This window comes from Fusibacter sp. 3D3 (assembly GCF_001748365.1).
Classification (GTDB): Bacteria; Bacillota; Clostridia; order Peptostreptococcales; family Acidaminobacteraceae; genus Fusibacter_A.
This window is the reverse complement of sequence record NZ_BDHH01000003.1, coordinates 1-57671: the sequence shown is the minus strand read 5'-3', so window position 1 is coordinate 57671 and position 57671 is coordinate 1. Positions and strand designations below refer to the sequence as shown.

Below are 57671 nucleotides of genomic sequence, written 5' to 3'. Positions count from 1 at the left end.
GTAGCATCATGGTTGGGTCTGCTTCGGATTTCTTTCCTATGGTTGCCCTTTTAGGATTCGTCTTTTTACTAATATTGTCATAAGTTCAGTCGTATTTATTACAAAAATGTTGATAAAATATTGACATATTGTAAACTTTGACCTATTATAGGATTAAGTTAATGAGAGGATGATGTCTGTGTTAGTTGAGAAAAGATTAGAAACACTTGGAATTATATTACCCCAAAAGGCGGTTATTGGTGCACTTTACGTGCCTGTTAAACAGACGGGCAATTTACTGTTCATCTCAGGACAGGTGCCTATGAAAGACGGTACGCCAGTATTTACAGGTAAAATTGGAAGCGAACGGAGCCTTGCATACGGCGAAGATGCAGCAAGACTGTGCATTATTAATATGCTTGGCGCGGTAAAAGAATACTTAGGCGATTTAGATCGAGTTAAAGAGGTCATTAAGTTACAAGGTTTTGTAAACAGCGAAATTGGATTTGATAAACAACATATTGTCATTAATGCGGCAAGCCAATTGTTATACGATATTTTCGGAGAAATTGGGCGACATGCGAGAACGGCAGTGGGAACAAATCAACTTCCCATGGATGTATCTGTAGAAATTGAGGCAATTTTTGAAATAGGGAAGGACGTGTAAATTTGAATTATAACTTTGACACGCGCGTTGATCGGAGTAGTATTGGCAATTTAAAAGAGACACTTTGTCCACGTCATATTCGAGATATGGATATCATAGGGTATTCAGGTGCCGAAATGGAGTTTAAAACAGCGCCTTCGGTAATAGAGGCAATGACAGCATGTGTTCAAAATGGGCTGATGGGGTTTACTTTGTGTGACGCGCGTTACAGGGAGGCTGTTTGTTGGTGGATGGAGACACAACGTAACTTTCAGATTGAAAAAGACTGGATTGTCCCAACACATGGTACTATTTTCTCCGTTGCAACAGTTATAAGGATGTTAACACGTGAAAATGAAGGGATTATCGTATCGCCACCAATCTATTATAGATATGAACAAGCGGCAACAAGATTAAATCGAAAGACACATTACAATTGGCTCATCGAAAAAGAGGGTAAATACTTTTTAGATTTTGATGATTTAGAAGAGAAAATGTCGGACCCCAAAAACAAACTTTACATTTTGTGCAATCCGCACAATCCAACTGGGAAAGTATGGTGTAAAGCTGATTTGGAGCATTTGGCAGTATTGGCGAATAAGTATGATGTGATTGTCTATAGTGATGAAATTTTTGGAGAAATCGTATTTGATGCACATAAATGTATCCCGTATTCTGAAGTTGAAGGTGCGCGTAAACACGCGATTGTGGCAACTTCACTGGGGAAAACCTTTAATTTTACAGGCGTTAATCATGCCAATATGATTATTGAGAATGAAAAATTGAGAGAAGCCTTTATAAATCAGCGCGATGCAGATCACTTTGGGAGCATCGATCCAGTACTCTATGCAGCATTACTTGGTGCTTACAGTGAAGCAGGTGCAAACTGGAAAAATGCTATGGTCTCTCATGTAAAAGCCTGTGGTGAAATGATTTCAACCTTTTTTTCAGAGTTTTTACCAAAGGTGAAGATCAGCCCGCTTGAAGGGAGCTTTGTGATCTGGATAGACTGGCGAGCGCTAAATCTTGAAGGTGAAGCTTTGAGACACTTTCTAGTAGACGAAGCCTATTTAGAATTGGATCAAGGTAAAGATTATGGCGAAAAGTATTGTGGCTTTTCGCGAATGAGTATAGCAGTGCCTAAAAAAGATTTGAGAAAATCGCTTGATTTGCTACTTAAAGCTTCTGAAAAGAGAGGCTTTACCTCAAAAGTGGTTTAGGAGGTGTACAATGATTGATAAACGTGAAATACAACTTGTAATCGAGGCCGCCCTCTCAAAAGGTGGCGATTTTGCAGAAATATATTTTGAAGAAAAGGATGAGCTCAGTGTCAAATATGCTCAGAAAAAGGTAAGTGGTATTACAAATGTCAGCGTTCTTGGTGCAGGCATTTACTTGTTATCCGGGATTAGGAGTGTGTATGTGTACACCAGTGATACGCGGTTTGATAGCCTTATGCAAACAGCTAAAAGGGCTGCTTTTATGTTAGATGAAAAAAAAGCAAATCCTATAAAAAATCTTGTATTTCATATGAAAAATTATAAAAGTCCAAACCAAGTGCTTTGCTTCCCTAGTGAAGTGCATGTAAAAGATAAAATTGAGATTGTCAAAAAAGCAGATATGAGCGCACGCAATTCTGACAGGGCACTTAAAAGTTTAAATGTCGACTATTTTGATTATGATCAAAGGAAGACGATTGTCAACAGTGAAGGCCTTTACGTATCGGATAGGCGTATTACAAGCCGATTGAGATTCACTGCGGTTGTTGAACGAAACGGCCAAATGCTTTCTGAATGGGGAGATTATACAAAACCCTTTGGATTTGAGACCTTTACACAAAGTGATGCCTATATGGATTTCGCAAAAGAATTTGTCATAGATTTGTCTCAAGCACTTGATGGTGTACCGATGCCTTCAAGTCAAGTGCCTGTGGTTTTAGAAGCTGGATCTTGTGGCACGCTATGGCATGAAGCTTGTGGTCATATGCTTGAAGCCACAGCAATCACAGAAAACAGAAGTGACTTTTGTGATAAACTGGGTCAACAAGTGGCTTCAGAAAAAGTAACACTTGTTGATGACGGTTCAATAGAGGGCTTATATGGTTCATCCGCAATAGATGATGAAGGCTTTAAAACTCAGAAAAACGTATTGATTGAATCAGGTGTCTTAAAAGGTTACCTATGTGATCGAATGGGTGCAAGAAGATTGAACATGGCATCAACTGCAAGTGGCAGAAGACAGGGCTATGCGTATGCGCCTACTTCTAGGATGACCAACACATATTTAGCGGCTGGCACTGATGACGATGATGAGATTTTTGACTCTGTGGCAGATGGATTATACGTGAAGCGTCTCGGAGGCGGTAATAGTGGCAGATCTTTTTCAATCGCTGTAACAGAAGGTTATTTGATCAAAAATGGCAAGATTGGAGATCGTGTAAAAGGGCTCAGTATCAATGGCAGAGGGATAGATGTTATCAAGAAGATCGACCGAGTTGGCAAGAAGCTTGTCACAGAAAATGGCGGATTTTGTGGCGCCACATCAGGCCTTTGCCAAGTGACGTCTTTCCAGCCTAGAATGAGAATATCCAGTATGAGTGTTGGCTGAAATTGATTTATGGAAAGGATGGATTCAGACATGATCCCATTAAAATCTTATGAAAAAGCACTTTTAAACCTACCCTCTTGGATTAAAGAAGCTGAAATCGATGCTGAAAATCATGAACAGGTTTCTTATACCGCCAAAGGGGGTGCTGTTACCAGTACGAACTCATCTGGACTCACCGCATTGTATGTCAGAGCCACTGGTGAAAAGACAGGCTATGTCTATACAGAAAATTTAAGTGAAGATGGCGAGAGCGTCATTAAAAGGGCTTATGAAAATGGCCTCTATATAGAAAAATCAGATGCAGACAGATTAAATGATAAGCAAACTGCTTATGTGGCAAACAAAGCCGAATCAAAAGTATCAGATCTTCCCGAAATTGATCTTAATGTGATTAAAGAAAGTGTATTGAGATTTGATGGTACTGTTTCTAAATTGCCAAATCTTGTGGATTACTCAGTGGCAATATGTATTGACAATTTTAGATCGAGATTGCTTAACTCAAAGGGTGTAGATATAAGCAGTGCCTATCAAGTTTGGCATTATGCTGTGAATCTGACTTGTTCATATATGGGAAAAGAATACGATGGTAAGTACGAAGGGAATGTAGCGTCATTTGAGTGGATGGATTTTAACACAGCCGTAGAAAAAGCGCATCAAATGATACTGGATCAACGTATCGAGGGGCAACTAGCCTCTGGTGAACATCAAGTCCTTTTAGACAGTCAAGTCGTTATAAACATCATGACCACAGCATGGCAAATGTTCAGTGGCTTAAAGTATTTTGAAAGTTCTTCTGCACTTAGTGGCAAGCTTGGAACCGACATTAGTACGTCCGAACTTTCAATTATTGATACAAATGAACATACAGATGCGGGCTATAAGTATACTTTCGACTGTGAAGGAACCCTCTCGCAAACGCATAAACTCATTGACAAGGGTAGATTTATAGGACTTTTACACAATTTAAAATCTGCTGAAAGTATGGACATGGCGCCTACAGGGAATGCGGGCAGGGTAGCTCTTTTAACGGGATCTATTCCCACAGATATTATTGTGACGCCTAAAATCATCTATATAGAACCCAGTGAGAAATCGAAAGAACTGTTGCTTAACACAATGAATAAAGGCGTTTATCTTACGAATTCATCCGATGTATTTCACTCCATAGACATCAGCTCAGGAGATTTTTCAATTCCATGTTCTGGGAGGCTTGTTGAAGAGGGTATGGCAACTCAAGCGATTCGCGATCTCACTCTAAATGGTAATTTAATCGATCTATTCGATCAGATTACGGCAGTTGGAAATGACTTGAAAATAGAAGCATTTCTATTAAAATCTTATTGTATTGGTGCACCATCTGTTTTAGTAAACAGGTTAAATATAAGTTGCAAATAATTTTAAATGTGAGAAGGGGGAATTTTTATGAAGAAGATATTGTCACTATCAATGATGATCGTATTAATGATCAGTTTGTTCACAGGGTGTACATCGAGTTCGGATGAAAAACCAGCTGTAACAAGTAACACAAGCACAAACACGGATACTGAAGCAACAAGTGAAGGTTCAAATGCAGCAGGTTCGCTTGCAGCGATGCAAGAATTTACATTTGCTTCAGCGAATGACATGATGACACTGGATGTCAGTAAAATGAATGACGAAATGTCAGCACTTATTATGTATGCGGTCAATGAACCTTTAGTAAGATACTATAAAGGTGAAGTGACCATGGCATCAGCAGAGTCTTATGAAGTATCAGAAGATGGTACAAAGGTTATTTTTCATCTAAGAGATTTAAAATGGTCAGATGGTGAACCCGTCACAGCAGGTGATTTTGAATACGCGTTTAAACGCCTTTTAAATCCAGAAACAGGTTCTTCACAATGTGATATTTTTGATAGAGTATCCGGTGCGATTGCGTACTATTCAGGTGAAAATGCAGATGCTGAGTCTGTAGGGATAAAAGCAACAGATGACAAAACGTTAGAAATGACATTGACTCAAGCAGATCCGTTTTTTATCGAACATATTGCTGAAGGGATAAACTTCTATCCACTTCGTAAGGATTATGTGGGAAAATACGCTGAAGGGTATGGTTCTGGTGCTGAATCCTTTATCGGATGCGGACCATTCATTTTATCAGAGTGGGTTCAAGGGGCTTCTATCACACTTGAAAAAAATGAAAATTACTGGGATGCAGATAAAATTAAATTGACTAAAGTAACAGAGCTTATTGTGGGTGATGAAAATACACGTGTTGGCATGTACGACTTAGGAGATGTAGATGAACTCTACAGTATCTCTAAGACGCAAACCTTGAATTATCCTGATTATGGCTCAAAATCTGGTGGCACGCTTCAACATCTTGTTTATATGTCAAGTGAGGGTTCGCTCCTTTCAAATAAAAATTTGAGATTAGCACTCAGCCACAGTATTGACAGACAGGCGATTGTCACTGCACTTTCTGCACCAGGTACTGAAGTCACAGATCGTATGATTGACCCTACCAGTACGCTTAATGGTGAGTCTATCGCTGAAAAGTACCCTGCATCAACAGGTATTCCAGCAAATGGAGATGTGGAAAAAGCAAAGGCATATTTAAACGATGCATTAGCAGAAATGAACTTAAGCAGTGTGGCGGATTTGCAAACGATCAATTATGTTTGTTTAGATTCATCTTCACATAAAGCTTATGCTGAAGCTTTACAGGCGAGATGGGCCGACACCTTGGGGGTTGATGTTGAAATCAATATCATGCCAGTGCCTCAAGCGATAGGTGCTTTGTTATCAGGTGAGTTCGATATCTTCTTAAATGGTATGGGAACAGGCGTGAGTCCGGATACACTTCTTTCAAATTATACTTTTGATGGCGCGAATAATTATGCAAAATGGAATAACCAAGCGTATTCAGATTTAATTGAAGCACAATTTATTGAGACAGATATTAATAAGCGATTAGAGACATTACAAAAGGCAGAGCAGCTCTTCTTGAATGAATCTCCAGTGACGCCACTCTGGTTACCGGGAACTGCTTATATTTGTAAAGATTATGTTCAAGATTTAACTTATGGTCGTCAAACCGGTTCAATTGAATTTATCTACGCTTCTATTTTAGAGCATTAATAAATTTTATCGTAAAGTTGGAAAAGCGAAAGGAAGCAATTATATGAAGAATTACATTTTACAGAGACTGATCATTTCCGTGATAACCATATTTGTACTGGCCACGGTATCCTTCTTTTTACTGAGATCGTTGCCCGGAAATCCATTTCAAACAGAAACGGTACTTTCAGTAGAAACTGAAGCTAGGATGATGGCTTATTATGGTCTTGATAAACCCTTATTTGAACAGTATTTGACCTATCTGGGCAATCTGTTGCATGGCGATTTGGGTTATTCGTTAAAATACACCAATCGAACAGTTAATAACATGATTGCTTCTGCTTTTCCTATTTCAGCTACCTTAGGGCTTATTTCCCTAGGTGTAGCTGTGCCCATTGGGCTTTTTCTAGGTATTATATCAGCTCGAAAACGGGGAAAGGCCGTGGATTACTTATGTGTTTTCATTTCAGTAATTGGTGTTTCGATTCCAAGTTTTATTATGGGGTCATTTTTACAGTATATTTTTGCAGTTAAACTTCAACTGCTTCCAATTGCACAGTGGAAGGGGTTAAAATTTATGGTATTGCCCACAGTTGCGCTTTCTCTTTCACTTTTGGCAACACTTACCAGAGTGATGCGTGCTTCTATGCTTGAAGTCATTAATCAGGACTATATTAAGACAGCAAGAGCAAAAGGTGTACCAGAAGACAAAGTTGTCTTGAGACATGAAATAAGAAATGCAATGGTACCGATTGTAACGATGTTAGGGCCTATGGTTGCAAGTGTACTCATGGGGACTTTTGTCATTGAAAAAATATTTGCAATTCCTGGTTTAGGACAACATTTTGTCAACTCCATTACCGGTCTTGACTATACAATGACACTTGGCTTAACGGTGTTTTATGGTACTTTTTTAGTACTGGCAAATTTTATTGTAGATATTGCATATGGCATAATTGATCCGAGAATTCGGATTGAAAAATAGGAGGAAGATATGAACAAGACGACAAATATTCTTCTACCGAATGCATTCGAATTCATTGAAGATCAAAATTTAGACAGTGATTTAATCACGCGCACCAGCGTCACATTTTGGACGGACGTTTGGCGTAGACTACTTAAAAACAAGGTGGCAATGCTAGGCTTATTTATCATTGTGATCATTATGATTCTTTCTATATTTGTACCTGTTTTTTCAGAATATACTTATAAGAGTCAAGATCTTGCAAATGCAAATGCAGCACCTTCAGCATTGCATGTCTTTGGAACAGATAATTTAGGGCGTGATATGTGGGTACGTGTTTGGGTGGGCGCAAGGGTTTCATTAGCAGTGGGGATTTTTGGTTCGGTTATCCCCAGTTTAATCGGGATTGTTATAGGCGGTATTTCGGGCTATTTCGGTGGTAAATTGGATATGCTCATTATGCGCTCTATAGATGTGGCCATGTGTGTGCCAAGTATGATCTATATTATTTTGATTATGTTGTTTATCGGTTCAGGGCCCGTTTCCATTATCATTGCTTTTGCACTTACAGGATGGATGGGGTCAGCGAGGTCCGTTAGAGGCATGATTTTACAGCTTAAAGAGATGGAGTATGTATTGGCTTCAAAAGCACTTGGAGCGTCTTCTGCTTCACTTATTTTTAATCATTTGATTCCAAATACACTTGGGATTGTTGTAGTGAGTATGACTATGGGGATTCCCAGTGCAATCTTTTATGAAGCTTATTTAAGTTTTATCGGACTTGGTGTGGCACCTCCTATTCCAAGTTGGGGTCAATTATCAAATGCAGGTATTGCAGTATTTAGAGTTTATCCATCTCAATTGATGATTCCGTCAGTTTTGATTTCATTGACGATGCTCTCATTTAATCTGTTTGGCGATGGTCTTAGAGATGCACTTGACCCAAAACTAAGAAGTTAGGAGGCGAAAGACATGGCTAAGAGAATTTTAGAAGTTAAAAATATGCATTTCTCCTTCTATACTTATGCAGGAGAGGTCCATGCGGTTAATGGGGTTTCTTTTTATGTGGATCAAGGGGAAACTCTGGCGATTGTTGGTGAGTCTGGTTGTGGTAAATCGGTGACGGTACAATCCATTATGAAATTAACCCCTACACCACCAGGGAAACTTAAACAAGGTAAAATTGAGTATATGGGTGAAGATATTACGCATTATACGCAAAAAGAGATTTCCAGCATGCGCGGCAAAGAAATGTCCATGATCTTTCAAGATCCAATGACAAGCTTAAATCCAACCATGCGGATTGGACACCAAATCGCTGAGGGCATTTTAAGTCACGAAAACATCTCCAAGGAAGCAGCGAAACAAAAAGCCATAGAGATGCTCATTAAAGTAGGCTTGCCTAATCCAGAAAAGAATTTTATGAGTTATCCGCATCAATTTTCAGGCGGTATGAGACAAAGGGTCATGATTGCCATTGCACTGGTTTGTAATCCTAAGATACTCTTTGCAGATGAGCCAACCACGGCACTTGATGTGACGGTTCAGGCGCAAATTCTAGAACTGATGAATACGCTTAAACGTGAATTTAAGGCTTCTGTGGTTTTGATCACGCATGACCTCGGTGTTGTGGCTAAGACTGCACAACGAATTGCAGTCATGTATGCAGGCAAAATCGTAGAAACAGGGACTGCAAGAGACGTATTTTATGATCCAAAGCATCCTTATACTTGGGGGCTTTTAGACAGTGTGCCAAGTACAGGGGCTCAGTCGAGTAGGACTCTTAATTCAATAGAGGGCTCACCACCGGATTTATTTTGCTTGCCTAAAGGGTGTAGTTTTGCTGCAAGGTGCAAATACTGTATGAACATTTGTAGGGAGATAGCACCTGAAGAAACCGTTATGGATAATGGTCATAGGGCTTCGTGCTGGCTTTTGGATTGCAGAGCACCTTCTGTGCCGCCACAAAAGCGCGTCAGCAGAGTTTCAAAATTAGACATAAAGGAGACTGCACATGTTGGATGAAAATTTAGTTGAAGTGATTGGCCTAAAAAAATACTTCCAAGTTGGTAAAAATCAAATCCTTAAAGCAGTTGACGATGTGAGCTTTTCCATCAAGCGTGGGGAAACACTAGGCATGGTTGGTGAGTCTGGTTGTGGAAAAACCACTGTTGGGCGTACTATTCTTGGGTTATATAATGCAGATGGGGGCACGGTTTTATTTAATGGGATTGAAGTTCATGCTCAAAAAGGCAAAGCTTACAAGGCACTTACGAAACAAATGCAAATGATCTTTCAAGATCCATATGCAAGCTTAAATCCACGAAAGACTGTGGGGGCGATTGTCGGTGAGGGTCTAGATATTCATAAAATGTACAAGACAAAAGAAGAACGAATAGAAAAAATATACAACTTATTTGAGCTTGTGGGCCTTAATAGAGAGCATGCAAACCGTTTCCCGCATGAATTTTCTGGTGGGCAACGTCAACGGATTGGCATTGCAAGAGCACTTGCTGTTGATCCCAAGTTTATTGTATGTGATGAAGCGATTTCTGCTCTGGATGTTTCTATTCAGGCGCAAATTATCAATCTTTTAATGAGACTTCAATCGGAGTATGGGTTTACGTATCTATTTATAGCACATGATTTGACCATGGTACGCCATATATCTGACTCTACAGCGGTTATGTACTTGGGAACACTTGTGGAAATGGGGCATACAGAAGCAATTTTTGAAAAGCCTCTACATCCTTATACAAAAGGCCTTCTTGCAGCTGTTCCTGAAGCAGATCCAGATTATGAACAGAGTAAACCTAGTCCTATACTAAAAGGTGAAGTGCCAAGTCCGATCAATCCTAAACCTGGATGTCGATTTTTCGGGCGTTGTAATGAAGCCATAGAGATTTGTTCAAGGGTAAGACCGGATTTGATTGCTGTAAATGAACATCATTCAGTTGCTTGTCACGTCGTTAATCAGACTAACCCTATATCAAAAAGTGAGGCGTAAATGCTTATGAAAGCCTATAAAGTTGAAGGTAGAGTTATAGATGGATGTCATGACGATGCCATGGAAAATGCTTGTGTACTTGTGGAAGCTGACAAAATTATATACGTAGGTTCAGTTGAGCATTGTCCAGAAAGGGATGATGTTGAAGTGATCAGAATACCAGATGCAACCCTCATGCCCGGATTTATAGATTGCCATGCCCATGTGATTGGTGCTGATTCTCAAGGATATGATGAGAACTTAGATTCACACCTTGATTTGATTCTAAGTGCAGCACATGACTTGGGTGAATTGTTGGATTCAGGTTTTACTTCTATTAGAGATATGGGACTATTTGGCCCTTCACTTGGCAGATCTGTTGATTTGGGACTTGTAAGAGGACCAAAGATCATGCCAAGTGGGCGCATCATAAGTGTGACCGCTGGACATGGTGATTCAGGACATCAATTTTCTAAGGCGTATTTAAACGCGCATTCACCTTTATCTGTATTAGCAGATGGTATTCCTGAATGTCTTGAAGCGGTTAGAACGCAATTTAGAAATGGTGCTCAGTTTATCAAAGTCATGGCAACAGGTGGCGTTTCTTCACCTATAGATAAGATCACGGATGTTCAGTTCTCTTTTGAAGAGCTTACGGCGATCGTGGCAGAAGCGGAGAGACGTGGTACCTATGTTGCAGCGCACTGCACTGGAACAGCGGGAACATTAAACGCGCTCAAAGCAGGTGTTAGAAGTATTGAACATGGTGTTATGCTCGATGAGGCATGTATTGAGCTCATGGTTAAAAATGATTGTACTTTAGTCTCCACTTTGGCAATTTCGCTTGGAATCCCTAAGATGAAGGCTGTATTGCCTGCGTCTATTTATGAAAAGGGAAAAGCCTGTGCAGTGCATAATATAAAGTCCATAGAGATGGCAAAAGCGGCTGGTATTCGAATTGCATTTGGAACGGATTTTACAAATTCTAAGAATACGCGGTACTCAGAGATCGGTAGAGAGTTTGTGGCAATGACGGAAGCGGGATTAACCCCTATGGAAGCGATTAAATCTGCCACAAAAAATGCCGCTTATTTACTTCAACAGAGTGATTTGATTGGGACGATTGAAGTGGGCAAATTAGCGGATTTAGTGGTTGTTTCGGGCAATCCACTTGAGGATATTACCAGACTACAGGGTTCTGATAAAATCAAAGTAGTCTTCCAAAACGGATTTCCTGTAAAACGCTGTGATTAACGGATCTCGTGATCTTTTGCAATTTCAGAATTGATATGCTAAAATCAGTAATTGAAGACTCTTGATTTGGAGGTGTATGTCATGGCAAGTGAACGAGAACGTGTATTGGATTTTTTGAATAGAACAGGTGAAGGGCTTGCAAAGATGTTTGGATCATCTTGTGAGACACTTATTCATGATATGTCTAAACCTGGACACCCTATCCTTGCGATCTATAATGGACGTGTAAGTGGACGGCAAGTTGGGTCCACTGCAGATATATACGGTTTAAATGATGGCAATGATGAAGTCCTTTTTACGAATCGAGATTATGTGGACCATATGGTGATCACGTCAACAGGGCGACATGTGAAGAGCTCAACCTTTAATTATATAGGGGAAGGTTATCATTACGCATTGGGGATAAATTTTGATTATACAGCTATTATCTCGGCATCTAATATGCTCGTTGAACTCAGTCATGTGGGAAGTGATCTCCAAAGTGCCATTAAAAATGATGAAGTGACTTATATTAGTGATTTGTTTGATTCCTGTATTGCTTCAATCGGTAAACCGATAGACCTTATGAAGAAAGCAGATCGATATGGATTGGTTTCAATGCTCTATCAGAAGAAGGCGTTTAGTTACCAGAAATCTGTTTCATTTGTTGCGGATAAGTTAAAGGTCTCGCGCTATACGATTTATAAATACATCAATGAAATTAAAGAGAATGAGTAAAAAACAAAGGGGCAGTCGGGAAATAAGATAATTTGACCAAAGCTCTAATCAAAAGTAAAGATTCCTCAATAAAAGTCGTTTCAACAAACGAAATTATTTGGGGAATCTTTTTTATGAGATACATCTCTTTTTTTTGCACACCCAAAACACCGAACGAATAGGTCCTTATTTTAAAGTTGCTCGTTTGTTAGGCAGAATTTCCTTCATACCGCTTAAGTATTTTTTGCTCAAATCGGTAGTATTTATTGATATTTATTGCCATAACATAGAGAAAGATTTCTTTTGTTACTTTTTCATCTCCACGTCGATGAAATCTTCTAAACTGGTCATTTATGAACCTCTGGTTTCAAATGTTTGAGCTCACACCCATCATGACAAATGAAAGCTTTACAGAGAATACTTTGGTTATCCATAATCTCAGTCATTTTCATGTTGTAATATTTCCCAATGTCATTATGGTATTTTCGGGTCTTCTTTTGTTCATGACTTTGAAATTTGATAGAACTTTCAATATCATTTTCTTTGAGATACCCTAAGTTCTTTTAACTTGAATAACCACTGTCTGCTACAAATTCTTTTAGCATATTTTTAAAATTTCTTTTATGTTTTTCTACTATAGGGATCAAAGTATTGTAATCCATTCTGTTATTACTTACATAAGTATTTACGAGCAAATAACTTCCATAATATCAGTTCAAAAATCGACATTAAAAACCATCGCAACAAAATTTCTTCCACAATTCCCCCATATGTGATTTCCAAAATTAGATACTCAAGGGAGAACGGATAAGTGTTATAATATGCCGCAACTTGTGACAACATTTTTGCAAATATAAAATAGTCAAGCACAAGAGAGCGCATTGAAGAATTATCATCTTGATTTTTAGGTTTTACTGACAACTATGTTGACAAACACCGCCCATCTAAAAAGACTAAAATTGCATTACTACAAACATTTAAGACTCTTAAAATCGGCGAACTCCTTTGCAAATCTGGAATTTGAATCTGTGTGCTCATTTTCAAAAGCCATTTTCTCAATTTGAATCGTGTCTACGCCACCTTACTTGTGATACAACACTTTGAGTTCTTTTACTTGTAGAGCATCAAAATTTGAAATAATTATTCTTACAATACTACTTTTATTCGGCTTTTTCCTTGCAACAGATGCTATTCTATATGCCTCCCTTTTTTTTATTTTTTTCCCTATTTATGTGATCTAAGTTTATTTAACAGAACTTCAGAGCAATTGTCCAACTTAGATGAGAATCACTCTACCTTAATTTACGTATAAAAAATAAAGGGCATATATGTTCTCGACATTACCCTTTTAATCTAAAAGTTTTTTTCATGCACACACTCTCACTCATCCCAATACAGGGTTCATAAGTGCTTCCTTTTGATTTACACCTGTTTCTAACACAGCAAAGTTATTCCCTAACGCCTTGAACATTTCTTCCAATTGTTGAATCAGTATTTTGGCTAACCCCCGACCTCTAAATTCTGATTAAACAAATATGTGTTTTTCTTCCACTGTTTTCAATTTCCTTCATGGTGTCGGACACCCAAAAACGTTCACTGTTTGAGTTCTGGTTACTTCTACATTTACCAGATATTAACCAATACCGTGATAATGACTTGTTCACTAATGCTGTAGTCAGCAATAAATTTAATTTTATTGATAAAAAATTAGCTGACAGACTTGGAGGATATGCTAAAGGTGATATCAAGTTTGAGAGATTTCAAAACGGTATTCGTCTTGCAATTACGCAAAGTAATAACTACGAAACAAATCTAGATAAAGTCTTTACAACTCTAGGAACAAATCTTGGTGAATTGCTAAATGAAATTCTAAAATAATTTATAGATTGTGTCATAAAAAATAAGACCGATTCTCCCTGCGAATGGTCCTATTTTTTTGATGCCCTTCTTAAGGCATTTACCTTTGGTTGTCCTTGCTCTAACCTAGATGCGTAGGACAAAACAGCTTTAAACCCATCTGACTTAATCTTCCTCTTATTTCTTTCGAGCTCTAATTTAAGTTCGTCGAAGAGATTTCTGTCAGTTCTATACCTGCCCTTTTTATAATCATACACCGAAGTCTTTTTAAAAAGCAAGTCATGTTTAACGAAGTGACTGAACCCTTAAAGAAGTTTTTGGGATGAAATGAAATCTTTTAATACTCGATTTCATATTTTTCTTTTACATCATTAAAGCGATCATATGGGATATAATTTTCCTTTTGTAAACGGCCTAAAACGATACCTGGTGAAATCCCTATTTTATCAGCAAAAGAAAAGATGGTTTCTTTTGAGAAATGACCTATCTTAACAAAGTCATCAAAATCAGTTGGTAAAATAAGCGTGTCTTTGGCAAAAGTATCTGAATCATTTTCTTCTTGAAAAGTGGTTTCTTCGACATTGCTAATATGACCTGACATAATATGATGTAACTCATGAAATAAACTAAACCAAAATTTATCCGCATATTTACCTCTTACCGTTAAGCCCATCACGATCTTTTTTCCATCATAAAAGGTCGCACCGTGTAAGAAAGAGCCCCCAATATGTGGCAGAAAAATTAATGCAATGCCACACTCAGCCAAAATATCGACTAATTCTTTACAAAACACCTCTGGTGTTTTGGTAGTCATCTCTCTAATCTTAGGGATTTCATCTTTCAATTTACTGATGTTTATTGGCGAAACATTATATTTTCGAGCCTCTAATCTCGCTTTTTGAGCCCATACTGCAAGACTATAATCACTGATGCCATTTTCGCCAGTCTTTCGATACGCGATCCCAAGAATTCTTAAATTATCAAGTAATTCAAGCTTTGCTACTTCGAAAAAACGTCTTAGTTCAAGCACTTTTTTTTCAGCATTTCTTGTCTTTTCCACCCATCCAAGAGTAGCAATCTTTGCATAGGGGAATGAACTTGCCAGCTCCATATCTTTTTCCATTTCTTCTTCTACAATAACACGTGCCAACTTTTCACGATATATGACTTCAAGGTTACTCCAAAAAGTTGCTGGCACACCCAATACAGACTCCAATCTCAATGCAACGTCATGTGTTAATTCAACTTGCCCGTTGATCAATCTACTCACATGCTTTTCCGACAAATCCATTCTAAGAGCAAATTCTTTCTGCTTCATGCCTCGATTTTCAATCTGCTCGCGTATTGTCGCACCTGGCGGAATAGCAATCGTATTTTTGCTATGCCTCATAAAACATTCCTCCTTGACACTACTTCTAGTGGTAATCCTCTATCTTAATAATTCTAACGACTTGAATCTCTTTATCGTTTTGTTCAAAGATCATCCGATAAGGCTGTACCAAGTCCATTGCATACTCACCTTTTCTATTGCCTTGTAATGGATGGCATCTTCCAATAGAAAACTGAACCAGCATTTCTACAGAAGATGCTGACCTTATTTGATCTAGGCGTTGATGGATGAGAATCGCCATTCTATCTCCGTATTCTTTTTTCGCAAAAGAGTAATTAGTACACACTCTTTCCAATTTATTTGACTTATATTTTACGTCAAGCAACTCATCACCTCTTTACCTATAAGGTTAATTAATTATACTACTTTTTAACTTCAGTTTCAACACAAATTAACCTTAAAGGTAAATTAATATTGAACGAATTAAATCTATTCCCTTCTAAAATTCAATCCCCTAAAAAATAGTCTTAACCCCTTGATAACTAAGCAGTAATGCCCCCATCCATTGGAGTCTAAACACACAATGATGGCAATCTACTTGGCTTTCGAGAGGGTTACGAAGGTCGCGCAGCGGACAGAGAAAAAAACCTTAATAAAAATCATATTTACCTAACGACTTTTATTAAGGACGCTCTATTTACTTGCTTAAAAACATAAAAATAAAAAAAAGCGCATCACAACACATATGCGTCATTGCATGGGCAATCATAGCATATTGTATGCCCAGCTTTCTATAGAGCCATCCAAAAACCAATCCGAACACCCCATTGAGCAACAGAAATAAAGGTGTCGGACACCTCAAACGGAAGTAACTCCTAATTTAACAGAACAAATTTAGAAAAATGAACGGATACAGTAAAGACTAAGAGCGTTACTTCCCAAAAAGTGTCTGACACCGTTACTGTAAGAAGCTGAATTGACGTACTAGACCCGTCTTTTCTGCGATAAAGTATCCCACAAAGCCGCATATCAAGGCGAACATAACCGTTTGAATTGTAACAAATAACACAAAGGAAGTCGAAGACATTTGCGTCAGAATTGAATCGGCAAGTCCTGTGCTCATTTCATAGAAACCAATTGAAATACCTGCAACTATAGAAAAGGGTAAGATACAAAGCGTAAACTTCAGTGCTTTTATAAGTGTGTTTTTCATTTTTGCACCTCACTTGAATACGTCTCTACACACCAACCTTTATGCCCACAGTCTGTGCAAGTGAGCTTTCTCATCTTTGGGGTATGGTTTGAAAAGAAAAACGCTTTAAATCTCGGTTTAAATTTCGAACTGCATTCTGGACAAATGTAAGCTGTGTTTTTATAATACATTTTTATGAGTAGGACAGCTATCCCAATAATAATCAACATACTAACAGCAAAAGGCCACCAAATACCCTTTGTAATCCAAATATAAATTGTAGCAATTTCAATAATATCCATGGGGATTCCGATTGCAAACATAGTCCTGTAAGTTTTTTTAAGTTTTCTTTCGCCATTCATAATGTGATCTATGTCATTTATTGAATTGACCTGAATGGTTTTCGAATTGCGTAGATTCGTCTTGACGGCTTCAATGACTTTTATCTGTTTTTGTCCTTTTTCAATTTCTGCATTAATTTGTCTGGCCTGTTCTTCAAGTAGCAAAAGCAATACTTTATTAGGTGTTTCACTATTTAGTACGTCTTTTATGGAATCCAGTGAAAGTCCAAAGGTCTTCAACAAGCAAATCAAGTGTAGCTTTTCCAGATCATCATCTGAATAAAGCCGTCTGCCACCTTCTGAAAGTTCGGTCGGTTTAAGCAACTCTTTGGTATCATAAAATTGAACCGTCCGAACCGAAACATCGCACAATTTAGCCAGTTCTCCGGTCGTATATTTTGACATAAATTTCACCTCCTTGACATCATCTTACTGCATTACCCTACGTCACAAGGAAGGGATAACGTAGGGGGATTTTTCAAAATACACTTTTTTTATGGCAAAACCTTTAAACTTTTTTTAAAGATGATGTTAATGCTCTATTTTTATAGTTCTCTTATAAATCATTAAAGCGATCATGCGTTGCATATTCATCTTTTCTCTTCCCTTGTAACGGATAGCATCTTCTAATAGAAAATATATTTCAGAGCTTCACGTCCCAATATCCAGATTTCTTTGAGCCAATACGTTTGATTAAACCATCTTCTTGCATAGATTTAAGCCTTCTTTGTACCGATGCCTCTGTAATGCCAATCTTATTTGCAATATCCTTTACAGTAACCTGTTTATCTCCAATCAACAATTCAAAAATTTTATCCTTTTCATCTCGAATAACCTCACTCTTTGTTTTTGCTACAACACTGTTTTCGCTGAATAATGAGCTCGCTGAAGTCACTTTTCGATAAATTCTCAATACTACAAATAAGCCTTTTTCTTCTATTTCAGGTTCTTTGAGTCCAATCATCTTACATATTTCTCTCATCCTAGGGATGCCACTTCCCCATTTATTATTCGTTTTATAAATCGAATAATAAATTGAGTTTTATATATTCCATGTGCTTATATTTTGGTATTACGTTAATGGCTATTCGCTTATATAGGTTTCGAGATACTATTATATGTTAACTTCCCAAATGCACATTATTAAATATCAAAACAGCCGCAATCCAATTTTCTTAAAATTCGACTACGGCTGTTTTGAATTATCTCAAGCTTCTAATTTCCCATATTTTTGATTGAATTTTTCCTCAGAAGAAGTCAATAAAATGATGCCGTCAATTACGCCTAAAATGCCTGGAATATAAGTCCAACAGAATAACAAATATATAATACCTTGTAAAGGTTTCCCTAAATAAAATTTGTGAACTCCAAGTGCACCTAAGAAAATTGCCAGAACCCCAGCGGCTGTTTTATTTTTAGTTGTTTTATAGGTTGGAGCCACAAATTGAGGAGAGTAGGGTTGATTAATTTGAACTGTCATGTATTTTCCTTGTTGCATATTCCCTTGAAAGTTCTGCGCTGGCTCTATGGAAATACCACAAAACTTACAAGTGGTTTCCATTATATCTAATGGTGCGCCACATTGAGAACACGTGCTTGATTCTACTTTAGCCATAGAAAACTCCTTTTATATTTTATTTACAATCATTTTTTCTTTATTGAGGATTAGTTTTGTTATTTGCTTTATTGTTTCTTCAATATGGATCGCACCGTAATTGTCTTCTACTTGAAGCGAATAATTTTGTAGTTCTTTACATAAACCCGAAAGTTGATCCACTATATGCTTCTCCTGCTCAATTATTGATTGAGATTGAATTCTCCCAACTGGTGTAGATGCATTAAATCTTTCAACCATAATATCAAATAAATTCAACCAACTTTGAACTTTTTCGTTTTTTTCCAACTGATTTAAATGATTTTCTACAGAAATAATTAATTCGTTAATCTGTTGAACATCTACTCTTTCAAAATATTGATCTTCCTTTTGTCTTCTACTATTCAACCCAGAAATATAGAGACCAGAAAAAATAACAATATAGATGAGATAAAAAAACAAGGTGTACATAATATACTCTCTAGGTTTTATAAATGCATATGTTATGCCCGTAAAAATCATCATAAGCAAGTATAATGCAAAAGAACTTGTCAGAAACGATAAAAAACTTGGAATACCATAGGAGTCAACTAGACTATCACTTTTATAAATCAATAAATTAAGAGCCAATAAAGGAATGAATATACCTAAAACTGCCCACCGAAACAATGGCATATTTATAAGAGCCCAAACTGAAAAAACAAGCATGATGGTTAATAAATCTAAAAGAGTAAGCCCCAATATTTTTAAAGGTTTAAACAATGTATTGTTTTCCATTACAAACCTCCTATTCTATTACCACATTCTCTGCAAAATTTAGTATTTGGCTCGTTTTCAACTTGACAATTCGTGCATATTAAAGACTTTATCATGCTGGCGCCACAATTTGTGCAAAATTTTGAGTCAGGTGAGTTTTCTTCTCCACAGTCATGACAATTAACCTTTGGAAGTGATATTCTTGTGCCACAGTCACCACAAAACTTAACATCGCCTAAATTCATTTTATTACAATTAGAACACAAAATGCCTTTTTCTGTATTTTGAGAGGCATTTAGATGCGAAGCTATTCCCATAGCAGAATTACTCATATTTAACCCAACACCTAATCCTAATCCCGCACCAGCAAAAGTTCCAGCCATTCCATTCTCATTTCCAGCAGCAGCTTCCATGGTATCAAAAGATCTTTTTGTAATATAGCGTTGATCTCCAATGATATCGAAGGATGCTTTATCTTTAAGAATTATATTTATTTCTTCAAAATCTTCATCTGGGAAATTAATTGATTGTATATAAAAATTGACAACTTTTAAGCCAAATCGATTAAATTCCGAACTAATTTCATCTTTGCAAAATTTAGAGATTTCATCTATAGATGCTGAAATTTCAAGTGCAGACACCTTGTTCTCTATTATACCTTTAGCGATCAAAGATTTTGCTTTCATCACTAATACACCTTTAAAGTAACTAAGCATTTTGTTATAATTAATCATTTCCAGCGGATTCATTGATCCTATGAGTTCAGTTAAAAATACTCTGTAATCATCAACTTTCATTCCAAATTGTCCGAAAGCTCGAATTCTCAACTTTATGTGATATTTGGGATCAATCAATTGAATCGGATCAATTGTGCCCCAATTCATATCAAGTTTGGATGTTTTGTTTATAAAATATACTTCTGCTGTAAAAGGTGTTTTCCCGCCAAATGGCAAATTAATAATTCCTTGTAATAGTGGAATATTGGCAGTTGATAAAGTGTATGTACCAGCAGTAAAATAGTCAAGTGCTTGTCCTCCTTTTACAAAAACAGCTACTTGCCCTTCGTTTACAATGAGTTGACTCCCAAAAACAAATGAATTTCCCGGATAACGATAAATAAGCCAATCTGCACCATTAAGCATTCCGTCAAATTTAATTACATCAATAATAGCCATTTAAGTGTCTCCTTATACTTGAGTTTATTACAAATATATTGTAACATTTATACCTGTTTTTTTCTATACAATATTACAGCCTATAAAGAAATGTCATTTCAGGGCTTTGACACTTATAAAATTTGAATAGCAAAAAAGATCGAGAGCTTTCTTCCTTAAAACAGTAAACTTAGTACATAAGGTGGTGATAGAGAAATGGAAGAACAAATTGAGGCAGTGCAACGTATGCAAAATTATATACAAATTCATCTTTATGAAAACATTTCGCTTGCCGATTTAGCAAAAGTATCGCTTTACTCTCCGTGGCATTCCTACCGTCTATTCGTAAGATGGCTCAACCGAACCCCTGCTGACTATATCCGTCGCCTTCGCTTATCAAAGTCCGCTCTGAAGCTTAGGGATGGCCAGAGCCGAGTAATCGACATTGCTTTTGAGATTGGGTTTGACAGTGTTGACGGCTATCAGAGAGCGTTTTTTCGTGAATTTGGTTGCAATCCACATGAATATGCCACAAATCCCATTCCCCTTTATCTTTTCACGCCTTACAGCATCAAACTCGCCAATGTAAGAAAGGAGAAAACAATGGAAAGCGTAAAAAATGTATTTATTCAACTCATTGAAAAGCCTGCACGTAAGGTGCTGATCAAACGAGGTGTCAAGGCTACTGATTATTTTGCCTACTGCGAGGAGGTCGGCTGTGATGTTTGGGGACTTCTCACAAGCATTCAATCCATCAGTGGTGAGCCTGTATGCCTTTGGCTTCCCAATGTGTATATTAAGCCAGGAACCTCAGAGTACGTACAAGGTGTAGAGGTCCCCACAGATTATAGTGGTGTTGTTCCAGAGAGATTCGATGTAATTGACCTTCCTGCAAGCAAGTATATGATGTTCCAAGGGAAACCTTTTGAGGAAGAAGATTACGCCGAAGCGATTGAACAAGTCTGGAGCGCAATCAAAAAATATGATCCATCCGTCATCGGATATGCATGGGATACGTCAAACCCTCGCATCCAGTTGGAACCTATTGGCACAAGAGGCTACATAGAACTCTTGGCAATCCAATAATGATGTCTGGTTATGTAATTAGAGCTATCACGGTTTTAACCGTAATAGCTCTAGTCTCTTATTAAACAGGTAAGACCAAAATCTAAATACCAACATCATAAATTTTCTAAATTAAACAAGCGCTCCGCCACCATCTACAATGATGAATTGACCTTGGACATAACTGGAAGCATCACTAGAGAGGTAGAGCACTGTACCATTAAGCTCTCCTTTGTTTCCAGAGCGTCCAGATGGATTCTGTGCATTATAACGCATCAAAAACTCATCTGACTTAAATAGAGTATCGCCAGTCATTTCACTTTCAAAAAGTGCTGGTCCTATGGCATTCACTGTAATGCCATATTTTGCATAAGAAGCTGCCATACCCTTTGTCAATCCAATCACTGCCGCTTTTGAGGAATTATATGAATGTCTTATAAACATATCATTTTTATCCGCTATTACTGCATTTACAGATGCGATATTGACTATTTTGCCATAACCACGTTCTTTCATTTGTGGCACTATATATTTACTGGCTAAAAAAACGCCCTTTACATTGGTGTCAAAAGATCGATCCCATTCTTCTACAGACATGCTATCTACGCCTACGCGTACTGCTACGCCTGCATTGTTCAATAAAATGTCTATATGACCAAATGTATCAAGCACAGTTTGAATCGCTGTTTTTACACTCTCTTCATCTGTAACATCGCAGCCCACCGCAATTGCCTTTCTGCCTATTTTCTCTATTTGAGTCTTTACACCATTTAACTTCTCAATTCTTCTTGCCAACAATGCTACATCTGCACCATATTTTGCATATGCAAGTGCCGCATCTGCACCTAACCCTGAACTTGCTCCAGTTACAACGACCACTTTTCCTATTAAATTGAATATGTTCTCCACTGTACACCCTTCCTTTCTATACGCTCTTTTATTGCACCTTTTTCATTGCCATATTTGAGGTTTAAAAGTGCCTCTTCATCTTTTTTTAGCTTTAATTTCAATTTTTCCACATGCTGATTGTGATTATGAATAAAATCATTCACTTTTAAATACAAATAAGCATTGATATTATCGATCACTTCATCTATATTGGGTTTGTGTTTCTTATAATCCCTTTCAATTTCCCACACTTCACTATATTTCTCTTTCATCCGATGAAAGGACATATTGATAGCCTTGAACAGTGTCTTTTGAAAGTAAAACTCTACTTGTAGATGTCTTCTTTTCTCTACGGCCTAAGCGATCGGCTTCTGTAGTTGTATTTCTAATATCCTCTAAAAATACGGTTATTTCCTTCTGACGACCATCTTCATCATTGGTTGTTGCATCACTTTATCTTCAAGGCTATTAGGTTTAACCGCTTTTACATTCTTAAAAATGAGCCTTCCAAAATCACCATCATGCTCATTTTCAAATGACATAGCCTCAATTGGGATCGTATCCACGCCACCTTGCTTTCCATTTATGTAATCAGATTCTATCTGATAAGATTATAAATCAATTGTCCAACTTAGATTCCAATTTTCAACTTAAAAAAGGCCTCATTCCATAAGATTGAAGTGAGACCTATAGCTGAAATAAAGATAAGTACTGAACTGGTGGCAACTTTGAAAGCATTTTTGAAACAGCATTTATCTTTGATCTAAAAGCTTTTCTTCATACACACACTCTCTATCATCCCAACATAAGGTTCATAATTAGCTGTGATCTCGTAGTCCATGCGCATGTAGAGACTGATTGCTTCATGTTGCTTTATGCCCGTTTCCAGCACCGCAAATTTATAGCCTTGTTCCTTGATCATTTCTTCCAATTGACTAATCAGCATTTTAGATATCCCTTGTCCTCTAAATTCAGATTTAACGAACACGCGTTTTATTTCTACAGTATTGAAATCAAACTGTTTAAACGCACCACAAGCCAGTGGCATATTACCCGTATAGATGACCACAGCATCTATTGTATGATCCATCTTGTTGTGCTGATCATATTCATTTTGAGATTCACCATTTCGCTCTTGAAGTGCTAAATCTAAAATTTTTGTGAGTTCGATAAAATCGGCATTCCGATTATCTGTTTTAAGTATTTTTAAGTCCAATTGGCAGCCCTCCACTTATACTTTTTTCCCGATTAAAGGTATCCTATAACCGCACCCGCTTTAAGAAGTGGGGGGGCATATTCCCAAGGGGTATAATAAAAAATTATACCATATCGTCATTATAATATGGTATAATTTTGAACACAGTTAAAAAAATTCAGAAAACAAAGGACGGCGCACCATGAAAAATATCAGATTTTTTCTATCCCAAAATAAACACTTTTATTTATGCTTCTTATTGTTACCACTGTTGATATGGTTCAAATATCTTGAAATTACCATAGTGCCTCATTACATCATCCATACGGCGTTGGATGATCAAATCCCTTTTATCAAAGCGTTTGTCATCCCCTATCTACTTTGGTTTCCCTATATGATTTATGGAGTTGCTTATGTAGGTTTTCATTCTAAAAGGGACTTTTATAAAGTTTTAATCTTTCTAGCAGGTGGTATGTCCGTTGCCTATATTGCTTACATGCTTTTTCCAAATGCACAAGACTTAAGACCTGTTATTACAGGCAATGATCCTTTTGCTCAATTAGTGCGATTCTTATACGCTACGGATACGCCTACGAATGTCTGTCCGAGCATTCATGTGATGAACTCTATCGCTATAAATGCAAGTCTTCACCATTCTGAAGCCTTCAAGACAAAAAAACTGGGCCTTTTGATCTCATCTATTACAGCTGTGATGATTTGTCTTTCAACGTTATTTATCAAGCAGCATTCTGTAATCGACGCCGCATGCGGACTCTTAGTCTCCATTGTCTTTTATATGGCGCTGTACCCATTACCTAAACTAAGAAAACAATTAAAAACCACCCCTGAATTAACGCCAGCAGATGGTTCATAATCTTAGTCTATAAGTGCACTTTCACTCTTTAATCGCATATCCTGATTCACTTAAAAATTCAAGGATTCGATCACTAGGCATCATCATGCCCGAAATAAATCTTCTCAATATATTTTCATTACCGCCAAGCTGAATGCCAACGATTTCTAAATTTTGATTCAGCAGAGCACTGCCACTACTTCCTACAGAACAAGAAGCCGTATGCAGAACCATGGGATACTCTGTATTCGCTAAATCATCGCCAAATTTAATTCGCTCTCCATGCTTAATTTTCCCTATGGTGATCACATTGCGTGCCTTATGCACATTACTCATGGAGACAACCGTCTCACCACCCCTTGGACTTTCACTTGCAATTGGCAAAACTAAATACTTTTTATCTGTTGTAATATGTATCACCTTGATTGCCTATAATAACACCACTAAACCCAGCTGTATAAGAAGTCCCCGATACATCATCCGATTTTCTTTCAACACTTCTAATAATTTTAAGGTTTGCCGGAAGCGCTTCATTTCGCACCTTTGCAATAAGTGTTTTATACACTTGATTATTAAACTGCTCTTTTATCAAAGGTGCCATAACCCATGTTAAAACTACTACTATACACATTACGATCATGATTGCTAAATTTTTTCTTCTTTTCAAAACAATCTCACTTTCGTTTTTATATTTGGCTATATGATATCATAAAGTGCAGACCTCATTATAAAAATTCATTTGTTTCAATCGAAAGTAAAAATCACTGTTCTGGATCTTCCTTTTCAAGTGAAAATGGCGTTAGCGCGATTACTTGGCTCCCGTTTTCATCTGGCTTTACACGGTAGACACCAGAGATAGATTTTTCCTCTGAGTCAGGTTGATTATTACGACGCGTCCATTTATCAAATTGATTTCTATCTGCTGTTTTTTATTATCTTTAACAGCTATTTTGAAGTCCGATTCCTGACACAGATTCTTTTTTCTGTTCTTTGTTACAACTATTCTCAATCTCGATCATGAAAAACTGGCCTTTTTGAACTGCAGAAATTGTGATATAAGGTTCTCTCTCTGCCACAAAATCACAAGCATTAATCGCATTGTCTATCGCATTTGAAAAGACAATGCACAAATCCATGTCATCTATAACGCGCTCTGAAGGTATTATCATATTGCCTGTTTGACAAGGAAAAGAAAAAACATTCGTTACAACTTCTAACTTGTTCAAATAGGTTACTGCTTTCTGATTTTCCGAGCTCTCTATTAGGCTACTCAACACTATAAAATGACTCTTCAGATCATGTCTAAATGCCCGTGTTTGATCATAGCGCGTTTGAACCTCTTGCATATAGTGTGTCTGTGTATCCACTTGTTGTTCTAACAAGGCATTTTGGGTCTGTAATTCAAACGCATCTTCCAATTTGCGATAGGCAAACAGTACAGCAAACAAGCAAAATAAGCCGAAACTTGTACCAGCAACATGCTCCAATCATTTACATTTAGAAAAACCCTACTGCCATCTGAATTTACAATTATAGTACTGCAATAAGTCATAAATATAGGTTGAACCACGAATAAAACAAATACGATTGGAAGCAATAAAAGCCCGATATAGTGCGTTGGTATACCTCGCATAAAATGATGTCAAAAGCATCATTTCCTCATCATCACAAACAGCCATTTTAATCAAAAGATTCAACACCACCATCGTCTATTATTCCCATTTAATCTATTGGAATATTTACGCCCTCTTTACTTAAAGTCATGTAATATAAAGCCCTCGTATAAATTTCTGTTGCCTTGATCAGATTTTCAAAATCGAGATGCTCATTAATTTCATGGCAACTGTCTGCTTCATCTGGAAAATAAGGTCCCCAAGCGACGAAATTCGGCATTGCCTTGGCGTAAGAAGAGCCGTGTGCCAATATGAACTCATTTTGATGACCTGTTACCTCTTCATAAGCCTTTGCCATTTCACCCAAAAACGGCATGCTCTGATCCACATATAAAAAATCCATAAATTCTAAAATCTCATACGTAAAGCCATACGCTTTCGCTTTTTCACTAAAAATAGCTTCTATTTTATCTTGGGTCACACCCACCGTATGCCTAATGTTGAAATTAATGCGTACCTTAAAATCATCTGTCATTCGGATTAAAGTAGGTGTAACCACCGTCTTGTCTGCGAACTGTCCGTGAACATACCGATCGCCAGTTTCGAAGCCCAAATGCACACCATAAAAATCCTCATAGCTTTCTGCCATGATAAATTCAACGATGTCTCTAAAATCATCTTGAAGCCACTTTTTTTGATGAAGTTCATTACATAATACCCATATGGCATTTACCCCCTCTTGGGGTTTTGATGAATGTACTGAAACTGTTTTTGCCATAAGTTTCACCCTATTACGGACCACCTCACAAGACAATTCTGGCGCCATTTTCTCAAGCTTTAAAGTATCAAACGCGTCGAACTCAAAGGCAAGTTCAATCACAGCTTCATCAGGCACTGAATTCAAACTAGAACCCGCATGAACACTACAGATTTGCGAATGGTCTTTAAGCTTAAAAACAACCGCCACATCTGCATAACCTTTTTCAATATTGGTAATTGGAAACTCACCATCAGGTGTAAAACCAAAATCAGGCAACTTAAACTGCGCCGTATAATCACTCATGTCTGTCCACTTGACTTCCTCTTGTGTGCCAATGATCAGTTGAATTTTCTTTTTCAGCGTCTTTTCATAGGGCAATAGTCGCTTCATAGCATGTAATATTGAGATCACAGGCCCCTTATCATCTGCAACACCTCTCCCATAAAGCTGACCTGCTCTTACGTCAAGCTTAAACGGATCACTGTCCCAACTGGCAAGATTCCCTGCTGACACCACGTCCACATGAACCAGCACCCCAACGGTCTCATCGCCTTGACCCATTTCCACGATACCCACTCTACCCTCAAGAACAGACTGCACCTTAAGACCCATGTCAGTTGCCAAATTCAGCACATACGCCAGCGCTTTTTTAACCTCGATCAGATCAGATGAAATGCTTGGAATACCCATTAAGCCCTCAAGATCTTTCAAAAACTGTACCTTGTCTAAAGCCATTAAATCCAATTCATCCTCCAATCTCGATGCCATTCCAACTACTCTATGTTATATCACATGCTTTCTGCAAGCGCATCCTATAATAAAGGGGGTATTTAACTTTCGACACTCTAACATTCTAATTTACTTTAAAAATTCTAAAATGCTCTGAACGTATACCTCGACACCTTTTAACAAGCTTTCAATTTCAATGCACTCCTCATCTGAGTGAGCTGTTGCCAGCTTCCCAGGTCCGCAAACCACTGTGGATATCCCTTTAAAATGATGAAATAAGCCCCCATCACTCCATGCGGGGAAAGCCGTTATCATTGGCGCTTCCCCTGTGCAATCCTGAATCGCTTTTGACACCGATTTCACAATAGGTGCATCGACACTTGTATCCATACTTTCATGGCTATAATCTCCCACCATAATACTCTCATCCATGGAACGATAAGTTATTTTATAACCGAGATGTGCCTGTTCAAAAGATTTGACGATATGCTCTACTTGTGCCATGATCATCTCCAAATTTTCTGAGGGCAACCATCTTCGGTCAAATTTCATCAGACACTCACCTGCAACTGTACTGGGTTGAGTGCCTCCTTTTATCGTACCAATGTTAAAAGAACCCCTGCCGATAATCGGATGCTCTGATTCATCAATATATTTTTTCATTTCGGCTTCGATATAGGGGATGAATTGACCCATAAGCGAAATTGCGTTAAGGCCCTCCGCTTGATTGCCACCGTGAACTGTTTTGCCCTTTATCAAAATTTCAATCCATTGCAACCCCCTATGCGCTACACACAAGTTTAAATTCGTGGGCTCCCCCACGATTACCCCATCGGGTATAACCTCCAAATTTTCAAGAAAATGAATGGTTCCAAGACTCTTTTCCTCTTCATCTATGACTCCGGCAAATTGCACACTGCCTTCAAAAGGGGTGTTCATACGTTTTAATGCAATCATAGCCGTAATCATTGCGGCAATTGGCCCCTTCATATCCACAGCGCCTCTGCCGAAGAGATGTCCATCCTTGATTACTGGGGTAAGCGCCTCTTTCATGCCATAAATCGGCACGGTATCTAAATGTCCATTTAATAATAACCGTTTGCCGCTTGCACGCCCTTCAAGCTTGGCGATCACATTACAACGACCTGCTTCAACTTCCACAATTTCTGATGGAATATGATGCGCTTCAAATACTGTTTTAATAAATTTTGCAACTTCTGTTTCCTGCCTGCTGACCTCTTTGTGACTCGGGATTGAAACCAGTGCCTTCGTCAATTCAATGACAAAATCTCGATCCACATATCGCCACAAATCCTTTTGTTCTAACATTTAGTACGCCCCCTCATTCTAAAAGATGACACACGTTGATATGCCCATTGCCAACATCCCTTGAAGGTGGCTTAGTCGCCTTGCAACATGCCATCGCCAAGGGGCATCTCGGATGAAAAACACAACCCTCGGGGAGTTCAATGGGATTGGGCGTTTCACCTTTTAAAAGCATTCTCTTCTCATTTTTCCGTACACGCATTTTGGGCATAATATCAATCAGTGCTCTCGTATAGGGATTTTGAGGATTTTGGATCACCGATTCAGTATCACCGTATTCGAGCATTGTCCCCAGATACATCACACCGATTTTATCTGAAATCGCCCACGCCAGAGAGATATCATGTGTGATAAACAGACACGATATGCCTTTTTCATCTCTGAGTTTTAAAAGTAATTTTAAAATTTCTGACCTTATGGAGACATCAAGCATAGAAACGGGTTCATCTGCCACGATCAGTTTAGGGGACATCACAAGCGCACTTGCCACCACCACCCGTTGCCTTTGTCCGCCTGAGAGTTCATGTGGATATCGGTCTAAAAAGTCAACAGCGGGAACAAGCCCTGCATCTTCAAGTGCTTGGATTACTCTAACTCTCAGTACTGCTTTTGACTTTGATATTTTATTAACCACAAGGGGTTCAGAAACAATTTTTTCGATTTTATGTTTAGGGTTCAAAGACTGATAAGGGTCCTGAAAGATCATGCAGACCTCTTGGTGATATCCCGATTTTAACTTGCCCTTTTCATCCCAAAGGGATTCCCCTAAAAATACAATTTCGCCCGCCACGGCATCCTTTGGATGTAACACGGTTATGACTTTGCCTAGCGTGGTCTTTCCCGAGCCACTTTCACCAACCAATGCCATGATTTCAGATTTCCCGATTTCAAGATTTATCCCGTTCACTGCATGAACAACCTTTTTCTCTTGCCCTGCAATCATGCTTGCGAATCCCCTTTTAACTGGAAATTTCACACGAATGTTCTTCAGTTGTATGAGCGGCTCCATATTAATCTCCCTCCAAATGACATAGATATTGATGATTTTCCCCACAAGTTCTGAGAGGGGGTAACGTTTTACAAATCTCTAAGGCCTTATGACATCTCGGCTCAAAGCGACATCCCTGAAAATCTTCTGCCATATCAGGCGATAATCCCGGAATCGAATCTGGAATACCACGTTTGCCACCAATCACAGGATAAGACGATAACAGTTTTTCTGTGTAAGGATGCTTCGGATCACAATAAATCGATTGAACATCGCCATATTCCACAATCTGTCCTGCATACATAACCGCCACTTTGTCACAAATATCCCCCAATATGGACAGATCATGCGTAATCAAAATCATGGACAGCGACATTTCTTTTTTGAGTGTTTCAAGAAGCTCAAAGATTTGAGCCTGTACCATGACATCCAGCGCCGTGGTCGGTTCATCCCCAATAATGATCTTAGGGTTGCAGGCAAGCGCCATGGCGATCATCACCCGTTGCCTCATCCCCCCACTGAATTCATGAGGATACTGGTCAAGTCTCTTGGGATCTATTTCGACGCGCTTAATCAGTTCGACGGCTCTCTCCCTTGCCTGTATTTCGCTGATGTCTTCATGAAGCATGATCACTTCCACAATCTGCTTTTCAATGGTCAATACTGGATTCAAAGCATTCATCGCCCCTTGAAAAATAATGGCGATTTCTTTCCATCTCAATCGCCTCAATCGCTCATCAGGTGCATTTACAACATCTTTTCCTGCGTATATAATTTCTCCTGATGTAATCGCTCCATTATTGGGAAGCAATCTCATGAGCGATAGAGCTGTGGTCGTCTTGCCTGACCCCGATTCCCCCACAAGTGCCAAAGTCTCGCCTTGATTTAAAGTAAAACTCACCCCACTAACGGCCCTGATATTCTTCCGCTTTGAGAGCCTGAATTCAATCACCAAATCTTTTACACTTAATAATGCCATGTCATCACCTCCACGCCTATCTTTCTCTCAGTTTAGGATTGACGATCTCGTCCAGTGCAAATCCCATAAGGGTAAATGAAAGCACGAGCATCAACACACAAAGTCCAGGAGGTAAAAAATACCAATATGCTTTATTGCTCAACGCTCCCGATTCAAAAGCAAAGTGAAGCGTCGTGCCCCAGCTCGGTCTTGTGACATCCCCCATGCCGAGAAAGCTCAAAGTGGTTTCTGAAAGTATAGAAACTGCTGTGACTAAAATCGTATTGGCAAAAATCAAAGGAAATACATTTGGAAAAATGTGATGCCAGATGATGTGTAAATCAGATGCGCCTATGGACCTCGCACGCTCTACATACTGTCGTTCTTTTTCCGACAAGGTCTGTGCTCTGACGATTCTCGCGGTACCCGCCCATCCAGTAATGCCGATGACAAATATGATATTCCAAATACTTGCACCCAGTAACGCCGCCAAAACCAGCATCAAGGGCAGCCAGGGCAATACTAAAAATATATCCGTAAGACGCATCAAAACGTTATCCACTTGTCCTCCAGCATAGCCTGAAAGTATCCCCACACTGGTTCCAATCACCATAGAAATGCACGTCGCCAAAATACCCACGATCAAAGAAACGCGGCTCCCCGCTATAATCGCCTTGAGCACATCTCGACCTAAGTCATCTGTCCCAAGCAAATGTGCCCTGCTCGGTGGCTGTAAGACGTCTGCCTTTTCACCAAAAACCTGCGGGTCATAGTTTACAATAACAGGGCCTATAGTGGCGATTAAAATAAATGCCACAAATATGAAAAGCCCCACTTTTCCCATCTTATTATTGATAAAAACCTTTAAAAAATGATTTTTCTCCATATTTAAGCCTATTCCTTTACTCTTGGGTCTAAATAGCCATATAGGATATCCGATATAAAATTGGCGCCGATTACACTGATACTACTGATGTAAAAAATACCCTGTAGAAGCGGATAATCTCTACTCTGTAGCGCATCATACATAAGTCTACCCAGTCCAGGCCAAGAAAAGACCGTTTCAACTTGAAGTGCCCCTGTGATGACAAATCCTAAACTCATGGCCACCAGTGTGACCATTGGAATCATAGCATTTGGAAGTGCATGATTTTTGAGAATCGTCTTCTCATCAAACCCCTTTGCCCGTGCTGTCGTAATGTAATCTTCTGTGAGCACTTCAATCAACGCACTTCTCATCACCAACATATATTCACCGATTAAAACAAGTGCCAGTGTCAATGCAGGCAACACTAAATGGGCTGCCACATCCGCTGCCTTTTGAATCCCTGTGGCGAAATAAAGCGCAGGTGAAGTCATGCCCGAAGTTGGCAAGATCCCAAAGAGTCCGCTGAAAAGAGCAATGAGAATGATCCCAAGCCAAAATGAAGGCATGGCATATGTCACTAAAGAAAAACTCAGCGCAAAGACATCCACACGACTGCCCCGCTTATGCGCCGCTATAATGCCCAGCAAGACGCCCACAAAAATGGCCACAATTTCTGCCGTTCCCACTAAAAGAACCGTCGCAAAAACACGCTCTCCAATCACTGCATTCACAGATCGATTGTAGTGAAATGAAGTGCCAAAATCGCCCTTTGCCAGATTGGCAATGTACTTAAAGAATTGATCGAACATGGACTGATCAAGCCCATATTGCATCCTGACTTTTTCCACGGTTTCAACATTGGCATTGGGATTTCTCACGAGCATACTCACAGGATCACCAGGCATCACTCTAAAGAGAAAAAAATTGATCACCAATACACCAAACAGTGTAATCAAGACATAAGCAAACTTTTTGATCAGATATTTTCTGGACATAAGCCTGTCATCACCACTCTTGCCTTTCTTGATCTTGATGCTTTTGAGTGCGTTTTTTTAAAGTAAATACGCCTGCGATGACCGCTAAGACAATTACAGCCACTATGATTAAAATCATGCCACTACTCATAGTACCTGTGCTTGATCCCGCAAGCACTGCATCTAAATAATTAGCCGTACTGCTTGCATAGAAAATAGCACCCGAGGACGTCGGTTTAAGTCCTGATACTAAATCCGTCCTCACCAACTGGTTGTTATTGGAATAATATAAAATATTATAGGGCTGATCGTCATAGAGTATGCTCTGTGCTTCATGAACCATTTCAATTCGCTTATCCATATCCATTTCAGTGGCTTGTTTCGCAACGATTTCATCATATTTGGGATTCGAATAAAAGACGTCATTTAAGTTGTTCAAATTAGCTGTTGTCAAAACATTTAAAAGCACACTTGGGTCAATATCGCCACCCCAGCCCCAGATGAACATGTCGTAGTCCAGCGTGCTCATGGTGCGGTCATTTAGAACACCATCATCTACTGTTTCAATTTTGAGTTCAATGCCCACATCCTTTAGAAAACTCTGAATCAGTTGCCCCACTTGAACCTCTGAAGTATTATCACTTCTAGATAAGAGTAGGAAAGAAAGACGTTCTCCTTGATCATTCGATCTAATCCCCTCGGCATCCACATTTACAAAACCTGCGTTTTCAAGCAGTTTGATTGCTTCTTCTGGATTAAAAAGTCTCAGCTCTTCTTTAGACGGTTCAAAATGCCATGGTGCTTGAGAAGGTGGTATATAAGAAGTCCCTGGGACTGCCGAACTGTCATAGACCAAATCCACTATTTTTTGTTTATCAATCGCATAGTCTATTGCATGCCGCACTATTTTATCCTGAATGAGCGGGTTAAAAGCACCATTTGGCTCTGATGAGTTAAAAGCCAACTCTGTAAAACCATTTTCTTCATAGGAATAATTCTTAACGTTCTTATCCTCTAAAATGTTTTTAATATCCACATAGTCAAGCCCGAGTGCAATATCAATTTCTCCATTTTGAAAGGATTGAACCATGGTGTCGTTATTGGCATAGATCACGTAGATCAAGTTGTTGACCTGTGGTTTTCTTTCAAAATAATCAGCGTTTCTACCAAAGACCACTTGCTGTCCTCTTTGCCATTCCACAATTTTAAAGGGCCCTGTTCCAATCATCTGTTCATTTTCAAATTCCAGTACGTTTTCAGCATTAAAGGCTGACCAAATGTGCTCAGGCAATATCGGCGTCACATTTTGGAGCATGTTCGCTTTGGGTAACTTTGAACTCATTTTTATCGTATAATCATCCACTACTTCAATATTAGTGATATCTGATATAGAGCCATAGTACATGCCCATTTGGGTCTCTTGGATAGCTTCATAGGTATACTTCACATCCGCCGATGTAAAAGGCGTTCCATCATGCCACTTCACCTCTTTTCTGAGGTGAAATGTCCACGTCAACTGATCTGCTGAAACTTCCCATGATTCAGCAAGTCCTGGAACCACCTTAAGATCCCTGTCAAATGCCGTCAACGCGTCATAGGTCAACTGAAAAATTTCACTGGATGCGGCTTCCCATGCAGCAAACGGATTGAGAGAATCTGGCTCTTGCTTAACGCCTATTTTCAAAATGGCCCCCTCATCTGCGGAAGCAGTATCTGCATATGCACCCACATAAACAAGGTTTGTTGATAGCAATAACCCCAAAATCAATAATAATACCCATTTCTTTTTCATACTCATACAACTCCCTTCTCCATAACTTCAAAAATACCTTTTTCTGAATCCACTCTACCTCTAACGCCTAACGGAATCGTTGCCAAATCCTTGGTATGACCAAGTGGCAATCTATAAAGTACAGGTTTTTTTAAAGGTTCCAAAATATCAAAGAGAACATCTTCAAGGCTACATTGATTTGGAAATCCTGGATTGTGCCGATACGGCTCACAATTTTTACATTCCCCAACGACAATGGCACTTGCATCAGAAAGCTTTCCCGCATTTAACAAATGAATCAAAAGATGATCCATCTGCCAAGGTTCCATCTCCAAATCTTCTAGGAATAAGATTTTGTCTTTCGTATCAATTTCCCAAGGTGTTCCCAGTAACGAGCAGATTAAAGAAAGATTGCCGCCAGTAATTTCCCCTTCAACCACGCCCGGATTCATTTTGATCAAATACTTGAGCGGGTCGCTCATTTTGACATGACCGATGGGCTCATCTCCTAAAAGTGCCTTCATCAAGTGTTCAAAACGGTACGGTGTCATGTACTCTGTCCCAAAACTCAATGCACTGGGTCCATTGAACGTGACTAAGTCCGTCTCCTTTTGAATCGCAAGGTGAAGCGCTGTCACATCGCTATAGCCTAAAAATATCTTGGGATTTCTAGAAACCACATCAAAATTAATATACCTTAGTAGACGCGCTGCACCATATCCCCCTTGACTTGCGAATATAGCATCTACTGTTGAATCCTCAAATGCCCATATGAAATCTGATGCACGTTCTTCGTCTGTTCCAGCAAGATAAAGCCGATTTTTCAGGACATGTTCTCCCAGCTTCACTTTGTACCCTAGCTTTTCAAGTGCTTCGACACTCTGTAACAATTCGCTTCTTCGCCAGATGCCACTGGAAGGCGAAATAATCGCAATGGTATCCCCTTTTTTTAGCCGTTTTGGCTTTACTTTCATTGAAACCTCCCCCATTGAATCCTACGATCCAATCTTTATAATTGCTAGGTCCCCCTCTTGGGATCACTTCATCAAAGTCATAATAACTTCTGATCTATTGTAACCTCTATTGCTTTGCTGAGCAGCGCAATGCCCATTTCAATTTCACTGTCTGACCTCGCTCCATAACTGATCCTGATGAATTCATCGCCTTCGTTGCCATAAGGATAGAACAAATGCCCCGGTGCAAAAGAGATGCCTAGGTTTTCAGCATTTAAGAGCAAGGCATCTTGATTCATCTTCAAGATCAGTTTGCACCAAACGCTAGAACCACCCATTGGAATGTCAAAAGTTAAATATGCCCCACAATATTTTTCGAGACAGGATACCGTAAGATCCCTTTTGTGCTTATAAAAATCACTAATTTCTAGTAAGTGCTGATGATAATAACCTTTAGCCAAATACGCACTTACAATATGTTGTGAGAGTGTATTGATAAAAATTTGATTGATTTCAAGTGTCTTACTGAGTTTCTTGGCGATGCTTTTAGACGAAGCGATATAGGCTATTTTTAATCCTGGTGCCAGTTTAAATATAAAGGAATCCATAAAAATTACGGTTCCAAGAGTATCCATACTTTTAAGAGAGGGCATTGAATGTCCTTCATATCGAAGACCTGAATCATGGTTGATCTCAACGATAGGGACGTTATATCTGTGTGATAAGTCCAAAAGTTTTCTTCTCCTAGGCAGGCTCATAACGGTCATGGAAGGATTATGAAAAGTTGGAATGGTCAAAATAAACTTTGGATTGAATTTCAGCATTAGATTTTCAAGGCAATCCACAATCATGCCTTCAGCATCAAGGGGAATGGTAATGACCTTAGCCCCTAAAATCGTTAAAAGGTCAAACAGATCTGGATTGATCGGTTCTTCCACAATGATACAATCCCCATGAGAGACCACAAGTTTAATGAGATAGTCCAAAGCTTGATAAGTCTCAGAGCAAATGGTTATTTCGGATGTACCCACATGGATACCCATATCTTCTAGATAAAATGAGATTTCCTTCCTTAGTGCAAGTAGCCCCTGAGGATTACTATAACCATAAATATCACTATTTTTATCTTCTATAAGGTCTTTCACAATTGCATCAAGTTCATCTATAGGATAGGTTGCAACGGCTGGCATTGCGGTTGCAAATGAGATCAGTTTCTTTTCAATAGAGGTGTAGAACAGTCTGCTGAACAGGGCGTTCATATGCAGAAATTCTTCTTTGACGATGTATTCGAAAGGTTCAAAATGACGGCACAAATAATGCTGATCAACAAAATCCGCTTGAGGACCAAACGTCACAAAATAACCCTTTGGCTTTTGTGATGCCGTTATAAAGTGTTCATCCACGAGCATCCTGTAAGCCTTAATCACCGTATTGCGGTGTACTCTAAGCTTTTTAGAAAGGACGCGTTCTGACGGCAATTTATAACCACTTACAATTTCATTTTTTAAGATCATGTTTTTGATACTATTCATGATTTGTAGGTAAAAATGCGTTTTACTCTCTCGATTAATTTGAATGTCCATAATCAGCCTCGGATACTTCAAAATCATTAACTTTCCGTAATAGTTATATCAAGTATAGCACCCTTTTTTCAATTGACAAGTACCAAGTCATGCTTTTATAAGTAGTCCAAAAGTATGACTTGGTACCTTTCCGCTTTTCGTTAGACTGCGCCCATGCTACGAAAAAATGCTTCATAAAGTGCATAATTGTCAAATCTAAAATATTGCCCTCTATAAACTATATGTGCATAATTTTCAATATCTGGTTGTAGATAGATATAAAAATCTTTACCTGGGAGGTCAAAAATAATGACGATATCATTTTTACCTCCTAAGTCAGCAAATTCACTTTCTGAAGCAACATGAATCAAGTTCGTATTTTGAATAAGATTTAGAAGATGTTCTTTTTGACTGCTATCTAGTTTTATGTTTTCTTCAGCAATTATAAAGCAATCTGATGACTCAAGTGCCTTTATATTTGGCTTGACGGGCAGGAGCCAATACCCCCAACCTATTAAAATTAGGGCAAGCAAAATCATATATTGCGTACTTACTTTTTTTTCGATCATTAACGAATAAAGGATCAAGGGAAGTCCAATTATGCTTATTCCCCATAATATCACTAAAAATACAATCATTTTAAACTCCTCTATATTTTTTAATCCTAATTGGATTGACCTGATGAATCGCCATTTTAAACACACAACTATGAGTTTAATCAATTTTCGGGTCAAGTGTAGATTTTTTTGATTATTTGAAGCACGATAGTGCATATTGCACCCCGTTTTGGGGATGTTTTACCCCATAAGCAGTCGAGCTGCTTTCCGAAGGTTGTGGCGAAGATCCATACCCACACCAAATAAAGGTTCCACTATGACCTCTCAAATAACTTCTTCTCATTCCAAATGAGCGCTTTAAGCAACTAATGCGTGCTTCGACGCCAGCCCAGAAATTTTGAAATTCATCCTCATTTGCTTTTGAGTAATAGCCTCTATCTACTGCAATTTCCCTTGGGGCTTTTTCAAATATTTTTACATGATGATGAACTGCATCTACAAGCAACGTTTTGTCTGAATCGTTTCTAATAACCCAAGTTTCAGGCATTGATCTTTCTATGATTCTGGAACGAGTTTTTTCATCAGCGCTTTTGCTTGCTTTAAAGTTTCTTTGGACATGTTGGCCATTGTACCGGTTATGTTTCTTACTTCGGTGATGGTTTCATTTGTTCTGCGACGTACGATTTTATTGATACTCAGTAGTTTGTGTTTCATTTCTTTCGTTTTTTTTTAGCGGACTTGCGGACTTTTTGGCCCTGTTGTTTTTTAACAGCGGTTACCTCCGTCCACGTTATAATTCACACGGGAATGCAGGTCCAATTCGGAATAAAATCGCTCTCAAATATAAAAATAACCCTATCGTCACGAACAAATTGCTCCCTTCGATAAGGCTATTTAGGTGGCGTCAAACAGACACTTTTAGTACATAAATGCCTTGTTTAAATACATATTCATATGTGGCTTTTACCAGCCAATACAGAACACAAAAAATTATAAATAAGATTTAGCCCCATTGATAAAGGTATGAAAAGTATGAGCATATAAAATTCATACTTTATAGGTGTTAATAAAAAATATAAAAAGTAAATCGTTATGGTTATTAAAAAGATTCTAATAATGTATCTCTTATAGTCCATGTTAACCTCCCTTCACCATATATCCTATGTTAATGATACACCTATTAGACATTTTGTTCAATTTAATAAATTGTATAAGATTTATCAAAATAAAAAGTCTTTAGAGTAAACCCTTGACCAGCGATTCCAACATATACTCTTGTATAACCTTTAACACGGCAATTTATACTTTGCCCCGTTGAAGATGGAATAGCTTCATTTTTTGAATAAGTAACTTCTTGAAAACCATAAATGCCATTCGTTGTGGCAATACAATCATCTACAGTCATATAATAATTGCCTGCTCCAGTTGCATCATTAAAATACCATTTAATATAATCGACTTTTTGTTCCACTCGACCACCTATATCATTTAGATTAAATATAGTTGTGACTTTTGAGCAATTATAGGGTGTAGCTGAAGACATAGCTTTCATTAATAAACTATCGTTATTAAGTTCATTTGAATACAGATTTTCTGCAAGACTATCAGCATCGTTAAAAATAACAATATCTTTTTTTTGTTCTGCCTGCGCTTCATTATCAAGCACAAGTATTAGAGCTTTCAGTTCATCCATATCATCTACCAATATTGGCGTGATACCTTCAGGTAAATCAGACATCGGTATTAGCTCTAAACCAGCGTCTGCTTCATTTTCAATAATACTTACATTGGCAAATGTAGCCGTTGAGAATATTAAAAGACAAAACACTGAAGTAAATAATACAATTTTTTTCATATCAATTCTCCTTTTTTTAAAATAGCATAATCAGATTATTATTGGTATCGATAACACTATATTGAACCACCTAAATAGTACCTTTTATATCAAATCTCTCAGTGTACCTCTATATCGCCTAAATGATTATTTGTTTTTTGTGACAACTTCGCTTTGGAAATCAACTATTCCCTATTACTATAGTGTCAATACTCCAAAGAGATTATTCGATACTCAAATAATTAACAGCATTTAATACTTCCTTATCAAACTGAGTTTTTGATATATTTACTTGATTCAATTCTTTTGTAATGCATAAACATATTGCAATATTATTATGTTATTACTATTTTACCAAAGGTATCAAAACACTCAACCCAATTCAAGTTGGGGTATCCACATAGCCATAGAGTTCTGTCGCCTTTTCGATGTAAATTTCCTTCAACGCTTTTTGTCCCATTACATTGAGCAATTCAATAGATTTTCTAAAATCACTATCTGCATCTGATCTCTGAAGATTTTTTTTAGAAACTGCTCGCCTGAACAATAACCCACTTAGTAAGTATGTTGTCTTATTCTTTAAACATAATTCAATGCCCTTTGTTGCATACTCTAAGGAATCCTCAAAAAAATCCATTTCATGAAAATTGTACGAAATGTTAAAAATCACTTTAATATACATAAACAAATCAATTTGCGATATAAATCGATCTCCATTACTGATATCCATTAAAAAAAAGAGCAATTTATTTGAAAACGCGTATGCTTCTAGCTCTGCATAAGTAACCGCAAATAACAATAAAATCCGCTTTTCTATTTGATTGTACTTATAATATTCAAATCGATCAACTTTAAACCCTTTCAAAGTCCTATGTATTGCGCGATTTAAAACGCTGAGAACGTCATGATATCGATTTGATTCGCAGTTTAAAAGTTTAATCCCCTCAACAATCATTTTCAATTGATCAAGCTCATTCGTATTAAACAAATTAACTTTTTCATCATCGTTTTCAATTTTGATTAAGTTATCGCAAAAATCATTTAACCGCTCTAGTTCATTAGAAACAATAATATAATCAAGCTCTTTATAAAGTTCATATAGTTCTTGATTTGTTCTAAAAAAAGAGAATATCGCCAAAACATCTTGTTTATATGCCACAGATAAATACCCCAAAGTTTCTAATTTAGGTACAGTCTTGCCGTTTTCCATTTTTCTCAATGTCTCACTATTAACTCTTGTTAACCTGCTAACGTCCCCTTGAGTTAACCCCAAAGAATTTCTCACCGTTCTCATATACATTCCAAAAGACTTCATATCATATGATTCAAACATCTGCAACGCCTTTCTACCAACTTTAAATTGGGTTTAAACAACTGTAAACTAATATAAAATAAGTATTGTAATCAATAATTTATAAGGAGATCTAATATGAGTAAAATAGCAGCACTAACGACTTTATCCATAATTCTCGTACTTTTTTCTTCACTTTCCTTTTGAAGTGGGAAAGATATTCCAAGAGTCTATGATCTCAAAAAAACGAGCAATCATCATGCTCACGACTATCACATCGAATTACACACATTAACGCCTCATTTTATCATATGAACATGCTTAATGCCATTAGCTTGGCCAAATTGGAACGTTTAACGTCCTATTTGGATTCATCTGATCTAAAAAAACACCCTCATTGTCATAAACGATTCTGTCATGACGATGAGGGTGTTTAAGTTAAGGGATCACAATTTGGCAATTTAAATACGCCTTATGATTAAATAGAGCACTTCAAAAGGCGTCTTCAAACGAAAACGCCTTTCTCTCTGTTTATTTTTTTGAGCAAGCTCATCAAATACCATTTTAAATCTAAATCCCCAAGAAATTACAACGTGTTCGGTGGTGTAACTTCGGGGGTTATATAGAGATCAGCCTGTTTCTTTGTCACTTCACAAACACGCAATGTGCTTCCAGGGGTTCGGATATTCTCTCTAACTTTATCCAACTCTTGTTGCACATATTTAAGCGATACTTTTGTAGAGATTAGAAATTTCAAGTGATTCTGATACAAAGCATTGATGTTATCTTCGCTGTAAAACCCCCTGTCCATAACGATCTTTACTGTGTCATAGTCTTTGTTGAATCCGTATTTTACTTGTTTGAGCGATTCGGAATACGACGAAATACTTGTTGTATAATATGCCCAGTATTCATTCTCCAAACGCCTTTTGCCTTGCAACCAGAAAAAGCGTTCTGTCTCACTTGGGAAAGCGAATCAGTGAGTTCCGATCTTCTAATATCAAGAAGCATGCTATGGAAAGAATCTGTTTATAGTTTTTAGGGAAACAAGCTTTCAAATCTGCTGTAATACCCCTTATCATCTTGATATTGCATACTTCCTTTTTAATTCCGCCAAAGATTTTCGATGGATAAACAGCATTAATAATGTCCCGATCATCATTAATACACCCCAGAATTCTACACCTAAAGGAAATAATGTACTTTCTAAACGCACTTGTTTACTCATACCATCTATACTTAAATTAAGTATTTCTTTATTTCTTATTATTTCAATGTTTCTATTCAATTCATAATACGCTCTATTCTCTTCAAATTTGTCAAATATTTCAGCATTATCAATAATATTTTCAAACATTTCTACTTGCCCATTTGATATTATCATTTTACTTAGCGGTCTTGAAAATAATATGTGTATTTTATTTTCATCATCAATGTAATATGTAGATATTGAAGAAGTTGAATTGAATAAATATGCAAATTTGAAAATACCAGCAGAATCATAAACTTGAATTCTTGGTCGTAGATTTGAACTTATATAATAATTGGAATCATTATCCACTGCAACGACAGAACTACCGTGTATTGAACCGAGCTTTTTAGTCATCTCAAACTGACCTACTGGAATATTTGATTGTATAAGTAAATTCGATAAAAATCCAGTGATACCTACTAAATAAACCACTACTGCCAAAATACTAAAACTCATTTTCCTTTTCTCAATAAACAGATTAACTCCATGATAAAACTTTTTCATCGTTAAACTCCTGACTAAATTAGCAAAAGTGCATAGAAAGACTATGCACTTTTACCCCTAAGTAAATTTTATATCACCCGATTTATATATGGATTGTCATTGGTATATTCATAAGAGTATGTACTTTGAGTGTATTTTGAAGCAACTACAGACCGAGTACTAGCAGTCATATTAGTTTTTTTGTCGGTAATGGTTTCTGCTTTAAGATCAACAACAGCAGAAGCCTGTAAGGTTCCTTTGCTGATAGAATCCCTTTCAGAAGTTATGATATTATTGATTTATCAAGAGTTGAAACATATCTCTCATCGCCACTAATAGCTTGAGCTATGCGGAAATATCACTTCGATAAAAGGACCTCTACGTGAAACTTGAGGTTGAACCACCCTCGTTATAAATTCCGAGAGCTTAGGTTGTACGACAAAAAATTTAAGGTCATAACTTAGACTTTAATTCAGAACTTACTGAGACAGATAATCTTGGATACACTTCGTCAATTCCTTTACTTGCTCATCCGTTAAAAATACTGAAAAGCTACCAAATTTATTTTCAATTTCACCCTCTATTCTTATTACATCAATCCTGCTACGGTTTGCAACATTACTTTCTTCATCTATATTTAATAATATTCTGTAACGTGTTTTAAGTTTATTAGATTCATTCATGTTATAACTCGTTATTTCATAATCAATTTCATTCCTGCTATAGTGATGATACAATGGTTGTTTAAGATAGCGCTTTTCTGTGATAATTGAGTTTATTGAAGCAATAAACGCCTGATCTTCAACATTAGTTTCTAAACTTGTTATTCCAGACTTATCATTTGCTTTTATTTCAATAGAAAGAGACGTCATATGACTGAGCTTAACAACAAATATCAAATAAAATAATACTGGTAGAATAATAATTATTGGAACAATGATTTTCTTCATTTTTTTCCTCTTTCTTTAACAATCATAACAAATTCTCCTTTTGCTTTTAATAATAAACAGTGACATACTCCCACCACTTGAAGAAGTGGGGGCTTCTTGTTCGAGTAGCCTAACGGCTACAGCATAAGCAAGCTATCCCCGTGTGCCCCACGGTTCTATGAGTTCGTTTACCCTAATAATAAGCGTATACCTTCCGTTTTGATATTTATACTTGCATTGTAATCCCTATCCATTGTCATGCCACAATCTTCGCAATGATATGTCCGCTCTGAAAGCGATAATGTTTTCTTCACTATCCCGCAAACACTACACTTTTTAGAACTTGGAAACCATTTGTCAATTTTGACGAGGTGTTTCCCTTGTTCCATCAACTTGTAATTAAGCATAGACACGAACATCCCAAACCCATTATCCATAACACTTTTACCAAAATTCAACGCTTGTGACATCACCTTCATGTCCAAATCTTCAATACACACCGCATCAACAGCATCGGCGATCTGCTTTGACTGCTTGTGTAAAAAGTCTTTTCGTTGGTTCKTCACTTTCTCATGAATTTTCGCTACTTTTATTCTTTGYTTGTTACGATTTTTACTGCCCTTTTGGCACARMGATAGCTTTTTTTGTTCGCGTTTGAGTTGTTCTAGCAACTGTCTGTAATATCTAGGATACTCTGCTGATATGCCATCGGAAGATAGAAAAAGTGCTTTCATGGAAAAATCTAACCCTAAGAATGTTTTAGGCTGAACTGTTTCTATAGTCACTTCATATTCATATAAGATACTTGCAAAATACTTCCCAGTTGCAGTTTGACTTACCGTTACAGCTTTAAGTTTGTATTCTTTAGGAATAGCTCGGTGCTGTTTGATTTTCACAGCTTTAAGCTTTGGTAAAACAATACAACCATTTTCTAACTTGATATTTCCATTTACAAAATTAGTTGTATAACTTTTGTTATTATTTCGTTTTGACTTGAATTTAGGAAATCCTGTTTTAGGCTTTCTAAAAAAGTTGTTATAGGCTGTTTGCAAATTCATTTGCGCATTAGCAAGTGCTAGACTGTCGACTTCTCTTAGCCATTCAAATTCTGCTTTATATTGTGCGGGGGTATTTTTCAGTTTTTGATTTGTCCTCTTGTAATATTCTATTTTATCGCCTAGCATTTTATTGTAGATAAAACGCACACAACCAAAAGTCTTACCTATGAGCACTTCTTGTTCTGAATTTGGATATATTCTAAATTTGAACGCTTTATTCAATGCTTTTCACCTTGACTTTCTATATATTTCTTGATGACTTCAATAGGCGCGCCACCAGTTGTAAGTAAACAGTAACTTCTTGACCAAAAATATGCTTTCCATAGTTTTTTACGAATTGACTGAAATTCATTTTTGAGTAGCCTTGAGCTCGCACTTTTATAAGCATTAATAAACTTTGATAATTCACTATTTGGGTGTGCCTTGAACAGTATATGAATATGGTCACTGTCGTGATTCCACTCTAGCAATGTTATATTGTAATTTTTTGCGATATATTCGAATATTTCTTTAGCTCTTTCAGATACTGCATCGTCAAGGACCATTCGTCTATATTTGATTACTAGCACAAGATGATAATACATCAAAAACACTGAATGATTATTATTATCCATTTTCATTTATTTCCAACCTCCTTTGTATACTACTACTGATTACATTATAGCATTTTCTGCAGCATATTTCAAAGGCAAAAACCACCGATTCATCTCCCACCTACGCTCTCACTCCCTGAGCAAGGAAGGCTAAGAGGAAGGATACTTCTCGGCTTTTAGGTTAAATTCTCTTTAAAATATATTTAGATTTCATTAACAGTCTATATTGTGATTTTAACACATAATTGTAAAAAAACACAGGCCCTATAAAAACCTGTGTTTCAACTCAGTACATAAAGGTTATATGACTTTTTTAAGCATAAACTGTTCGATTACTTTTGCAACGCCATCTTCTTCATTCGTATCGGTTATGTGATTGGCTATTTTTTTAACGGCGTCAAATGCATTGCCCATGGCAACGCCAAGACCTGCATACTCAAGCATAGCGATATCGTTACCCGCATCGCCCACACATATGACTTCATGTGCCAATATATCTTTTACCTTTGCTATAGCACTCACACCAACACCTTTATTCACCGTTGGATGTAGGAATTCTAAGAAAATAGCTGCACTTCTAACCACCGTATATTTTGCTCTAATCTCTGCAGGTAAAATGCGCTCAATTTCATCAAGCTTGTCTTTATCGTCCACAAACATTACTTTGATGATGGTCTCACTCTCAGGAAACTTATCCACATCACATTTAACGGTTTTGATGACATTGATATCTGCCTCTACCTTAGTGTATGGATTTAATACTGGTGTTGTCACATAGTCTTTTGTAAGCGCATGAATATGAACACCATATGTTTTGCTCAGTGCGTAAAGCGACCTGTAATCCTCATGTTCTAATGTGCTTTGGAGAATAACTTCACCTGTTTTAACATTTTGAACTAAGGCGCCATTAAAGGATACGACATAATCTTCATCCGTGTTGAGTTCAAGTTCCGAAAGGACGTTTTGAATGCCGATTAAGGGTCTCCCAGTGGCAATAATAACTGTTTTACCACTTGCTTTTGCATCCTTTATAGCCTGTTTATTTCGAGGTGAAATTTCTTTTTTTTCATTAAGTAATGTTCCATCCATGTCAAGTGCAATCAATTTGTATGGCATTTATAATCTCCTCACTAAAGCTGTACGATTAAAGGGCTTATTTAAGGGCTTATTTAAGTCCCTGTACTGTAGTTGTTATCCCGTCTTCTATTTAAAATAGCACAATTTCAATCCCGCTTCAATGCAAATTGTGTTAAACTTTCGAGTGTATTTTATAACCCTTGAGGAGATGTCCCCCACTTCTCTAAGTGGGGGTTCATATTCCTAATTCAGTGGGAGTCCAAACGCCCACTGAATGCAATCCGATAGGATTGTGCAAGTGTTACGAAGGTAGCGAAGCGGACTGAGTAGACGCTTTGATTTTTCAGCCTCTTATCTGGATGGGCTCTTGATTGACATAAGGGACCTCATGATCATCCCATTCTACGACTTGAAGTTCGGCCCATTTATTTTGCCACTTGTTAACCTTGTTTAGATATATGGCTTCTGTAATCAGCCTATTATTGGCTCTAATTTTTAAATCAAATACATCTTGTACACCAAAGGGCGCATATAATTGCCAAACACTTTCACTCTGACGCCGAATGCCAAGAGCAGTTGACGTCGTCGGCCAAGTGTCAATAGCAGACTCAAGCGAAGCATAAGCTTCAAGTTCTATCCCAAATTTTTCTTTATACCACAAATGAACTCTGGCTTGATTTTTTATGTCCAACCATAATGGAAAATCATCGAGCTTTTCATTAAGCTGCACGCTTAATACCGCTTCATATTGGGCATCCAAATTTTTGTCATCGAAAAAAACGATATCAACATCACTAATACCGTAATCTTCAGGTCTATCCGTTAAAAGATTCCAAACACTTTGAACAATTGCACCTGCTCCGATATAGTATTCTGTTATCCCCATCTCATCAAGTGCCCCAAATACCCTTTGCAATGATTTATTCGCTTTCACTATTTCAATTAACTTAACATAGAGTTCATTATCCTGCATAAACGGGTTCTCCTTAATTCATACTCATTTTCATAAACTGATTTAATCTTTTATTTCAACATCATCACGCCCTAAATCAACCACAATATCGAGATTTATGATTGACAGTTTTTTCAGACTCAAAATATTTTTAAGCGGCGATAAATCTTGTACTCTTGTATTGGAAATGTCCAGCGTCTCTAGATGAGCTAGATCTGAGAGTGCTTCCAGCTGCGAAACATTGGTATCGTGTAGCCATAACCCTTCCAGTAAAGACATTGAAGAAACAGCTTCAATCGATTCGATCTCATTGCCACCAATAGCTAAATGTTTAAGCTGGGTTAATGTTTTTAAGGGCATTATATCCGTAATTTTATTACCTGTTAAGCTGATCATTTTAAGCTCAGTAAGGGCCGATAGTGGTGTGATATCCTTTATTCGATTCCCAAGTAATAAAAGGTCTTCAAGCTGTGCACATGCCTCCAAAGGGGATACATCCACAAGTTCACAATTTGAGGCTAACAATCTTTTGAGCTCTGTAAGTTTGTCTATGCCATCTAAATGCCTCACAGCAGTATGGGCTATATTCAGTGAAACCAATTCGGTGAGATTGAACACGGGTTCAATATTGGTTATATTGTTGTCAGATATATTTAAATCTGTAACGCCATAAAAATTCTGAAGGCCTTCTAAGTTTGTAAGATGTTTGCCTCGAAGGTCTAAATTACCTTTAAACGCGTTGGCTTCTATAAAGCTAATTTCACCATCTTGATCTTCATCCATATTTAGTTTGAGCAATTCCTTTTTTAAATTGACTTCAAGTTGAATAGGATTATTCTCATCACCTTGCGGTTTGTTCCCCTCAAGGGTTGTCTGTACAGCGATTTCAGTCATATCTTGATCTTTTTGCGAAGCGTCCGATGCGATCACCCATTTAACGATTAAAAAGGTCACCAGTAAGATGAAAAACAAACGGACGCCATACTTGTTTAAAATTGAGGTGATCCACTTTAAAATTTTAGGCTTCATGATGTCATATCTCCAATTTTGGGTCAAGGGTTAATGGTTCCCATTCATTATAACTTAATCAATTGTACAAACTGTGTCCTTTTTAACGATAATCACCAAAATAGCCACAACCTTTTATTTCAATTACATTCTATGGTTAGGGTGTCAAATCCAAAAGTTGAGCAACCCTCTACCCTTTGATGCCGTTTACGAAAAGTACGCGATACAGTATATGCTAGAGGGTTAATGCGAAACTGACTTTTGACACCCTAACCTATGGTACACCCTAAAAAAATCTTCTTTCATATAGTGTTGATCATCATACACTTGAACTGTAAATTTTACATGATCTCCAATTTTACTCTTGCCGTCAAAGTGCTGATAAGGATTCTCATTGAAGCTCTCAAACACTTTATACTTTTGCCCATTTGACAACAAAATATCCAAGCAATTAAAGGCTTCAACGCTTACATTCATGTGTGAACCTCTTGCACCTCCAAATGAACCATAGCGTGGTTTCGTCACAACATATGTATCTACTATTTCGCCTTTAATCTCGACAAATTCTGTTTTCAAATATTTAATCCAACGCGAAATAAAAACAACCCCCTTCATAAAACCAAAAAACATTAGGAGCATAGCCATATAGATCATGCCAATCACAATGCCTTCATTGACCACAAGCAAAAAACTTAATAACAAGAATACTGACACCATCATTATCCAAAAAAACATATTCACCTCGATTCTTTTTTTAGGTCTTCTGTAATTGTGCCCCACATTTTGGACAATATTCAAAATCTCCGTTCGTGCTAAAACCACAACTTGCACCTCTTTTAATCCTTTTATGGTGACATTGCACCATCAAATGATCAAGATCCAAATCAATCTGTGTGCCATTCTCAATAGTTCTCCCCTCTTCTTGTTTAAGTTCTACACTAGAGCCACAACATTTCATCTAGAATTCAAAACTTTCCACATGTGATCATTATAACAATATGACCTTAAGGTTTCAATTAACATTAAAGTTCAATTTTATTAAATTATTATTAACAACACTTACAGAAAATGCAGGCCTCAAATCATGTCTTTCACCTCTATTATACCGAACTAAAAAAGTAGAAGCATCATCAAATGATCACACTTCTACTTTTCAGATTTATTTTTACTTCTATTTTATATTAGTATCGATTTTCCTTCTAAATCTGATCTAAAGCTTGTTTTAAGTCTTCGATCAAATCATCCGCATGCTCTATCCCCACGGAGACCCGAATGAGTTCTGGTGCAACACCCGCTGACTTCTGTGCGTCTTCACTTAATTGAGCATGTGTCGTACTCGCTGGATGAATCACAAGCGATTTCGCATCTGCTACATTTGCAAGAAGCGAGAATATTTCAAGTGCTTCTATAAACTTCTTGCCAGCTTCAACGCCACCTTTTACACCAAAAGTGAAAATCGAACCCACACCGCGTTTGAAATACTTTTTATAAAGCTCATGATACTTATTATCTTCAAGTTCCGGATAGTTAATCCAAGTTACTGAAGGATGATCTTTCAAAAATGCAATAATTTTTCGAGTGTTTTCAACATGGCGTTCAACTCTTAAAGATAAAGTTTCTAGACCTTGAATTAATAAAAAAGCATTAAAAGGACTGATACAAGCCCCAGTGTCTCTTAAAAGTTGTACACGCGCTTTTGTGATATAGGCAGCTGCACCGATATCTTTAGCATAACAAATGTCATGATACGATGGATCTGGCTCCGTTAAGCACGCAAACTTACCACTGCCACTCCAATCAAAGTTTCCAGAATCCACGATGACCCCACCAATGGAAGTCCCATGTCCGCCGATGAACTTGGTTGCCGAGTGAACGATTATATCGGCCCCATGTTCAAATGGTTTAATCAAGTACGGCGTCCCAAAGGTATTGTCCACAATTAAAGGAATGCCATTTTCATGCGCAATCTTCGAAATAGCTTCTAAATCCACAAGATTTATGCCTGGATTTCCAATACTCTCCACATATATCGCTTTTGTATTTGCCGTAATTGCGCATCTGAAATTTTCGGGATCGTCTGGATTTACGAACTTCGTCGTTATCCCGTATCTTGGTAAGGTAGATGCGAAAAGGTTGTAAGTCCCGCCATAAAGTGTACTTGCAGAGACGATTTCATCGCCCACACCAAGGATGTTTAGGATCGCATAAGTGACTGCAGCAGAACCAGAAGCCACTGCCAATGCCCCGACGCCCCCTTCGAGCGCTGCGATGCGCTGTTCAAGCACGTCTGTGGTTGGATTCATAATCCGCGTGTAAATATTCCCGCTTGTTTTCAGTGCAAATAAATCCGCTGCATGTTGTGTATTTTCAAATACATAGGAAGAGGTTTGGTAAATGGGTACTGCCCTAGAGCCTGTGGTTGGATCAGGCGTTTGACCTGCGTGAACTTGAAGGGTTTCGAATTGATAGTTTTTCTCTGACATATTTTTGCCTCTCTTTCATCTCTTTCTCTAGTCGAATTGTAAGTCTGTTTTTAACTTTTTTTAAATCTATATAAATTGAATTAAAATTTTATAAAAATCATCCGATATATATCATAACCAAAACTACTATGTGAGGATGAACCCCATGAATAAACGCAAGCCACTAACTCAAGAACAAATAAAAGAACTTTTAGAAGCAATGAGGTCATCAAAAATAAAACGTGAATATCGTCGAATTCAAGCTATCTATTTATACGGAACAGGAAAAGAGGTCGGAGAAATCGCTGAAATAACACAGTTGACTCCTGTTACGATTTCAAGATTATATACAAAGTATCGTAGCATAGGGCTTAGTTCAATCCCAGATGCTGCACGCAAAGGGAGACCAAGTCGGTTAACCGAAGAGCAAGAGGCTACAATAAAAGACCTCATTTTAAACAAAACACCCGCCGATGTTGGTTTTGTAGCTAATTTCAATTGGACAGCTGGAATTGTAGCAGAATATATTTTGAGAGAATTCAAAGTTCAATACAGCATCAAAGGTATCACGTTGATATTGTCTAGACTGAATTTATCATTCACACGTCCTACGTACACGTTAGCTAAAGCTGATCCCCTAAAGCAAGAGCAATTTCGCAAGGCATTTATTGATGTTAAAAAAAATTGATAAACGGTGAAATCCAACACATACTATTCGAGGATGAATCTATGATTCGAGATTACCAAGCGATCGGAGCTACATGGTTTGAACGCGGCAAACAAAAAATCATAAAGACGTATGGAAAGCATCGTGGCGTAAAACTAGTGGGCTGTTTAGATTATGAGAGTGGAGATATCTATTGTGAAGAGCACGAAACATACGATGCACAAACATTTCTTGGTTTTCTGAACAATGTACTTGAACGGTATTCTGGTAAAATTGTTATGGTTCTTGATAATGCAAGGATACACCACGCCAAGTTACTTCAGCCTTTTCTTTTAGAAAATTCCCATCGACTTGAGTTAATGTATCTACCTCCATATAGTCCAAATCTAAACTTGATAGAAGGTCTCTGGGGTTGGCTTAAAGAAAAAGTCATCAACAACGTTTTTTATAACAAGACATATGAGATTAGAAAGAATGTCTCTGCTTTTCTAACAGAAATTGCAAAACATCCACATATTATTATAGATCGGTTATGTGTCCAATTGTAAATTATTAAAATTTAATTCAACTTATATATCAAAATTCATTAAATCAATGCGAAAATAAGAGGGTTCTGTTCCAATTAGGACGTGATTCGTTCCAAATAGGCCATTTAAAAGATTGTTAAGATTATTTGTTGTATAATAGGTGTGATTCAATCAGAATGTGACAAAACAATAATTGGTTAAAATGCAATATAAAAAGCAAAAAAAGGTTGCAAACTAATGGATTAATATGTATTATGTAGGTATAGCTATAAAAAATGTATAGATTGGCCATCTACATTAAAGGAGATAAGTATGTTACAAAAGATGAGCAAAAAAATATCAGTGTTTTTAATATGTTCAATTGTAGTGTTGTTTAATACTTTGCCTACATATGCAAGTACAAATGTAGAGTCAAATGTAAACGTAGCGTCTGTAGCAGCTACAGCAAGCAATACTACATTAGTTGATGGATCTTCGTGTACACAATATGTATCCGGTGGCATGGCTATATTTGATATAACTGTAAGCGATATTGATGCAAGGAATTTATTTATATCAAGTAGTGTACCTGTAAAGTCAATGATAGTACCAGTTAATTCTGCACTTGACATCAAATTTGATTCTGGTGAATTTAGAAGAAACAACTCTATTGGATGGCACTTCATGCCCTATGTAAAATATAGATTACTTGTTACACCAGAGAACCCAAGTACGGCAGTGGCTGTAACAGTAAGTATGTCAAAAGGAAACACTTTAAGTTGGGTGAGAAGTGGGTCTGCAGTTGGAGAAAAAAATATGCTTTATGGAGGTCAAATGGAAACCTATGGTCTTGCGTTTGAAACTGGTGGCATGTATAGCGTTACAATATCGTCTACAAGACCAGTTTCTGCAATGTATATTGATTCTCTAAATTCTGGTAATTCAAAAGTTGAGATGCTTAATAGTCCGTATAATAACATGAATAGTTGTACATTCTATGTTAATGTAATTGCGACAGATGATCACAGTAGATATGGCGTAGCCCTTAGTAGTAATGATACACAAGGAAGTGGTGGTGTGTACACTGTAGCAATTCAAAAGCTGTATTAAAATGGACATTTAAAATGTTGAATTCTGTTAACTGTTAAAATTTCAGTCAGATTAGAAGCTAGTTTTTCTTGAAATTGAATTTATGTTTTTGATTTATAAAGCATATCTGATTATTAAAATCAAAAACGGATATTTTCATCCCCAACAATCCTCTTTATGGTATGTCGCAGCTCTGCGATAATCATGTATCGGAAAGATGATTGTTGGGGTGTTTTTTTGTCGTTCAACTTAGAGGATCAAAGATAAATATTCATGTTAAATGAAAAAATACCCCTTTTGGGAGATGTTCATGGGAAAAAACAACTCATATAATTAAGGAAACAATATCCAAAGATTCAATTAAAGGATATATCTTTTTCAAGGAGGTTGTGTTATGGATTACTTTATTGGTCAAATTATATTATTGTCATTTGCTAATCAGTCAAAGGATGTAAGCCTATGTGATGGTTCATTGCTACAAATCACCCAAAATAGTGCCTTGTATTCACTAATAGGAACTAACTACGGTGGTGACGGTGTGTCTACTTTTGCACTACCAAATCTTCAAGGTGCTGAGCCAATACCTGGACTGTCTTATTGTATTGCCATAGCGGGGTACTATCCACCCAGAAGTTAATCAAAGGAGATCATATAATGGATATATCTATAGGTCGTATATATTTATTTGCGTTTGCATATTCACCCAGAGGAACAATGCCCTGTTGGGGGCAATTAGTCAGAATTTCAGACTATCCAGAACTGTACTCGGTAATTGGGACCACCTATGGTGGAGATGGCGTTAATACATTTAAAGTTCCAAATTTGAAAAATGCTATGCCTCAATCACAACGGTTACTTGGGATGGTTTATTGTATTAGCTATTGCTCCATTTTTGATTAAAGGTTTGAGGAGACGTTTATGGGAAATTTAGTATTGAATAAAAATGTGATTTTTTCTTCTGATAGTTTTATGCCGTTTTTATCTTCAAGAGCAATTGATGGCAACATCGATACACTTAGCAGATGGATCGGAATATGTCCTGGATCTATGATTGTCGATCTGGGTGATGCGTACTGGATTGATCGTTGGGTTTGCTACCATATGAATAGTGTTGGTTGGGATGATCGATATTGCAATCTCAATTATGCTTTATATGGCAGTTTAGATATGAAAAATTGGACATTGCTGGATTCCGTAATAAGAAATACGACATCTGTTACAGACCGAAAAATTGGTTTAAGCCAATGGCGTTATGTAAAACTGTTTTCAAATGAAGGCTTGGCAATCAATCCTGCTCTGACTGGTTTTGTTGAGTTTGAGGTTTATGAAGCCTCAATAGCAACGCTTGATAATCTGACTCTTAGTACTGGAACGCTTAACCCTAGCTTTGACGCCAACACTTTTGAGTACAGTATCACAGTAAATGATACGGTCAGCAATATTACGGTAACGCCGACTGGCAGTTCAGATAAAATAATTACAGTCAATGGCGTGGTCGTTTCTAGTGGGAGCGCTTCACAAAGCATCAATTTAGAAATGGGTGTAAATACGATTGGAATCTATGTGACGTCTACACAGAGCGAGATTGATGTCGCTTATACAATCACTGTCAACAGAGTCGTCAATCTATATCTAGAAAAAATTGATTTACTATATAGTGGAAAGGGTTATTCTAATATAGCGACGATTACGATGAACCATGACATCTTAGAATATTCAGACTCAACCTCTATTAGTGCAATGAGAGTCGGTGTTATACCTTATGTTGAAGATGATGGTGTCACCATTTTTGTAAATGGGCAAGAGGTATCCAATGCCACACCTTCAAATTCAATTACATTTTTAGGAAGTGAGTTGAGCATTCCGATTACAGTAACGAAACAGGGCTATACTGTGACACGTCAGTATATAATCGATATTCAAAGAGAATAAAAATATATTGGACAAGTGTCAAGCGTTTTTGATGCTTGTCCATCGTCATGAGAGTTGTATGGGGATTGAGAATGCAATATTATGAATTTGGAGGAGTGACATGGCTTTGAAGAGAGTAAAGCGCGTTTTGAGCAGGTTGATTTCATTTTGGCTATTATCTTTAATGATAACATCCAGTATAATACCGACTTTTGGAGCGATATCTTATGGTGTAAATTTAGTTGAAAACAGTGGTTTTGAGTTGGGAGATGCTGCGCCAGAGATTCAGGACTGGACAAGAGCAAATCAGGATATAGGTGATTTTTTAAAACTTAATGATGGTCTTGCGCATACGGAAGTGTATGAATGTTCATATTTTCCAGGGATGAAAGCGGGTAGCGTAAGTAATACCCTCTATCAGATTATTGACACTTCATCAATAGCAACCGCAATAGATGAAAATGCGGTTGCTTACACATTAGAGGGCTATTTTCGCAAGGGTGATCCTGCTGATGTCAATAATATCACATCTGCAATTATAAGAGTTGAACAGTTAGATAAAGATGGAAACCTTGCTGTTGGAACAGATAACAGTAAAGAGATTGCTTGTGGCGACTCTGATGGTGTCGCATGGCAAGCTGCGAACCTCAACAACATCATTTTACTGCCTAAAACACGAAAATTGAAGATATCTTTAGTGGCATCCATGTCAGATAATACCACGGGTCAAAACTGGGCAGATTTTGACGATATCAGCCTGACATTGGCAGAAATCGGGCCGATAATGACCGTTAAAGGGAATGAGATGCATATTGAAATCGGTGACACAACGCCAAGCGTGACAGATGATACTGATTTTGGCAGTATTTTAGCTTCAAGTGGTACAATTTCTAAGACTTTTACTGTAACCAATGAAGGTACCCATGGGGAAAATGTCAGTTTGACAGCGCCTGTTTCAATTGCTGGTGCAAATGCATCTGATTTTACCGTAACCGCACAACCTTCTGGGCCCTTGTCAGATGGCAATCAAACGACCTTTACAGTTCAGTTTGATCCAAGCGGTATAGGCATTCGCAGTTCAGTGGTTTCTGTCATGAATAATACTGGGGCATCCACCTATTCTTTTTCATTACAAGGCACTGGAAATCCAGATCCTCTGGCAATAGAAACGAGTAACCCAGCAAGTGGCACAATAAATACCATTTATGGTGGACATATCTTTACAGCCACAGGCGGCACAGCACCTAATACGTATGCCATCACAGCAGGGGCATTGCCATCAGGCCTTTCACTGGCATCAAGTGGCGCCCTAAGTGGCACACCAACAGCATATGGCAGTTTCACCTTTACAGTGACGGTGACAGACAGTGCCACCCCAGCGGTTACGGATAGCCATGAATATACTTTAATCATCGCCCCCGAACCTCTGGCAATAGAAACGAGTAACCCAGCAAGTGGCACAATAAATACCGTTTATGGAGGACATACCTTTACAGCCACAGGTGGCACAGCACCTAATACGTATACCATCACAGCAGGTGCATTGCCATCAGGCCTTTCACTGGCATCAGGTGGCACCTTGAGTGGCACGCCAACAGCTTATGGCAGTTTCACCTTTACAGTGACGGTGACAGACAGCGCCACCCCAGCGGTTACGGATAGCCATGAATATACTTTAATCATAGCCCCCGAACCTCTTTCAATAGAAACGAGTAACCCAGCAAGTGGTGCTATAAATACCGTTTATGGTGGACATACCTTTACAGCCACAGGCGGCACAGCACCTAATACGTATGCCATCACAGTAGGTGCATTGCCATCAGGCCTTTCACTGGCATCAAGTGGCGCCTTAAGTGGCACGCCAACAGCTTATGGCAGTTTCACCTTCACAGTGACCGTGACAGACAGCGCCACCCCAACGGTTACGGATAGCCATGAATATACCCTAATCATAGCCCCAGCACCTCTGGCAATAGAAACGAGTAACCCCGCAAGTGGCACAATAAATACCGTTTATGGTGGACATACCTTTACAGCCACAGGCGGCACAGCACCTAATACGTATGCCATCACAGCAGGTGCATTGCCATCAGGCCTTTCACTGGCATCAAGTGGCGCCCTAAGTGGCACGCCAACAGCATATGGCAGTTTCACCTTTACAGTGACGGTGACAGACAGTGCCACCCCAGCAGTTACGGATAGCCATGAATATACTTTAATCATAGTCCCCGCACCTCTGGCAATAGAAACGAGTAACCCAGCAAGTGGTGCTATAAATATCGTTTACGGTGGACATACCTTTACAGCCACAGGCGGCACAGCACCTAATACGTATGCCATCACAGCAGGTGCATTGCCATCAGGTCTTTCACTGGCATCAAGTGGCACACTAAGTGGCACGCCAACAGCTTAGGGCAGAGACACCTATACAGGGACGGTGACAGACAGYGCCACCCCAGCGGTTACGGATAGCCATGAATATACTTTAATCATAGYCCCCGAACCTCTKKCAATAGAAACGAGTAACCCAGCAAGTGGTGCTATAAATACCGTTTAYGGTGGACATACCTTTACAGCCACAGGCGGCACAGCACCTAATACGTATGCCATCACAGTAGGTGCATTGCCATCAGGCCTTTCACTGGCATCAAGTGGCGCCTTAAGTGGCACGCCAACAGCTTATGGCAGTTTCACCTTCACAGTGACCGTGACAGACAGCGCCACCCCAACGGTTACGGATAGCCATGAATATACCCTAATCATAGCCCCAGCACCTCTGGCAATAGAAACGAGTAACCCCGCAAGTGGCACAATAAATACCGTTTATGGTGGACATACCTTTACAGCCACAGGCGGCACAGCACCTAATACGTATGCCATCACAGCAGGTGCATTGCCCTCAGGCCTCCGACTGGCATCCACTGGCGCCCTTAGTGGCACGCCAACAGCTAGTAGCAGTTTCACCTTCACAGTGACGGTGACAGACAGTGCCACCCCAGCAGTTACGGATAGCCATGAATATACTTTAATCATAGTCCCCGCAC

General features: G+C 38.0%; 63 protein-coding genes and 1 pseudogene. 21 read left to right on the top strand and 43 right to left on the bottom strand.

The window, feature by feature from the left end; genetic code table 11:
- The first annotated feature begins 178 nt into the window (after positions 1-178).
- From F3D3_RS04245 to F3D3_RS04195, 11 genes are all read left to right on the top strand, one after another.
- Positions 179-646: a RidA family protein gene (locus F3D3_RS04245; protein ID WP_069872024.1), complete on the top strand. Its 468-nt coding sequence runs from the start codon at positions 179-181 to the stop codon at positions 644-646.
- A gap of 2 nt (positions 647-648) precedes the next feature.
- Entirely contained in the window at positions 649-1845 is a 1197-nt protein-coding gene (locus F3D3_RS04240; RefSeq protein WP_069871523.1) for a MalY/PatB family protein, read from the top strand.
- 10 nt (positions 1846-1855) lie between these two features.
- Positions 1856-3232, top strand: coding sequence for a TldD/PmbA family protein (locus F3D3_RS04235; protein ID WP_069871521.1), 1377 nt, complete (start codon positions 1856-1858; stop codon positions 3230-3232).
- Between the two features lie 30 nt (positions 3233-3262).
- A complete protein-coding gene (locus F3D3_RS04230; RefSeq protein WP_069871519.1) occupies positions 3263-4627 on the top strand; it encodes a TldD/PmbA family protein in 1365 nt (454 codons plus the stop codon).
- A gap of 27 nt (positions 4628-4654) precedes the next feature.
- Complete coding sequence (locus F3D3_RS04225) at positions 4655-6352, top strand: peptide ABC transporter substrate-binding protein (RefSeq protein WP_069871517.1); 1698 nt, start codon at positions 4655-4657, stop codon at positions 6350-6352.
- Between the two features lie 43 nt (positions 6353-6395).
- Complete coding sequence (locus F3D3_RS04220) at positions 6396-7316, top strand: ABC transporter permease (RefSeq protein ID WP_069871516.1); 921 nt, start codon at positions 6396-6398, stop codon at positions 7314-7316.
- Positions 7317-7325: 9 nt separating this feature from the next.
- The gene (locus F3D3_RS04215; RefSeq protein WP_069871514.1) at positions 7326-8255 is read left to right on the top strand and encodes an ABC transporter permease; all 930 of its coding nucleotides are present in this window, start codon (positions 7326-7328) and stop codon (positions 8253-8255) included.
- Positions 8256-8267: 12 nt separating this feature from the next.
- Complete coding sequence (locus F3D3_RS04210) at positions 8268-9320, top strand: ABC transporter ATP-binding protein (protein WP_069871513.1); 1053 nt, start codon at positions 8268-8270, stop codon at positions 9318-9320.
- Positions 9310-10302: an ABC transporter ATP-binding protein gene (locus F3D3_RS04205; protein WP_069871511.1), complete on the top strand. Its 993-nt coding sequence runs from the start codon at positions 9310-9312 to the stop codon at positions 10300-10302. The genes F3D3_RS04210 and F3D3_RS04205 overlap by 11 nt, the downstream gene beginning before the upstream one ends.
- A 6-nt stretch (positions 10303-10308) precedes the next feature.
- The gene (locus tag F3D3_RS04200) at positions 10309-11535 is read left to right on the top strand and encodes an amidohydrolase family protein (protein WP_069872022.1); all 1227 of its coding nucleotides are present in this window, start codon (positions 10309-10311) and stop codon (positions 11533-11535) included.
- 81 nt (positions 11536-11616) lie between these two features.
- Entirely contained in the window at positions 11617-12252 is a 636-nt protein-coding gene (locus tag F3D3_RS04195) for a transcriptional regulator (RefSeq protein WP_069871509.1), read from the top strand.
- Positions 12253-13615: 1363 nt separating this feature from the next.
- On the opposite strand, the pseudogene F3D3_RS25120 reads toward F3D3_RS04195, so the two are convergent.
- A pseudogene (locus F3D3_RS25120) lies at positions 13616-13741 on the bottom strand (hypothetical protein); the annotation flags it as partial.
- A gap of 59 nt (positions 13742-13800) precedes the next feature.
- Here F3D3_RS25120 and F3D3_RS04190 point away from each other — a divergent pair.
- Positions 13801-14109 carry a hypothetical protein gene (locus F3D3_RS04190; protein ID WP_069871507.1) on the top strand — a complete coding sequence of 103 codons (309 nt, stop codon included), beginning with the start codon at positions 13801-13803 and terminating at the stop codon, positions 14107-14109.
- 316 nt (positions 14110-14425) lie between these two features.
- Here F3D3_RS04190 and F3D3_RS04180 read toward each other — a convergent pair whose 3' ends face one another.
- The 9 genes from F3D3_RS04180 to F3D3_RS04145 form a co-directional block, all read right to left on the bottom strand.
- On the bottom strand, positions 14426-15478 hold the full coding sequence (locus F3D3_RS04180) for a helix-turn-helix domain-containing protein (protein ID WP_069871504.1): 1053 nt from the start codon (positions 15476-15478) through the stop codon (positions 14426-14428).
- Positions 15479-15503: 25 nt separating this feature from the next.
- Positions 15504-15764: a type II toxin-antitoxin system RelE/ParE family toxin gene (locus tag F3D3_RS04175; RefSeq protein ID WP_242877083.1), complete on the bottom strand. Its 261-nt coding sequence runs from the start codon at positions 15762-15764 to the stop codon at positions 15504-15506.
- 351 nt (positions 15765-16115) lie between these two features.
- Complete coding sequence (locus F3D3_RS25115; protein ID WP_374700062.1) at positions 16116-16253, bottom strand: hypothetical protein; 138 nt, start codon at positions 16251-16253, stop codon at positions 16116-16118.
- A gap of 123 nt (positions 16254-16376) precedes the next feature.
- Positions 16377-16631, bottom strand: coding sequence for a hypothetical protein (locus F3D3_RS04170; RefSeq protein WP_069871501.1), 255 nt, complete (start codon positions 16629-16631; stop codon positions 16377-16379).
- Positions 16628-17356, bottom strand: coding sequence for a MerR family transcriptional regulator (locus F3D3_RS04165; protein WP_069871499.1), 729 nt, complete (start codon positions 17354-17356; stop codon positions 16628-16630). Before F3D3_RS04165 ends, F3D3_RS04170 begins: the two co-directional genes overlap by 4 nt.
- 238 nt (positions 17357-17594) lie before the next feature.
- Entirely contained in the window at positions 17595-17933 is a 339-nt protein-coding gene (locus F3D3_RS04160) for a winged helix-turn-helix transcriptional regulator (protein WP_069871498.1), read from the bottom strand.
- 225 nt (positions 17934-18158) lie between these two features.
- Positions 18159-18566, bottom strand: coding sequence for a TM2 domain-containing protein (locus tag F3D3_RS04155; RefSeq protein WP_069871496.1), 408 nt, complete (start codon positions 18564-18566; stop codon positions 18159-18161).
- 12 nt (positions 18567-18578) lie between these two features.
- Entirely contained in the window at positions 18579-19322 is a 744-nt protein-coding gene (locus tag F3D3_RS04150) for a hypothetical protein (RefSeq protein ID WP_069871495.1), read from the bottom strand.
- On the bottom strand, positions 19322-20476 hold the full coding sequence (locus F3D3_RS04145) for an SPFH domain-containing protein (RefSeq protein ID WP_069871493.1): 1155 nt from the start codon (positions 20474-20476) through the stop codon (positions 19322-19324). Before F3D3_RS04145 ends, F3D3_RS04150 begins: the two co-directional genes overlap by 1 nt.
- Before the next feature lie 195 nt (positions 20477-20671).
- On the opposite strand from F3D3_RS04145, the gene F3D3_RS04140 reads away from it, so the two are divergent.
- Complete coding sequence (locus tag F3D3_RS04140; RefSeq protein WP_069871491.1) at positions 20672-21541, top strand: AraC family transcriptional regulator; 870 nt, start codon at positions 20672-20674, stop codon at positions 21539-21541.
- Positions 21542-21652: 111 nt separating this feature from the next.
- Here F3D3_RS04140 and F3D3_RS04135 read toward each other — a convergent pair whose 3' ends face one another.
- From F3D3_RS04135 to F3D3_RS04125, 4 genes are all read right to left on the bottom strand, one after another.
- Entirely contained in the window at positions 21653-22420 is a 768-nt protein-coding gene (locus F3D3_RS04135) for an SDR family NAD(P)-dependent oxidoreductase (RefSeq protein WP_069872020.1), read from the bottom strand.
- Positions 22408-22680 (bottom strand): hypothetical protein, encoded by a 273-nt coding sequence (locus F3D3_RS04130; protein WP_175438289.1) that lies wholly within the window; start codon positions 22678-22680, stop codon positions 22408-22410. The genes F3D3_RS04135 and F3D3_RS04130 overlap by 13 nt, the downstream gene beginning before the upstream one ends.
- A 135-nt stretch (positions 22681-22815) precedes the next feature.
- Positions 22816-22950 carry a hypothetical protein gene (locus F3D3_RS24880; RefSeq protein ID WP_255364365.1) on the bottom strand — a complete coding sequence of 45 codons (135 nt, stop codon included), beginning with the start codon at positions 22948-22950 and terminating at the stop codon, positions 22816-22818.
- 221 nt (positions 22951-23171) lie between these two features.
- Positions 23172-23624: a GNAT family N-acetyltransferase gene (locus F3D3_RS04125; RefSeq protein WP_069871487.1), complete on the bottom strand. Its 453-nt coding sequence runs from the start codon at positions 23622-23624 to the stop codon at positions 23172-23174.
- A 181-nt stretch (positions 23625-23805) separates the two neighbouring features.
- Here F3D3_RS04125 and F3D3_RS04120 point away from each other — a divergent pair, with 181 nt between their 5' ends.
- Entirely contained in the window at positions 23806-24477 is a 672-nt protein-coding gene (locus F3D3_RS04120) for a phosphatase PAP2 family protein (protein ID WP_069871486.1), read from the top strand.
- 21 nt (positions 24478-24498) lie between these two features.
- Here F3D3_RS04120 and F3D3_RS04115 read toward each other — a convergent pair whose 3' ends face one another.
- The 28 genes from F3D3_RS04115 to F3D3_RS03985 form a co-directional block, all read right to left on the bottom strand.
- Positions 24499-24876 (bottom strand): trypsin-like peptidase domain-containing protein, encoded by a 378-nt coding sequence (locus tag F3D3_RS04115; protein WP_069871484.1) that lies wholly within the window; start codon positions 24874-24876, stop codon positions 24499-24501.
- The gene (locus F3D3_RS04110) at positions 24854-25096 is read right to left on the bottom strand and encodes a hypothetical protein (protein ID WP_175438288.1); all 243 of its coding nucleotides are present in this window, start codon (positions 25094-25096) and stop codon (positions 24854-24856) included. Before F3D3_RS04110 ends, F3D3_RS04115 begins: the two co-directional genes overlap by 23 nt.
- 298 nt (positions 25097-25394) lie before the next feature.
- Entirely contained in the window at positions 25395-25943 is a 549-nt protein-coding gene (locus tag F3D3_RS04105; protein ID WP_139132016.1) for a GHKL domain-containing protein, read from the bottom strand.
- Between the two features lie 235 nt (positions 25944-26178).
- On the bottom strand, positions 26179-27597 hold the full coding sequence (locus F3D3_RS04100; RefSeq protein WP_069871479.1) for a Sapep family Mn(2+)-dependent dipeptidase: 1419 nt from the start codon (positions 27595-27597) through the stop codon (positions 26179-26181).
- A gap of 90 nt (positions 27598-27687) precedes the next feature.
- Entirely contained in the window at positions 27688-28887 is a 1200-nt protein-coding gene (locus F3D3_RS04095; protein WP_069871477.1) for a M20 family metallopeptidase, read from the bottom strand.
- 13 nt (positions 28888-28900) lie between these two features.
- Positions 28901-29893: an ABC transporter ATP-binding protein gene (locus tag F3D3_RS04090; RefSeq protein WP_069871475.1), complete on the bottom strand. Its 993-nt coding sequence runs from the start codon at positions 29891-29893 to the stop codon at positions 28901-28903.
- Position 29894: 1 nt separating this feature from the next.
- The gene (locus F3D3_RS04085) at positions 29895-30851 is read right to left on the bottom strand and encodes an ABC transporter ATP-binding protein (RefSeq protein WP_069871473.1); all 957 of its coding nucleotides are present in this window, start codon (positions 30849-30851) and stop codon (positions 29895-29897) included.
- 16 nt (positions 30852-30867) lie between these two features.
- Positions 30868-31716 carry an ABC transporter permease gene (locus tag F3D3_RS04080; RefSeq protein WP_069871472.1) on the bottom strand — a complete coding sequence of 283 codons (849 nt, stop codon included), beginning with the start codon at positions 31714-31716 and terminating at the stop codon, positions 30868-30870.
- Positions 31717-31724: 8 nt separating this feature from the next.
- Positions 31725-32693 carry an ABC transporter permease gene (locus tag F3D3_RS04075; RefSeq protein WP_069871470.1) on the bottom strand — a complete coding sequence of 323 codons (969 nt, stop codon included), beginning with the start codon at positions 32691-32693 and terminating at the stop codon, positions 31725-31727.
- 10 nt (positions 32694-32703) lie between these two features.
- Complete coding sequence (locus F3D3_RS04070; RefSeq protein ID WP_175438287.1) at positions 32704-34464, bottom strand: ABC transporter substrate-binding protein; 1761 nt, start codon at positions 34462-34464, stop codon at positions 32704-32706.
- A gap of 2 nt (positions 34465-34466) precedes the next feature.
- Positions 34467-35417 carry an LD-carboxypeptidase gene (locus F3D3_RS04065; RefSeq protein WP_069871466.1) on the bottom strand — a complete coding sequence of 317 codons (951 nt, stop codon included), beginning with the start codon at positions 35415-35417 and terminating at the stop codon, positions 34467-34469.
- 77 nt (positions 35418-35494) lie between these two features.
- Entirely contained in the window at positions 35495-36928 is a 1434-nt protein-coding gene (locus F3D3_RS04060) for a PLP-dependent aminotransferase family protein (RefSeq protein WP_175438286.1), read from the bottom strand.
- A 191-nt stretch (positions 36929-37119) separates the two neighbouring features.
- Positions 37120-37596, bottom strand: a complete 477-nt coding sequence (locus F3D3_RS04055) for a hypothetical protein (protein WP_069871462.1) — start codon at positions 37594-37596, stop codon at positions 37120-37122.
- 112 nt (positions 37597-37708) lie between these two features.
- A complete protein-coding gene (locus F3D3_RS04050; RefSeq protein ID WP_069871461.1) occupies positions 37709-38062 on the bottom strand; it encodes a hypothetical protein in 354 nt (117 codons plus the stop codon).
- Between the two features lie 8 nt (positions 38063-38070).
- A complete protein-coding gene (locus tag F3D3_RS24020) occupies positions 38071-38229 on the bottom strand; it encodes a hypothetical protein (protein ID WP_175438285.1) in 159 nt (52 codons plus the stop codon).
- Between the two features lie 484 nt (positions 38230-38713).
- Positions 38714-39370 carry a hypothetical protein gene (locus tag F3D3_RS04040; protein WP_069871457.1) on the bottom strand — a complete coding sequence of 219 codons (657 nt, stop codon included), beginning with the start codon at positions 39368-39370 and terminating at the stop codon, positions 38714-38716.
- Between the two features lie 361 nt (positions 39371-39731).
- Positions 39732-40682 carry a helix-turn-helix domain-containing protein gene (locus F3D3_RS04035; protein WP_069871456.1) on the bottom strand — a complete coding sequence of 317 codons (951 nt, stop codon included), beginning with the start codon at positions 40680-40682 and terminating at the stop codon, positions 39732-39734.
- 544 nt (positions 40683-41226) lie between these two features.
- On the bottom strand, positions 41227-41562 hold the full coding sequence (locus tag F3D3_RS24015) for a hypothetical protein (RefSeq protein ID WP_069871454.1): 336 nt from the start codon (positions 41560-41562) through the stop codon (positions 41227-41229).
- Between the two features lie 156 nt (positions 41563-41718).
- Positions 41719-42396: a hypothetical protein gene (locus F3D3_RS04025; RefSeq protein WP_069871452.1), complete on the bottom strand. Its 678-nt coding sequence runs from the start codon at positions 42394-42396 to the stop codon at positions 41719-41721.
- Positions 42397-42854: 458 nt separating this feature from the next.
- On the bottom strand, positions 42855-43325 hold the full coding sequence (locus tag F3D3_RS04020; protein ID WP_069871451.1) for a hypothetical protein: 471 nt from the start codon (positions 43323-43325) through the stop codon (positions 42855-42857).
- Positions 43326-43492: 167 nt separating this feature from the next.
- Complete coding sequence (locus tag F3D3_RS04015) at positions 43493-44584, bottom strand: RNA-guided endonuclease TnpB family protein (protein WP_069871449.1); 1092 nt, start codon at positions 44582-44584, stop codon at positions 43493-43495.
- Positions 44581-44982 (bottom strand): IS200/IS605 family transposase, encoded by a 402-nt coding sequence (gene tnpA, locus F3D3_RS04010; protein WP_069871447.1) that lies wholly within the window; start codon positions 44980-44982, stop codon positions 44581-44583. Before tnpA ends, F3D3_RS04015 begins: the two co-directional genes overlap by 4 nt.
- 273 nt (positions 44983-45255) lie before the next feature.
- Positions 45256-46071: a sugar-phosphatase gene (gene yidA, locus F3D3_RS04005; protein WP_069871445.1), complete on the bottom strand. Its 816-nt coding sequence runs from the start codon at positions 46069-46071 to the stop codon at positions 45256-45258.
- A 304-nt stretch (positions 46072-46375) separates the two neighbouring features.
- Positions 46376-47005, bottom strand: a complete 630-nt coding sequence (locus F3D3_RS04000; RefSeq protein WP_069871444.1) for a nucleotidyltransferase family protein — start codon at positions 47003-47005, stop codon at positions 46376-46378.
- A 42-nt stretch (positions 47006-47047) separates the two neighbouring features.
- Positions 47048-48013 (bottom strand): leucine-rich repeat domain-containing protein, encoded by a 966-nt coding sequence (locus F3D3_RS03995; protein WP_069871442.1) that lies wholly within the window; start codon positions 48011-48013, stop codon positions 47048-47050.
- A 222-nt stretch (positions 48014-48235) separates the two neighbouring features.
- A complete protein-coding gene (locus F3D3_RS03990) occupies positions 48236-48727 on the bottom strand; it encodes a hypothetical protein (RefSeq protein ID WP_139132015.1) in 492 nt (163 codons plus the stop codon).
- A gap of 19 nt (positions 48728-48746) precedes the next feature.
- Positions 48747-48950, bottom strand: a complete 204-nt coding sequence (locus F3D3_RS23670) for a zinc-ribbon domain-containing protein (protein ID WP_139132014.1) — start codon at positions 48948-48950, stop codon at positions 48747-48749.
- Between the two features lie 241 nt (positions 48951-49191).
- Positions 49192-50475, bottom strand: coding sequence for an O-acetylhomoserine aminocarboxypropyltransferase/cysteine synthase family protein (locus F3D3_RS03985; protein ID WP_069871439.1), 1284 nt, complete (start codon positions 50473-50475; stop codon positions 49192-49194).
- 145 nt (positions 50476-50620) lie between these two features.
- Between F3D3_RS03985 and F3D3_RS23210 the strand changes: the two genes are divergently transcribed.
- Positions 50621-51669 (top strand): IS630 family transposase gene (locus F3D3_RS23210; protein ID WP_242877073.1). Its coding sequence is split into 2 segments (ribosomal slippage): positions 50621-51130 and positions 51133-51669, totalling 1047 coding nucleotides; the frame shifts between segments, so codons are not numbered across the junction.
- Between the two features lie 245 nt (positions 51670-51914).
- Here the strand turns inward: F3D3_RS23210 and F3D3_RS24010 are convergent.
- Entirely contained in the window at positions 51915-52259 is a 345-nt protein-coding gene (locus F3D3_RS24010; RefSeq protein WP_175438284.1) for a hypothetical protein, read from the bottom strand.
- On the opposite strand from F3D3_RS24010, the gene F3D3_RS03970 reads away from it, so the two are divergent.
- The 6 genes from F3D3_RS03970 to F3D3_RS03945 form a co-directional block, all read left to right on the top strand.
- Positions 52228-52737, top strand: coding sequence for a hypothetical protein (locus F3D3_RS03970; RefSeq protein WP_175438283.1), 510 nt, complete (start codon positions 52228-52230; stop codon positions 52735-52737). The genes F3D3_RS24010 and F3D3_RS03970 overlap by 32 nt on opposite strands.
- A 373-nt stretch (positions 52738-53110) precedes the next feature.
- Complete coding sequence (locus F3D3_RS03965; protein WP_069871433.1) at positions 53111-53353, top strand: phage tail protein; 243 nt, start codon at positions 53111-53113, stop codon at positions 53351-53353.
- Between the two features lie 17 nt (positions 53354-53370).
- Positions 53371-53616 (top strand): phage tail protein, encoded by a 246-nt coding sequence (locus tag F3D3_RS03960; RefSeq protein ID WP_069871432.1) that lies wholly within the window; start codon positions 53371-53373, stop codon positions 53614-53616.
- Between the two features lie 18 nt (positions 53617-53634).
- On the top strand, positions 53635-54648 hold the full coding sequence (locus F3D3_RS03955) for a cadherin-like beta sandwich domain-containing protein (protein WP_069871430.1): 1014 nt from the start codon (positions 53635-53637) through the stop codon (positions 54646-54648).
- Positions 54649-54748: 100 nt separating this feature from the next.
- Positions 54749-57040: a putative Ig domain-containing protein gene (locus tag F3D3_RS03950; RefSeq protein ID WP_069871428.1), complete on the top strand. Its 2292-nt coding sequence runs from the start codon at positions 54749-54751 to the stop codon at positions 57038-57040.
- Between the two features lie 24 nt (positions 57041-57064).
- Positions 57065-57671: putative Ig domain-containing protein (locus tag F3D3_RS03945; protein WP_175438282.1), on the top strand; the 607-nt coding region annotated here is incomplete at its 3' end.

Bases quoted from the DNA above. Each gene is read 5' to 3' on its own strand.
- F3D3_RS03955 (WP_069871430.1), top strand. From the start codon at position 53,635: ATGGGAAATTTAGTATTGAATAAAAATGTGATTTTTTCTTCTGATAGT.
- F3D3_RS04120 (WP_069871486.1), top strand. From the start codon at position 23,806: ATGAAAAATATCAGATTTTTTCTATCCCAAAATAAACACTTTTATTTA.
- F3D3_RS04165 (WP_069871499.1), bottom strand. From the start codon at position 17,356: ATGTCAAAATATACGACCGGAGAACTGGCTAAATTGTGCGATGTTTCG.
- F3D3_RS04170 (WP_069871501.1), bottom strand. From the start codon at position 16,631: ATGAAAAACACACTTATAAAAGCACTGAAGTTTACGCTTTGTATCTTA.
- F3D3_RS04195 (WP_069871509.1), top strand. From the start codon at position 11,617: ATGGCAAGTGAACGAGAACGTGTATTGGATTTTTTGAATAGAACAGGT.
- F3D3_RS04055 (WP_069871462.1), bottom strand. From the start codon at position 37,596: ATGATTGTATTTTTAGTGATATTATGGGGAATAAGCATAATTGGACTT.
- F3D3_RS04160 (WP_069871498.1), bottom strand. From the start codon at position 17,933: ATGAGAGAAATATGTAAGATGATTGGACTCAAAGAACCTGAAATAGAA.
- F3D3_RS04050 (WP_069871461.1), bottom strand. From the start codon at position 38,062: ATGCCTGAAACTTGGGTTATTAGAAACGATTCAGACAAAACGTTGCTT.
- F3D3_RS03950 (WP_069871428.1), top strand. From the start codon at position 54,749: ATGGCTTTGAAGAGAGTAAAGCGCGTTTTGAGCAGGTTGATTTCATTT.
- F3D3_RS04040 (WP_069871457.1), bottom strand. From the start codon at position 39,370: ATGAAAAAAATTGTATTATTTACTTCAGTGTTTTGTCTTTTAATATTC.
- F3D3_RS04085 (WP_069871473.1), bottom strand. From the start codon at position 30,851: ATGGCATTATTAAGTGTAAAAGATTTGGTGATTGAATTCAGGCTCTCA.
- F3D3_RS04025 (WP_069871452.1), bottom strand. From the start codon at position 42,396: ATGAAAAAGTTTTATCATGGAGTTAATCTGTTTATTGAGAAAAGGAAA.
- F3D3_RS04080 (WP_069871472.1), bottom strand. From the start codon at position 31,716: ATGGAGAAAAATCATTTTTTAAAGGTTTTTATCAATAATAAGATGGGA.
- F3D3_RS04205 (WP_069871511.1), top strand. From the start codon at position 9,310: ATGTTGGATGAAAATTTAGTTGAAGTGATTGGCCTAAAAAAATACTTC.
- F3D3_RS23670 (WP_139132014.1), bottom strand. From the start codon at position 48,950: ATGAAATGTTGTGGCTCTAGTGTAGAACTTAAACAAGAAGAGGGGAGA.
- F3D3_RS04100 (WP_069871479.1), bottom strand. From the start codon at position 27,597: ATGGCATCGAGATTGGAGGATGAATTGGATTTAATGGCTTTAGACAAG.
- F3D3_RS24020 (WP_175438285.1), bottom strand. From the start codon at position 38,229: ATGAAACACAAACTACTGAGTATCAATAAAATCGTACGTCGCAGAACA.
- F3D3_RS04150 (WP_069871495.1), bottom strand. From the start codon at position 19,322: ATGGAAAACAATACATTGTTTAAACCTTTAAAAATATTGGGGCTTACT.
- tnpA (WP_069871447.1), bottom strand. From the start codon at position 44,982: ATGAAAATGGATAATAATAATCATTCAGTGTTTTTGATGTATTATCAT.
- F3D3_RS03960 (WP_069871432.1), top strand. From the start codon at position 53,371: ATGGATATATCTATAGGTCGTATATATTTATTTGCGTTTGCATATTCA.
- F3D3_RS04000 (WP_069871444.1), bottom strand. From the start codon at position 47,005: ATGCAGGATAATGAACTCTATGTTAAGTTAATTGAAATAGTGAAAGCG.
- F3D3_RS04095 (WP_069871477.1), bottom strand. From the start codon at position 28,887: ATGTTAGAACAAAAGGATTTGTGGCGATATGTGGATCGAGATTTTGTC.
- F3D3_RS03985 (WP_069871439.1), bottom strand. From the start codon at position 50,475: ATGTCAGAGAAAAACTATCAATTCGAAACCCTTCAAGTTCACGCAGGT.
- F3D3_RS04200 (WP_069872022.1), top strand. From the start codon at position 10,309: ATGAAAGCCTATAAAGTTGAAGGTAGAGTTATAGATGGATGTCATGAC.
- F3D3_RS04075 (WP_069871470.1), bottom strand. From the start codon at position 32,693: ATGTCCAGAAAATATCTGATCAAAAAGTTTGCTTATGTCTTGATTACA.
- F3D3_RS04210 (WP_069871513.1), top strand. From the start codon at position 8,268: ATGGCTAAGAGAATTTTAGAAGTTAAAAATATGCATTTCTCCTTCTAT.
- F3D3_RS04235 (WP_069871521.1), top strand. From the start codon at position 1,856: ATGATTGATAAACGTGAAATACAACTTGTAATCGAGGCCGCCCTCTCA.
- F3D3_RS04070 (WP_175438287.1), bottom strand. From the start codon at position 34,464: ATGAAAAAGAAATGGGTATTATTATTGATTTTGGGGTTATTGCTATCA.
- F3D3_RS04190 (WP_069871507.1), top strand. From the start codon at position 13,801: ATGGTGTCGGACACCCAAAAACGTTCACTGTTTGAGTTCTGGTTACTT.
- F3D3_RS04180 (WP_069871504.1), bottom strand. From the start codon at position 15,478: ATGAGGCATAGCAAAAATACGATTGCTATTCCGCCAGGTGCGACAATA.
- F3D3_RS04215 (WP_069871514.1), top strand. From the start codon at position 7,326: ATGAACAAGACGACAAATATTCTTCTACCGAATGCATTCGAATTCATT.
- F3D3_RS03995 (WP_069871442.1), bottom strand. From the start codon at position 48,013: ATGAAGCCTAAAATTTTAAAGTGGATCACCTCAATTTTAAACAAGTAT.
- F3D3_RS04020 (WP_069871451.1), bottom strand. From the start codon at position 43,325: ATGAAGAAAATCATTGTTCCAATAATTATTATTCTACCAGTATTATTT.
- F3D3_RS24010 (WP_175438284.1), bottom strand. From the start codon at position 52,259: ATGTCAAGTGCAGAATTAACTGGTACTATCATTGACTTTACAGGTACA.
- F3D3_RS04110 (WP_175438288.1), bottom strand. From the start codon at position 25,096: ATGATCGTAATGTGTATAGTAGTAGTTTTAACATGGGTTATGGCACCT.
- F3D3_RS24880 (WP_255364365.1), bottom strand. From the start codon at position 22,950: ATGTCATTTGAAAATGAGCATGATGGTGATTTTGGAAGGCTCATTTTT.
- yidA (WP_069871445.1), bottom strand. From the start codon at position 46,071: ATGCCATACAAATTGATTGCACTTGACATGGATGGAACATTACTTAAT.
- F3D3_RS04220 (WP_069871516.1), top strand. From the start codon at position 6,396: ATGAAGAATTACATTTTACAGAGACTGATCATTTCCGTGATAACCATA.
- F3D3_RS03990 (WP_139132015.1), bottom strand. From the start codon at position 48,727: ATGTTTTTTTGGATAATGATGGTGTCAGTATTCTTGTTATTAAGTTTT.
- F3D3_RS03965 (WP_069871433.1), top strand. From the start codon at position 53,111: ATGGATTACTTTATTGGTCAAATTATATTATTGTCATTTGCTAATCAG.
- F3D3_RS04090 (WP_069871475.1), bottom strand. From the start codon at position 29,893: ATGGAGCCGCTCATACAACTGAAGAACATTCGTGTGAAATTTCCAGTT.
- F3D3_RS04145 (WP_069871493.1), bottom strand. From the start codon at position 20,476: ATGGCTATTATTGATGTAATTAAATTTGACGGAATGCTTAATGGTGCA.
- F3D3_RS04225 (WP_069871517.1), top strand. From the start codon at position 4,655: ATGAAGAAGATATTGTCACTATCAATGATGATCGTATTAATGATCAGT.
- F3D3_RS04230 (WP_069871519.1), top strand. From the start codon at position 3,263: ATGATCCCATTAAAATCTTATGAAAAAGCACTTTTAAACCTACCCTCT.
- F3D3_RS04155 (WP_069871496.1), bottom strand. From the start codon at position 18,566: ATGGCTAAAGTAGAATCAAGCACGTGTTCTCAATGTGGCGCACCATTA.
- F3D3_RS04130 (WP_175438289.1), bottom strand. From the start codon at position 22,680: ATGAAAGAGAAATATAGTGAAGTGTGGGAAATTGAAAGGGATTATAAG.
- F3D3_RS04065 (WP_069871466.1), bottom strand. From the start codon at position 35,417: ATGAAAGTAAAGCCAAAACGGCTAAAAAAAGGGGATACCATTGCGATT.
- F3D3_RS04035 (WP_069871456.1), bottom strand. From the start codon at position 40,682: ATGTTTGAATCATATGATATGAAGTCTTTTGGAATGTATATGAGAACG.
- F3D3_RS04060 (WP_175438286.1), bottom strand. From the start codon at position 36,928: ATGAATAGTATCAAAAACATGATCTTAAAAAATGAAATTGTAAGTGGT.
- F3D3_RS04140 (WP_069871491.1), top strand. From the start codon at position 20,672: ATGGAAGAACAAATTGAGGCAGTGCAACGTATGCAAAATTATATACAA.
- F3D3_RS03970 (WP_175438283.1), top strand. From the start codon at position 52,228: ATGATAGTACCAGTTAATTCTGCACTTGACATCAAATTTGATTCTGGT.